At 61.2% G+C, this 56,440-nt stretch carries 43 protein-coding genes; 19 read left to right on the forward strand and 24 right to left on the reverse strand.

All coding sequences use genetic code 11. The features are described 5' to 3' along the window. The first annotated feature begins 63 nt into the window (after nucleotides 1-63). The 3 genes from HW554_RS14680 to HW554_RS14690 all read left to right on the forward strand — a co-directional run bounded on the left by HW554_RS14680 (nucleotide 64) and on the right by HW554_RS14690 (nucleotide 2,821). Nucleotides 64-510, forward strand: a complete 447-nt coding sequence (locus tag HW554_RS14680; RefSeq protein ID WP_176909330.1) for a hypothetical protein — start codon at nucleotides 64-66, stop codon at nucleotides 508-510. 104 nt (nucleotides 511-614) lie between these two features. Further along, nucleotides 615-1,031 (forward strand): EVE domain-containing protein, encoded by a 417-nt coding sequence (locus tag HW554_RS14685; RefSeq protein WP_176909331.1) that lies wholly within the window; start codon nucleotides 615-617, stop codon nucleotides 1,029-1,031. Nucleotides 1,032-1,198: 167 nt separating this feature from the next. Continuing rightward, nucleotides 1,199-2,821, forward strand: coding sequence for a hypothetical protein (locus HW554_RS14690; RefSeq protein WP_176909332.1), 1,623 nt, complete (start codon nucleotides 1,199-1,201; stop codon nucleotides 2,819-2,821). Between the two features lie 305 nt (nucleotides 2,822-3,126). Here the strand turns inward: HW554_RS14690 and HW554_RS14695 are convergent, their stop codons facing one another. The 3 genes from HW554_RS14695 to HW554_RS14705 form a co-directional block, all read right to left on the reverse strand. Continuing rightward, nucleotides 3,127-3,687 carry a DUF4252 domain-containing protein gene (locus HW554_RS14695; RefSeq protein WP_176909333.1) on the reverse strand — a complete coding sequence of 187 codons (561 nt, stop codon included), beginning with the start codon at nucleotides 3,685-3,687 and terminating at the stop codon, nucleotides 3,127-3,129. Nucleotides 3,688-3,851: 164 nt separating this feature from the next. Then, nucleotides 3,852-5,327, reverse strand: a complete 1,476-nt coding sequence (locus tag HW554_RS21010) for an OmpA family protein (RefSeq protein WP_176909334.1) — start codon at nucleotides 5,325-5,327, stop codon at nucleotides 3,852-3,854. A 503-nt stretch (nucleotides 5,328-5,830) separates the two neighbouring features. Beyond that, complete coding sequence (locus HW554_RS14705; protein WP_176909335.1) at nucleotides 5,831-7,120, reverse strand: aminopeptidase P N-terminal domain-containing protein; 1,290 nt, start codon at nucleotides 7,118-7,120, stop codon at nucleotides 5,831-5,833. 262 nt (nucleotides 7,121-7,382) lie between these two features. On the opposite strand from HW554_RS14705, the gene HW554_RS14710 reads away from it, so the two are divergent. The 6 genes from HW554_RS14710 to HW554_RS14735 all read left to right on the forward strand — a co-directional run bounded on the left by HW554_RS14710 (nucleotide 7,383) and on the right by HW554_RS14735 (nucleotide 17,171). After that, on the forward strand, nucleotides 7,383-8,387 hold the full coding sequence (locus HW554_RS14710; protein WP_176909336.1) for a glycosyltransferase family 9 protein: 1,005 nt from the start codon (nucleotides 7,383-7,385) through the stop codon (nucleotides 8,385-8,387). A gap of 275 nt (nucleotides 8,388-8,662) precedes the next feature. After that, nucleotides 8,663-9,895 (forward strand): M16 family metallopeptidase, encoded by a 1,233-nt coding sequence (locus HW554_RS14715; protein ID WP_176909337.1) that lies wholly within the window; start codon nucleotides 8,663-8,665, stop codon nucleotides 9,893-9,895. A gap of 8 nt (nucleotides 9,896-9,903) precedes the next feature. Then, on the forward strand, nucleotides 9,904-10,782 hold the full coding sequence (locus HW554_RS14720) for a YDG/SRA domain-containing protein (RefSeq protein WP_176909338.1): 879 nt from the start codon (nucleotides 9,904-9,906) through the stop codon (nucleotides 10,780-10,782). Continuing rightward, nucleotides 10,782-11,426, forward strand: coding sequence for an O-methyltransferase (locus tag HW554_RS14725; RefSeq protein WP_176909339.1), 645 nt, complete (start codon nucleotides 10,782-10,784; stop codon nucleotides 11,424-11,426). The genes HW554_RS14720 and HW554_RS14725 overlap by 1 nt, the downstream gene beginning before the upstream one ends. Before the next feature lie 113 nt (nucleotides 11,427-11,539). Continuing rightward, nucleotides 11,540-14,503, forward strand: coding sequence for a TonB-dependent receptor (locus HW554_RS14730; protein ID WP_176909340.1), 2,964 nt, complete (start codon nucleotides 11,540-11,542; stop codon nucleotides 14,501-14,503). 367 nt (nucleotides 14,504-14,870) lie between these two features. Beyond that, nucleotides 14,871-17,171 carry a LysM peptidoglycan-binding domain-containing protein gene (locus HW554_RS14735; protein WP_176909341.1) on the forward strand — a complete coding sequence of 767 codons (2,301 nt, stop codon included), beginning with the start codon at nucleotides 14,871-14,873 and terminating at the stop codon, nucleotides 17,169-17,171. Between the two features lie 197 nt (nucleotides 17,172-17,368). Here the strand turns inward: HW554_RS14735 and HW554_RS14740 are convergent, their stop codons facing one another. Next, entirely contained in the window at nucleotides 17,369-18,061 is a 693-nt protein-coding gene (locus tag HW554_RS14740; protein ID WP_176909342.1) for a hypothetical protein, read from the reverse strand. Between the two features lie 250 nt (nucleotides 18,062-18,311). Between HW554_RS14740 and HW554_RS14745 the strand changes: the two genes are divergently transcribed. From HW554_RS14745 to HW554_RS14760, 4 genes are all read left to right on the forward strand, one after another. After that, nucleotides 18,312-19,541 (forward strand): MFS transporter, encoded by a 1,230-nt coding sequence (locus HW554_RS14745; protein WP_218134734.1) that lies wholly within the window; start codon nucleotides 18,312-18,314, stop codon nucleotides 19,539-19,541. A 630-nt stretch (nucleotides 19,542-20,171) separates the two neighbouring features. Next, nucleotides 20,172-22,229: a DUF3857 domain-containing protein gene (locus HW554_RS14750; protein WP_176909343.1), complete on the forward strand. Its 2,058-nt coding sequence runs from the start codon at nucleotides 20,172-20,174 to the stop codon at nucleotides 22,227-22,229. A gap of 145 nt (nucleotides 22,230-22,374) precedes the next feature. Beyond that, entirely contained in the window at nucleotides 22,375-24,312 is a 1,938-nt protein-coding gene (locus HW554_RS14755; RefSeq protein WP_176909344.1) for a DUF3857 domain-containing protein, read from the forward strand. Nucleotides 24,313-24,520: 208 nt separating this feature from the next. After that, nucleotides 24,521-28,096: a reprolysin-like metallopeptidase gene (locus tag HW554_RS14760; RefSeq protein WP_176909345.1), complete on the forward strand. Its 3,576-nt coding sequence runs from the start codon at nucleotides 24,521-24,523 to the stop codon at nucleotides 28,094-28,096. Nucleotides 28,097-28,274: 178 nt separating this feature from the next. Here HW554_RS14760 and HW554_RS14765 read toward each other — a convergent pair whose 3' ends face one another. The 6 genes from HW554_RS14765 to HW554_RS14790 all read right to left on the reverse strand — a co-directional run bounded on the left by HW554_RS14765 (nucleotide 28,275) and on the right by HW554_RS14790 (nucleotide 38,252). Continuing rightward, a complete protein-coding gene (locus tag HW554_RS14765) occupies nucleotides 28,275-28,892 on the reverse strand; it encodes a peptidase associated/transthyretin-like domain-containing protein (protein WP_176909346.1) in 618 nt (205 codons plus the stop codon). Between the two features lie 209 nt (nucleotides 28,893-29,101). Then, entirely contained in the window at nucleotides 29,102-31,252 is a 2,151-nt protein-coding gene (locus HW554_RS14770; RefSeq protein WP_176909347.1) for a helix-hairpin-helix domain-containing protein, read from the reverse strand. Further along, nucleotides 31,249-32,148, reverse strand: coding sequence for a hypothetical protein (locus tag HW554_RS14775; protein WP_176909348.1), 900 nt, complete (start codon nucleotides 32,146-32,148; stop codon nucleotides 31,249-31,251). Before HW554_RS14775 ends, HW554_RS14770 begins: the two co-directional genes overlap by 4 nt. 434 nt (nucleotides 32,149-32,582) lie before the next feature. Next, a complete protein-coding gene (locus HW554_RS14780) occupies nucleotides 32,583-33,920 on the reverse strand; it encodes a family 1 glycosylhydrolase (RefSeq protein WP_176909349.1) in 1,338 nt (445 codons plus the stop codon). An 87-nt stretch (nucleotides 33,921-34,007) separates the two neighbouring features. Beyond that, complete coding sequence (locus HW554_RS14785) at nucleotides 34,008-35,747, reverse strand: ribulokinase (RefSeq protein ID WP_246285294.1); 1,740 nt, start codon at nucleotides 35,745-35,747, stop codon at nucleotides 34,008-34,010. Nucleotides 35,748-35,945: 198 nt separating this feature from the next. Next, nucleotides 35,946-38,252, reverse strand: coding sequence for a S46 family peptidase (locus HW554_RS14790; RefSeq protein ID WP_176909350.1), 2,307 nt, complete (start codon nucleotides 38,250-38,252; stop codon nucleotides 35,946-35,948). A gap of 159 nt (nucleotides 38,253-38,411) precedes the next feature. On the opposite strand from HW554_RS14790, the gene yidD reads away from it, so the two are divergent. Next, entirely contained in the window at nucleotides 38,412-38,633 is a 222-nt protein-coding gene (gene yidD / locus HW554_RS14795; protein WP_176900972.1) for a membrane protein insertion efficiency factor YidD, read from the forward strand. A gap of 68 nt (nucleotides 38,634-38,701) precedes the next feature. Here the strand turns inward: yidD and HW554_RS14800 are convergent, their stop codons facing one another. Then, entirely contained in the window at nucleotides 38,702-39,796 is a 1,095-nt protein-coding gene (locus HW554_RS14800; RefSeq protein WP_176909351.1) for an aldose epimerase family protein, read from the reverse strand. Between the two features lie 213 nt (nucleotides 39,797-40,009). Here HW554_RS14800 and HW554_RS14805 point away from each other — a divergent pair, with 213 nt between their 5' ends. After that, nucleotides 40,010-40,912, forward strand: a complete 903-nt coding sequence (locus HW554_RS14805) for an SdiA-regulated domain-containing protein (RefSeq protein ID WP_176909352.1) — start codon at nucleotides 40,010-40,012, stop codon at nucleotides 40,910-40,912. Nucleotides 40,913-41,052: 140 nt separating this feature from the next. Then, nucleotides 41,053-42,138 (forward strand): class II fructose-bisphosphate aldolase, encoded by a 1,086-nt coding sequence (fbaA, locus tag HW554_RS14810; protein WP_176909353.1) that lies wholly within the window; start codon nucleotides 41,053-41,055, stop codon nucleotides 42,136-42,138. 157 nt (nucleotides 42,139-42,295) lie between these two features. Here the strand turns inward: fbaA and lgt are convergent, their stop codons facing one another. The 9 genes from lgt to HW554_RS14855 form a co-directional block, all read right to left on the reverse strand. Continuing rightward, nucleotides 42,296-43,279, reverse strand: a complete 984-nt coding sequence (lgt, locus tag HW554_RS14815; protein WP_176909354.1) for a prolipoprotein diacylglyceryl transferase — start codon at nucleotides 43,277-43,279, stop codon at nucleotides 42,296-42,298. Between the two features lie 125 nt (nucleotides 43,280-43,404). Beyond that, on the reverse strand, nucleotides 43,405-43,704 hold the full coding sequence (locus tag HW554_RS14820) for a hypothetical protein (protein ID WP_176909355.1): 300 nt from the start codon (nucleotides 43,702-43,704) through the stop codon (nucleotides 43,405-43,407). Beyond that, nucleotides 43,697-44,329: an RNA polymerase sigma factor gene (locus HW554_RS14825; protein ID WP_176909356.1), complete on the reverse strand. Its 633-nt coding sequence runs from the start codon at nucleotides 44,327-44,329 to the stop codon at nucleotides 43,697-43,699. The genes HW554_RS14820 and HW554_RS14825 overlap by 8 nt, the downstream gene beginning before the upstream one ends. Before the next feature lie 378 nt (nucleotides 44,330-44,707). After that, nucleotides 44,708-45,109, reverse strand: coding sequence for a PIN-like domain-containing protein (locus HW554_RS14830; RefSeq protein WP_176909357.1), 402 nt, complete (start codon nucleotides 45,107-45,109; stop codon nucleotides 44,708-44,710). After that, nucleotides 45,093-45,794, reverse strand: coding sequence for a DUF433 domain-containing protein (locus HW554_RS21015; RefSeq protein ID WP_176909358.1), 702 nt, complete (start codon nucleotides 45,792-45,794; stop codon nucleotides 45,093-45,095). The genes HW554_RS14830 and HW554_RS21015 overlap by 17 nt, the downstream gene beginning before the upstream one ends. Before the next feature lie 227 nt (nucleotides 45,795-46,021). After that, nucleotides 46,022-47,995, reverse strand: coding sequence for an NAD(+) synthase (gene nadE, locus HW554_RS14840; protein WP_176909359.1), 1,974 nt, complete (start codon nucleotides 47,993-47,995; stop codon nucleotides 46,022-46,024). Between the two features lie 82 nt (nucleotides 47,996-48,077). After that, nucleotides 48,078-48,827, reverse strand: a complete 750-nt coding sequence (gene rnc / locus HW554_RS14845) for a ribonuclease III (RefSeq protein ID WP_176909360.1) — start codon at nucleotides 48,825-48,827, stop codon at nucleotides 48,078-48,080. Nucleotides 48,828-49,007: 180 nt separating this feature from the next. Further along, nucleotides 49,008-50,261, reverse strand: coding sequence for a beta-ketoacyl-ACP synthase II (gene fabF / locus HW554_RS14850; protein ID WP_176909361.1), 1,254 nt, complete (start codon nucleotides 50,259-50,261; stop codon nucleotides 49,008-49,010). Nucleotides 50,262-50,443: 182 nt separating this feature from the next. Next, the gene (locus HW554_RS14855; RefSeq protein ID WP_019948606.1) at nucleotides 50,444-50,680 is read right to left on the reverse strand and encodes an acyl carrier protein; all 237 of its coding nucleotides are present in this window, start codon (nucleotides 50,678-50,680) and stop codon (nucleotides 50,444-50,446) included. A 163-nt stretch (nucleotides 50,681-50,843) separates the two neighbouring features. Between HW554_RS14855 and HW554_RS14860 the strand changes: the two genes are divergently transcribed. Beyond that, entirely contained in the window at nucleotides 50,844-51,275 is a 432-nt protein-coding gene (locus HW554_RS14860) for an IPExxxVDY family protein (RefSeq protein ID WP_176909362.1), read from the forward strand. Between the two features lie 60 nt (nucleotides 51,276-51,335). Further along, nucleotides 51,336-52,775 carry a pyruvate kinase gene (gene pyk / locus HW554_RS14865; RefSeq protein ID WP_176909363.1) on the forward strand — a complete coding sequence of 480 codons (1,440 nt, stop codon included), beginning with the start codon at nucleotides 51,336-51,338 and terminating at the stop codon, nucleotides 52,773-52,775. Between the two features lie 143 nt (nucleotides 52,776-52,918). Here pyk and HW554_RS14870 read toward each other — a convergent pair whose 3' ends face one another. Together HW554_RS14870 and rpsT are read right to left on the reverse strand one after the other, a co-directional pair. Then, nucleotides 52,919-53,593, reverse strand: a complete 675-nt coding sequence (locus HW554_RS14870) for a hypothetical protein (RefSeq protein ID WP_176909364.1) — start codon at nucleotides 53,591-53,593, stop codon at nucleotides 52,919-52,921. A 161-nt stretch (nucleotides 53,594-53,754) separates the two neighbouring features. After that, a complete protein-coding gene (gene rpsT / locus HW554_RS14875; RefSeq protein WP_176900987.1) occupies nucleotides 53,755-54,012 on the reverse strand; it encodes a 30S ribosomal protein S20 in 258 nt (85 codons plus the stop codon). A 331-nt stretch (nucleotides 54,013-54,343) separates the two neighbouring features. Here rpsT and HW554_RS14880 point away from each other — a divergent pair, with 331 nt between their 5' ends. Beyond that, complete coding sequence (locus HW554_RS14880; protein WP_176909365.1) at nucleotides 54,344-55,333, forward strand: YheT family hydrolase; 990 nt, start codon at nucleotides 54,344-54,346, stop codon at nucleotides 55,331-55,333. 169 nt (nucleotides 55,334-55,502) lie between these two features. On the opposite strand, the gene HW554_RS14885 is transcribed toward HW554_RS14880, so the two are convergent. Then, complete coding sequence (locus HW554_RS14885) at nucleotides 55,503-55,859, reverse strand: protein kinase family protein (protein WP_176909366.1); 357 nt, start codon at nucleotides 55,857-55,859, stop codon at nucleotides 55,503-55,505. 115 nt (nucleotides 55,860-55,974) lie between these two features. Beyond that, a partial coding sequence (locus tag HW554_RS14890; protein WP_218134735.1) for a hypothetical protein occupies nucleotides 55,975-56,440 on the reverse strand: 466 nt, incomplete at its 5' end.

A 56,440-nucleotide genomic window follows, 5' to 3' on the forward strand; every position in this document is an offset into this window, starting at 1 on the left:
AGCCGGCCACCAACCGGCCGTCGGTCTTTATTATTTCTCCTGTTCTATACCTCCATCCAACTCATGCGTACTCTTCTGCTGACTATCCTCGCCACGGGCCTGCTGGCCGCCTGCACGCCTACCGCCCCCGACGTATCGCCCGAAAAAACCGGCACCCCGCCGGCCGACGATGCCCGGCTGTTTGGCCGCACGTGGCTTAACTCGCATGAGGCCCGCCCCAACGAAACGCCCACGTACCGCCCCGAAAGCTATACCTGGGCCACGCCGCCCCAGCGCTACAACATGCCCACTGAAGGCGGCGACGGGTTCCGGTTCGATGCCGACGGCAAAGGGGTTTATATAGCGCCCGGTATCGGCCCCGGCCCTACCACCCACCCCATCACCTGGCAGCGCGCCGAGCCCGGCAAGTCGGTTTTCCGCCTTCACGTAACCGACAATTCGCGGCCCGATATGCAGGTGGAAATCGTGAGTGTGGACGCCGACCGCCTTACGGCCCGCTACCTGCCCTAGCCGGCGGTGCCAGTTGCCAACGGCGTAGCGGTTCGGTTGCCCCCACTGGTGGGCAGCCGGGCCGTTTTGCGTTATGTTTGCGCCGAAATAAACCTGCTTTCTATATGAACTACTGGCTTGTTAAATCGGAACCGGCGGCGTACTCCTGGGCTGACTTTGTGCGCGAGGGCGGCACCGACTGGACCGGCGTCCGCAATTTCCAGGCCCGCAACTTCCTGCGCCAGATGCAGCCCGGCGACCCGGTCCTGTTCTACCACAGCGTAACCGACAAGCAGGTAGTGGGCATTGCCGAAGTAGCTGCTCCCGCCGCGCCCGATGCCACCGCCCCCTCCGGCACCGACTGGGTGGCCGTACGCCTGGTGCCCCGCCAGCCCCTGGCCGCGCCCGTGTCGCTGGCCCGCATCAAGCAGGATGAGCGCCTGGGCCAGATTGCCCTGCTGCGCCAGTCGCGCCTGTCGGTGATGCCGCTGAAGGCTGAGGAGTTCGATGTGCTGCTGGAGCTGGGAGCCGGGCCGATGTAAGCGCCTACTTAGCGGAACCGGAAGGCGGGTTTGTGCATTTTCCCGGGCTTCGGTATGGAATACGGCCGGCAACGGCATCATTTGAGGGCCAACCGGGTTAGGCATAGCACTGGCTTCTGTGTATCTTACCCTTGCTCCTCTCCTCTGAAAGCCCGGTGGTTCCCGCTATGAAACATACGCTCCTGCTTTTTTGCCTGCTGATTGTTGCGCCAGGCCTGTGGGCGCAGAAATCCAAAGCCCCCCGCCCTCCGGTAGAGCCGCTGCAGGAGCGGCGCACCGAGCTGCCGCTGGAGTTTTCCAATAGCGAGGTGCAGGTACAGCCCCTGGCCGAAGACAGCAGCCTAGTGCTGCTCGTGGAGCACGATGTGCGGCTAACGAGCCAGCCCGGCTATTACTTTCAGAAGCTTGACTACCAGCTGCAGCCTGCCCCGGCCCGGCCGCTGGAGGTACCGCGAGGGTACGAGTTTGAGCGTATCTGCGCCGAGGGCACCGATGTGTACGCCCTGTTCAGCGGCGTGGCCGAGGGTACGCTTTGGGTGGCTGCCCTGGATACACGCACCGGCGAGCTGGCTACCGGCGAGTTCAAAACCAAGAAAGCCCGCCAGATTCATAATCTCACTGCCCTCGATGGCAACCTGTTTGTAACGGTGGAAGTGGAACAGCACCTGACGGTACTGCTGCTGAACTTGCTTACGGCCCAGTTTCAGTTTCTGCCCTCCGTGTACGAGCCGCTGCCGGCCCGCTTCACGCTGCTGGCCGACTCGGCCACCCAACGGGCCGAGCTGATTCTGAGCGAAACCAACGGGTTTAAGTCGCGGCTGCAGCTTAAGCAGCTCGATCAGCAGGGCCAGCTCATCCGCTCCGAGTTTGTGCAGGCCGGCTCCGAGCGCGGCCTACTCGATGCCCAGCTCAGCTCGGGCGACAGCGCGGCCCGGGTGCTGGCCGGTACCTACACGTTGCGCGATTCGCGCTACTCCCAGGGCCTGTTTGCGGCCGACCTGACGGCCGGCACCACGCCTACCGGCCAGCGCCGCTCGCTGCGCTTTTACGACTTCCTCAACTTCAAGCACTTCTTCGATTTTATGAAGCCGGCGAAAGTAGAACGGCTGCGCCAGCGCCAGGCCCGCCTGCGCGACGAGGCCCGCCAGCCGCGCCACCGCTACCAGTTGCTTATGCACGATATGCTACCCACTGCCGAGGGGTTTGTGCTGGTGGCCGAGGTGTATTATGCCCGCTATAATAGCGGCTACAGTGGCTATGGCCTGCCCGGCGGCATTGGCTACGGAGGTCTGCCCTATGGCACCGGTGCCGGAGGCTTCGGCTACCCCTCGCGCTACAACAGCTTCTATACCAACCGCCGGCCAGCCAATGGGTACCACTTCAGCCACGCCGTAGTCTGCGGTTTCGACCGCCAGGGCAACTTACTATGGGACAACTCCTTCCTGCTCGACGAGGTAAACCGAACTCAGCTGGAGGAAACCGTTGCCGTACGGCCCCTGAACGATGGCAAGCTGGTACTGGCCTACATGAAAGATGACAAGCTCTACTACAAGCTGGTAAATCGCACAGCGCCTTCACCCAACGACTGGCAGGTGCGCCTGCGCACTGCCCCGGCAGCCCCCACAAGCACCGAAAGCCCCAGTAAGCGGGAAGAGAAAACCATCAGCACCTATCAGGAGCACCTGTTGCCCTGGTATGGCCACCATTTTCTGGCCGTTGGCTACCAAAGCGTCCGCGCCGAAAGCGGGGCCATGCGGGAAGTATTTTTTCTCAACGACCTGGCATTTTAGCCAGCCAAATCTCCCCTTTTACCGGAGTAAAGCGCAGAAGCGTCGGCCAAAAAGCACCTTGTATAAGGTGCTTTTTGGCCGACGCTTCTGCGCTTTACCTTGGCTGCCAGATAACGAAGCTGTTTAGGAAGTACCTGGAATCAATCAGAACGTCATGCTGAGCTTTTCGAAGCATCTCTACCGCTTCGCTGAGCGACTGTAACGAAACGGTAGAGATGCTCCGGCTGCGCGGACGCCAGATGAAGCATGATGTCCTTTTAACTTTCTAATCAGCTTAAACTGTTTGGAAAGCCAGTCGCTACTTTTTAGAAGCCACCGCTGGCTACATTGGGCAGCACTTTGGTCAGTTCAGCCACCTGGGCGCGGGTGAAACTACCGCTGATGGCCATGAGCACAAACGAGCCGGTATTTTTCTCACCACCCACTGCTACCAGCTCCGTCACCCGGTCGTTTTGCTCGCGCACCGAGTAGCGCATTTGGTTGGGCATGTCGGGGTTGGCATCGGCGATGGGCAGGGCAGTGTACCGCTCGCTGGCCAGCAGGCCCGCTACCTCCTTATCGAGACCTTCTACTACCAACTGCTGGGCGCTATTGCTGGTAGGCGTGAAGGTGAGAATTTTAGCGCTCCGGATGGAGGTGAGGGCCTGGCTCAAATCATTGTTACCGCCAAGCTTTCCGAGGCGGCCCAGCAGAAAACGGGTACCCAGGCCGGCATTCCAGTCGGTGGCCTTAAAACCGGAGCGGTTTTCATACTTATTGAAGAACTCGGCAACCGTACGGGCTGGCGTGCCAGGGCCACTGGCCCGGCAACCTGCCAGCCACAACAGGGCAAAGGCCAGCAGTAAAGGAGCGAAACGAACTTTCATAAGCATCTGACTTAATAAGGAAGTGGAAAACGATAGGGTGTTGCTGCTTTACGCAATAGCCGGACGGCCGTTGGGGCAACGAGGCGACAAAGTGCAGAAGCCACAGCAACAAAAAAGCGGCGTACCCAATGGGCACGCCGCTTTTTTACGTTGCTTTCGCAGCCTTATGGCTGGGGAGCATTCGGAATGAAGAATTCAAACTTGAACTCTACCCGACGGTTCTGCGACATGTTGGTGGCCGAAGTGTTCGGAGCAGCAGGCTCCGACTCACCTTTACCTTCCGTCACGATGCGAGCGGGGTCGAGGGCTTTGCCAGTGAAGTAACGCTTCACCGAACCGGCACGACGCTCCGACAGACCCTGGTTGTACTCATCGGTACCGCGCGAGTCGGCGTGGCCGATTACCCGGATGCTGTACTCGGGGTTGTCCTTGAGGGCCTGTACCATCTTATCGAGGGTACCGTACGAGGTGCGCTTGATAACCGTGCTGTTCGTCTCGAAGCGAATTGGCTGCTCCAGCTTGCGCAGGGCGGGGTTCACTTCCATTGGGCAGCCGTTGGCATCAACGCGGGTGCCGGCCGGGGTGTTGGCGCACTTGTCCATGTTATCGGGTACACCGTCGCCGTCAGCGTCCAGTACCAATGGGCAGCCGGTAGCATCTACCTGGGTGCCAGCCGGGGTGTCGGGGCACTTGTCGTTTTTATCGGCTACGCCGTCACCGTCGGCATCTGGGCAACCGCGCAGGGCGGGCAGGCCAGCCTGGTCGGGGCACTCGTCGTCCTTGTCAGCTACACCGTCGTTGTCCTTGTCGGGGCAGCCCATCATGGCAGCCGTACCGGCTTCGGTCGGGCACTGGTCCTGGTAATCCGGAACACCGTCCTTGTCGCCGTCGAGCGGGCAACCGTTCTCATCCACGGCTACGCCAGCTGGCGTATCGGGGCACTTGTCTTTGCGGTCAGATACGCCGTCACCGTCGGTATCCTTGGCTTTGCCCAGGTTGAAGCTCAGGCCCAGCTTGTGCTGCAGGTACCGGTCGTTGAGCTTGCCAACGTTGGTAATGCCGTCAATCTGGTCAGTGAGTGGGTAGTGCTGGCCGGTTTGAATGAACAGGCCCACCGTCTCCGAGAAGTTGAACTTGATACCGGCGGCAGCCGAAATATCAAACGCGTATACGTCCGAGTTGCCTACAATCCGGTCGTTGATATCATACAGGTCGGGGCTGGCGAAGAATACGCCGGGCTGTACCACCAGGTAAGGCGCGATGAACGCATCTTCCTTCAGGGCCCAGCCATTGTTGAGCTTCAGCTTGATTGGAATACCTACGTTCACCACGTTAGCATCGAAGCGCCGGATGGGGTAGTAAGTGTTCTTCGGGTAATCAGCCGAGAACTTCATGTCGCCGTAGCTCAAGTCCAGACCAATGTCGAGGCCCGGAGCAATGTAGCGGCTCACTGTTACACCTAGTCCGTACTCTACTTTGTTGCTTTTGAACCACTCCGACCCGAGGTCGCCGTGGTACTGCAGCCAGTTGTAGTACACGCTGATGTTGGTCTTACGGTCCGATGTCTGCGCTTGCGCATCGGGGGCCAACGACAACATCGCAAGACCACAGGCCGCAATGGAGGTTAGGATTTTTTTCATAAGAAAAGAGGTTTGAAAAGGCAAAGGTATCGTTTCCATCCATTGAACCGCACCGGCGGCTTCGCGCCTTACTATGCTGCCTATACCTGTCAGCTTAAAATTAGGTTGCTCTAATATGTCTTTAATTTCGCAAACCCTCTGGTCTAACAGGGTGCTATTGCACACCGTATCAGGCACATCGCGCCCAATTTATCGGTCTGCAGGCGGCACAATTTCCTGGTCACTCTCTTCGGTTTCCAATCCTGGATAGGCGGCCGAAAAAAAAACTTAAGCCCGTCGATTTATGGGCACAAAAAAGTCTGGCGGCCGCTTCCAAAGTTGGAAACGGCCGCCAGACCAAGGCGTGTTCAGAAAGTATGGTGCTCAGCTTACCGGAGTAGCGCTGTGCCTTTGCCGGGCTTGCTACCGCAACGAAGCAGCCGGGTTGCCTTGCCTGGCTCAGCCTGACGGAAAAAGCCTTTCCCGTAAAGCTCCCATGCGTTCCAAAAGTGAAAACCAGCCGTTTAGCGTCGCATGAGCCGCTCGATGTCGTCGGCTTCGAGCGGGATATTCTTCATCAGGTCGTCGTTGCCGGTTTTGGTGATGAGAATGTCGTTTTCGAGGCGGATGCCCAGGCCCTCGGCCGGAATGTAGATGCCCGGCTCGCAGGTGTACACCATGCCCGGCTCGAAGGTGCGGTACTTGAAGCCCACGTCGTGCACATCGAGGCCCAGGTAATGGCTGGTACCGTGCATGAAATACTGCTTGTAGAGCGGCGCGGCCGGGTCCTGGTTCTTCACGTCGGAGGCGTTGAGCAGGTCGAGCTTGATGAGCTCCTTCTCCATCTCGGCGCCCACGGCGGCGTGGTATTCCTCGATGTTGCCACCGGCCACGAGCCGGGCCGTAGCAAACTTCATTACGTGCAGTACCGCCTCATACACGGCGCGCTGGCGCTTGGTAAACGTGCCGCTGATGGGGATGGAGCGCGACATATCGGCCGCGTAGTTGGCGTACTCGGCCCCAAAGTCGAGCAGCATCACGTCGCCGGCCTGGCACTCGCGGTCGTTGCTGACGTAGTGCAGGATGCAGGCGCTGGGCCCCGAGGCGATAATAGAGCCGTAGGCTGGCCCGCGCGAGCCGCTACGCAGGAACTCGTGGAAGATTTCGGCTTCTACTTCGTATTCCATCACGCCGGGCTTCACGAAACCCAGCAGGCGGCGGAAAGCGGCCTCCGTGAGGTCGGCGGCCTTTTGCATAAGCCGGATTTCCTCGGGGCTCTTGATGGCTCGCAGCTGATCGACGAGCCGGGAAGCGCGGCGGTAATGGTGCAGCGGATAAGCGGCCTGCAGCTGCTTGGTGAAGCGGGCGTTGCGGGTTTCCACCGCCACTACGGCCCGGATGTGCTCGTTGCTGGGCAGATACACGTTGTCGGCCTCCGCCATCAGGGCCGGCAGCACCGTTTCGAACGAGTCGAGCCACATGATGGTGCGCACGCCGGTTTGGTCGCGGGCCTGCTCCTTGGTCAGCTTGTAGCCTTCCCAGATGAGAATTTGGGGGCTGGTTTCTTTGAGAAACAGGATTTCGCGGTGCTGCGGCAGGGTGGCATCAGGAAAGATAACAAGGATGCTTTCTTCCTGATCAACGCCGCTCAGGTAGAACAAGTCGTTGTTCTGGCGGAACGCCATGGTGCCGTCGGCGTTGGTGGGCATGATGTCGTTGGCCTGGAAGATGGCCAGCGAGGCAGGCGGCAGCAGCTCGCGGAAGCGGCGGCGGTTTTCGGTGAACAAATCGGGCGAAATAGAGCCGTAGCGCATAGTAGCGGGGATGAGGTAGAACAGGTAAAGGTCGCCGAAGCGGCCGGGCCAAGTTAGGTAGATTACGGCTCGGGACCCCTAAACGATGTAGGGGCGGGGCTTGCCCCCGCCCGCCGCCAGCACGAAACCCGCCTGGATTCAGACAACTTCCCGCCGCAAGCGCAATACTGCACGGATTCGGGCAACGGCCTCGTTCAAAGGCGGGCGGGGACAAGCCCCGCCCCTACGGCACGCGTATCTTTGCCGGCTCACTCGCCCCGCCATGCCCGCCATTTTACTTATTCAAACCGCCTTTATCGGCGACGTGATTCTGGCCACGGCCCTGCTGGAATACCTGCACCGCACCGAACCCGGCACACCGGTTGACTTTCTGGTGCGCCGGGGCAACGAGGGGCTATTACGAGGCCACCCGCACGTGCGGGAGGTGCTGGTATGGGATAAAAACCAGGACAAGTACCGCGGGCTGCTGGGGCTGCTGGGCCAGATCCGGCGTACCAATTACGGCCGCGTCGTCACGCTGCAGCGTTTCGCCAGTACCGGCCTGCTCACGGCTTTTTCGGGCGCCCCCGAGCGGGTAGGTTTCGACAAGAACCCGCTGGCCCGGTTTTTCACGCGCACCGCGCCGCACGTTATCGAGGCCGGGGTGCACGAGGTGACGCGCAACCTGCGCCTGCTGGCCCCCGAGTACCAGGGCCCCGTGGTGCCGCCCCGCCTCTACCCTTCCACCGATGATGAGCAGGAGGCGGCCGAAGCTGTGGCGGCAGCCGGCGGCGGGCCGTATATCTGCATCGCGCCAACCTCGGTGTGGTTTACCAAGCAGTTTCCGGAGGCGCAGTGGGGGAAGCTGCTGGCCGCGCTGCCGCCCGAGTACACCGTGTTCCTGCTCGGCGGCCCGCCCGATACGGCCGCCTGCCAGCGGCTGCTGGAACAAAGCGGCCGGCCGGGGCTCGTGAATCTGTCGGGCCGCCTTTCGCTACTAGCCTCGGCGGCGCTGATGCGCGGGGCCGTACTCAATTACGTGAACGACTCGGCGCCCATGCACCTGTGCTCGGCCGTGGGTGCGCCAGTATGCGCGGTGTACTGCTCCACGGTGCCGGCCTTCGGGTTCGGGCCGCTGAGTCCGTTTTCGCGCATCGTGGAAGTTGAGGAGGTGCTGCCCTGCCGCCCCTGCGGCCTGCACGGCCACGCCACCTGCCCGCTGGGCCACTTCCGCTGCGCCCACGACATAAGGACGGAGCAGCTGTTAGCGGTGCTGGGGGAAGCTTAAGGGTAGATGGTGGAGGCTTGAGAGAGGTTGTCATGCTAAGCGAAGCGGAGTCGAAGCATCTCTACCGCTTCGTTGCAGTCTTCGGGGTTAGCATGGCAGTAGAGATGCTTCGCCTCCGCTGCGCTTCGCTCAGCATGACAACCTCACTCACACATTCACTGCTCGTATCTTTGCAACCTACCGCGCGCTGGTGTGGTTATACCGGGCGGGGTCGGCAGATGGCTGGCGCTAAAAGCCGGGTTTCTGAATCCCCCAAGTCCCCTATATCTTCCGAAATGACTGATTACGACCTGTACGAGTTGCCCAACGGAATTCGGGTGCTGCATAAGCAGGTTCCGCACACTAAAATTGCCCACTGCGGGTTTCTGCTCGACATTGGCTCGCGCGACGAGAAGCCGCACCAGCTCGGGCTGGCGCACTTCTGGGAGCACATGGCCTTCAAGGGCACGCATAAGCGCAAGAGCTTCCATATCCTCAACCGCCTCGAAACCGTAGGCGGCGAGCTGAACGCCTATACTACTAAGGAGAAAATCTGCTTTTACGCCTCGTTGCTGAGCACACACTTCGAGCGGGCCTTCGAGCTACTGACCGACCTGACGTTCAACTCGGTGTTTCCTGAAAAGGAGATTGAAAAGGAGCGCGGCGTGATTCTGGAGGAAATGGCCATGTACCACGACGCGCCCGAAGACGCCATCATCGACGACTTCGACGACGTGGTATTTGCCCGCCACACGCTGGGCCACAACATCCTGGGTACCCGCGAAAGCGTGTCGGGCTTCCAACAGGCCGATTTCCACCAGTTTCTGGCCGACAACGTGCGCACCGACCGGGTGGTGTTCAGCTCGGTGAGCAACCTGCCCTTTAAGGAGGTGAAACGCCTGGCCGACAAGTACCTGGCGCCGCTGCCGGCCCGGCTCGGGGCGCGGCCCCGGCTGGCGTTCAGCGGCTACCAGCGCCTGGAGCGACTGGAGCGCAAGCCCATCACGCAGGCCCATTGCCTCATCGGTGGGCCGGCCTACGCCCTGCACGACGAGCGGCGGATTCCGTTTTTCCTGCTCAGCAACCTGCTTGGTGGCCCCGGCATGAACTCGCGCCTCAACCTGGGCGTGCGCGAAAAGTACGGCCTCGTGTATACCATCGACGCCACTTACTCGCCCTACACCGACACGGGCCTGTTTGGTATCTACTTCGGTACCGAGAAAAAGCAGGTGAACCGCACGGTAGCCCTGGTGCAGAAGGAGCTCAAGCGCCTGCGCGAGCAAGCCCTAGGAACCTCGCAGCTGCACACGGCCAAGGAGCAGCTGATGGGCCAGCTGGCCATGGCCGAGGAAAGCAACAGCGGCCTGATGCAGCTGCTGGCCAAAAGCACCCTCGACCTGGGCCGCGTGGAAGCCATCAACGAAATATTTGACCGCATCCGCCGCATCACGGCCCCTGAGCTGCTGGAGATGTCAAACGAACTCCTCACCGACGAGAACCTGAGCGTACTGCAGTACGTGCCGGAGTAATAGCGCCTATGCCCCGTTCCAATCCCATATCACTTGGGGCTTTGCCTAATATTGCACCGGGGCACGAATTTATGAACCGCCGGGAAGTGCAGGCGGCCGGCCTGCACCGTGACTGGATCAAAGGAATTTCGGCGCTGAATGGATTTCCCGCCGAGGCCATTGTGCTGTCGGGTGGGTATGAGGACGACTGGGACGCAGGCGGGACTATTCTGTACACTGGAGAAGGCGGCAACCTGGCTGGCCGCCAGGTTGCCGACCAGACGCTGACGGGCGGCAATTTGGCCCTGCACCGTAGCTTCGAGCAACAAACTCCGGTTCGGGTTATCCGTCAGATTCGACCCGCCAAAGCCCGTTCCTCGTGGTATTACGCATATGCCGGGCTGTATAAGATTGAGCGATGCTCCTTTGAGCGAGGTCGTTCCGGATTTATGATCTGGCGGTTTCTCCTAGAGCAATGCCTGACCGATCCACTGGCAAAGCCTGCTGGCTTCGAGGTACAGGAGCCTGTTGCCATGTACCAGCCGGCTCCGCGGGTTACCGTCAGCAGTAGCCGCCTGGTGCGTGATACGAGCCTGATGCAACGAGTGAAGCAGCTGTATGACTTTCACTGCCAGGTGTGCCTACAACGGCTTGCCAATCCGGTTCGCCCTTATGCTGAAGCCGCCCATTTACAGCCTCTAGGTGCCCCGCATCATGGCCCCGATACCCTGGACAACCTGTTGTGCCTGTGCCCCAATCATCATGTTCTGCTTGATATGGGAGCCTGGAGTCTGGACGATCATTTTCAGCTGAAAGGTATTTCGGGCACTTTGCAAATCCGTCCGTCCCATTGCCTCAGCGTAGAATGGGCGCGCTACCACCGGCGCACTATTTACCAACCAGCTTAATGTACTCCCCCGACGACGCCCAATGCTACGCCGACGACCACACCAGCCCCGAAAGCGCGCTGCTGGCTGGCCTCAACCGCGAAACGCACGTGCAGGTGCTACACGCCCGTATGCTGTCGGGCCATGCGCAGGGGCGGCTTTTGAGCATGCTCAGCCATATGGTGCGGCCGCGGCGAGTGCTGGAGCTCGGCACGTTTACCGGCTACTCGGCCCTGTGCCTGGCCGAGGGATTGGCCCCTGATGGACTTTTGCACACCGTCGAGCAGAACCCCGAGCTGGCGGGCCGCATCCAGCGTTACGTGGCCGAGGCGGGCTTGCAGGACCGGGTTCAGCTGCACATCGGCGACGCCCGGCAGGTGGTGCCCACGCTGGCCGAAACCTGGGATTTGGTGTTCATCGATGCCGACAAAATCAACAACGACACGTATTACGAGTTGGTGCTGCCCCAGGTGCGGCCGGGCGGCTTTCTGCTGATTGACAACGTGCTCTGGAATGGCAAGGTGCTGCCCGGCTACCCCGTGAAGCCTGCCGACAAGGACACCCACGCCGTACGGGCCTTCAATGCCAAAGTGCAGGCCGACGCGCGGGTGGAAAACGTGCTACTGCCTCTGCGCGACGGGCTACTGCTGGTCCGCAAGCTGTAACTAAACGCTGTAGAGGCGGGGCTCAACTTCACTGTCCTTCGGTTGTCACCGCCCCTACGCTATTCGAAAAGAAATATGCGCCATCGTTAAACGTCCGCAAATTTCTGGTGTCTATGCTGGCTAACGCCTACCTATCCCGCCAGATGACGCTACGTTTCCTGCTTGCCCTGCTCCTGTTTACACTGCTGCTAACCACAGCCCACGCCCAGACCACCGTGAGCGGGCGGGTGCTCGATGCCCAGGACCAGTCGGTGCTGCCGGGAGCCAATGTGGTGCTGCTGCAGCTACCCGATTCGGTGCGGCGCGGCGCGGCCGTGGAGCCCGACGGCACGTTTACGGTAGGGAGTGTGCCGGCGGGACGCTACCGGCTCACGGTTTCGTTTTTGGGTTATCAGGACTTGCAGCGCACCGTGCAGGTGGGCACCACGCAGCTGAACCTAGGCACCCTGACGCTGCAGACCGGGGGCATAACCCTGAAGGGTGTGGAAGTAGTAGGCCAGGCCGCCGCCGCCATCCAGAAGGGCGACACGGCCCAGTTTAATGCCGGCTCGTTTAAAACCAACCCCGACGCCAGTGCCGACGACCTGATTAAAAAGATGCCCGGCATTGTAGTGGACCCCACTACCGGCCGGGTACAGGCGCAGGGCGAGCAGGTGCAGCGCATATTGGTGGATGGCAAGGAGTTTTTCGGCAACGACCCCGACGCGGTGCTCAAGAACCTGCCGGCCGAGGTAATCGACAAGATTCAGGTGTACGACCGGGCCTCCGACCAGAGCCAGTTTACGGGCTTCGACGACGGTAACCAGCAGAAAACCATCAATATCATCACCAAGCCACAATTCCGCAACGGCAAGTTTGGCCGGGTAGTGGCCGGCTACGGGCCACTCGACGACCGCTACCGGGTGAGCGGCAACCTGAACAGCTTTCAGGGTAAGCGCCGGCTGAGCGTAGTGGCCCAGACCAATAACATCAACGAGCAGAATTTTGGGACCGATGACCTGCTGGGCGTGGTAGGCAATTCGGGCGGTGGCGGCCGGGGCGGGCGAGGCGGCCGGGGCGGCCGGGGCGGCGGCAACAGCGGCAATGCCAGCGACTTTCTGGTAAACCAGCAGGGCGGCATCAGCCAAACCCATGCAATAGGCCTGAACTACTCCGACGCCTGGGGCACCAAAACCGACGTGCAGGGCAGTTACTTCTTCAACCTGAGCGACAACACCAGCGCCACCAGCCTGCTGCGCCGCTACGTGCCCACCGCGGGCCAAACCCAGGATTTGCGCTACGCCGAAGACTCGCGCGCCAGCAGCCGCAACATCAACAACCGCTTCAACCTGCGCCTCGACCACAAATTCGACAGCATGAACTCGGTGCTATGGCGGCCCAGCTTCTCGATGCAGCGCAACACCGGCAACAGCCTGCTCGATGGCAATACGTTTCTGGCCAGCCCCGACGGCGGCACCAGCGCTACCACTCCCCAGGGGTCCAATACCAGCTCCTACCGCTCGGCCCTGACGGGTATCACGGGCAATAGCCGGCTGCTGTACCGGCATCGGTTTGCTAAGCGGGGCCGTACTTTTTCGGCGGGCCTCGACGCGGGCTACAACAACAACCGGGGCGACAATAACCTGCTGTCGAGCACCACCTTTTTTCGGCAGGATCAGCCGGTTACCAGCTCCCTCAACCAGTTTTCGGAACTGACTCAAACCGGCTGGAATTGGAGCGGTAGTCTCGACTATACCGAGCCGTTGGGCCAGAATGGAGCCATCCAGGTGGAATACGACGTGGATTACACGCCCAATAAATCGGATAAGCGAACCTTTGATTTTGTACCCGGCGAGCAGGAGTTCAGCCGCCTCAACGACACGCTCAGCTCGGTTTTCAAAAGCAACTACCTCACCAACGCGGGCGAGCTGAGCTACCGCTACCAGAACAAGGAGTTGCAATGGTCGGTAGGCGCCGAGCTGGAGCATGCCCGCCTGCAAAGCGACCAGGAGTTCCCGCGCCCCGGCAACACGCAGCGGACCTTCCTCAACCTGTTGCCCAATGCCCAGCTACGCTACAACTTCTCGAAGCAGCAGAATTTGCGCGTGAATTACCGCACCAGCACCAATGCGCCCTCGGTTACGCAATTGCAGGAAGTGGTGAATAACGCCAACCCGCTGCAGCTAACTACCGGCAACCCCAACCTGCGCCAGGAATCCCGCCAGAACCTGTTCGTGCGCTACTCGTCGGCGGTGCCCGAAAAGTCGCGCTCGTTCTTCGCATTCCTGGGCGGCAGCTACGTGAACAACTACATCACCAACAACACGATTTACGCCAGCGGCGAGCCGCTAACCGTGGACGGCATCGTGATTCCGGCCGGCGGCCAGCTAACCCGGCCCGTCAACCTGAACCAGCAGTACTCGGTGCGCAGCTTTGCCAACTACAGCCAGCCCCTGGCCCTGATTAAGTCGAACCTGAGTCTGAATGCCGGCGTGAACTACGCCCAGACGCCGGGCCTGGTGTTTGGCGAGCTGAACTACAACCGCACGCCCTCGGCTAGCCTGGGTGCCAGTCTAAGCAGCAACATCAGCCCCGAAGTAGACTTCACGCTCGCCTCGAACTCCAGCCAGAGCTGGGTGCGCAACAGCCTGCAGCCGCAGCTGAACAACCGCTTTTTCAGCCAGAACACCAGCCTGCGCCTGAGCTGGATTATCATCAAGGGCATCACGTTGAAGTCCGATGTCAACCACCGGCTGTACTCGGGCCTCGAAGCGGGTTTCAACCAGAACTTCGTACTCTGGAATGCCTCGTTGGGCAAGAAGCTGTTTGCCAATCAGCAGGGCGAAATTCAACTATTTGCCTTCGATTTGCTGGGCCAGAACAACAGCATTCAGCGCAATATTGCCGCCGCTTACACCGAGGATGTGCGCACCAACATTCTGCAGCGCTACTTCCTGCTGAGCTTCACCTACAACATCCGCAGCTTCGGCAGCGGCGCCGGCGCAGCCCCCGAGCGCGAAGGCCGCGACAGCAACGAAGGCCCGCGCCCCGGCGGTGGGCGGCCAGAAGGCGGTGGTGGCCGGCCCGGCGGGTTTTAGCACATTTTCCGAGCCCGTGCGTGGAATGTAGAGACGTGACCCTTCGCTTCTCATCGTTGTCCAGGCACCGTTCAACAACCTGCAACTTGCGCCGAGCTGCTCGTTTGGTTGCCCCTAAGCCGCTCGATGCAGGGAATGAAAAAGAAGAAGGGAAACCACCTGTTATCCTTTTTAGAGATAGAGCAGCCACAGCCTGACTATAAACTTGCAGCTGGTCGCCTCCCTTCTTTTCTGACAGGGAGTTAGGAAGTGAGGCATACATGAGGCCGGGCCAGGGGGCGAAACCGCTGATTTTTGCGCTATTTTGCGGGCCGACGAGGTGGGTCTGGCCCCTATTGCCGGCCGCTGTGCCTCTGGCTTGTTGCTTATGAAACGCGTTTACCTGCTGCTACTCTTACTGCTCCCGCTGTTGGGAGTGGCCCAAACCGTGCCCGTACCGGCCAACCTTTCGCTGGGCAGCCTGCGCCTGCGCCTTACGCCCGGCGGGCAGGCGGCCGTGCAGCAAAAGGTGGATGCGTTGCGCCGCCACCCGGCCTCGTTCCAGGCCAAGGTGGTGCTGGCCGATGCCTATTTCCCGCTCATCGACCGGGTATTTCAGCAGGAAGGTCTGCCACTGGATTTCCACTTCCTGGTGCTGCATGAAAGCGGCTTGCAGGGCAATGCCCAGAGCATCAGCGACGCCGTGGGCTACTGGCAGTTCAAGCGCGAAACGGCCCAGGATTTTGGGTTGCTGATAAACGAAGCCGTGGATGAGCGCAAGCATATTGTGGCCTCATCGAAGGCAGCGGCGCAGTACCTGCTGCGCAACAACAAAACGTTTCGCAACTGGGCCAACAGCCTGCTCAGCTACAACCTTGGCCTGACCGGAGCCAAGCCCTACGCGCTGCCCACCGATGTTGATGCCACCGAAGCGGAAATTACGGAGCGCACCCACCCCTACATCCTCACCTTCCTGGCCCATAAGGTAGCTTTCGAGCCGGCCCTGAACCTGAATCCGCGGCCGCCGCTGCTGTTCCAGGAGTTTCCGGCGCCGGCCGGGCAGCCGCTGGCCCTGCTGGCCACCAGCCTGCGCCAGAACCCCGAGGAGCTGGCCAAGCACAACCGCTGGCTGCTGGCCCCCACCGTGCCTACCGACCGCGTGTACACCGTGCTGGTGCCCATTTCCGACCCCGCCCAACTGACGCTGCTGGCGGCCCAGCAGAAGTCGGCCGCCGCCACCCAGCTGCTCAACCCGCCCACCCCCGACCCCGAAAACGCCGAACTGGTACGTGTAAACGGCCTGCGGGCGCTGATTGCGCTGCCCGGTGACACCAAAGAAAGCCTGGCCCGCCGCGGCAACCTCAAGCTCCGGCGCTTCCTCAAGTACAACGACCTGTTCGCCTTCGACCAGATTGTCCCCGGCCAGCCCTATTTTCTGCAGAAGAAGCGCGACAAAGGCGCCGTGGAATACCACGTAGCGCAGCCCGGCGAAAGCGTGCTGACAGTGTCGCAGAAGTACGGGCTGCGGGCCAGTGCTATCTGGCAGAAGAACCGCATGGCCCGCAACGAGGAGCTGCGCCCCGGCCGGGTGTTGTGGCTGCAGCACACGCGCCCCAAAACCACGCCCGTCGAGTTCGTGGATAGCCAGAACCGCGCCGCGCTGGCCGCCTTCGAGCAGCCCGTAACCAGCACGCCGGCCCCATTGCCGGCCGCTAAGAAGCGCGCCACCAACGACTCGGAACCCTACCGCGGCAGCACCGCCCGCGCCAGCCGAACACTGGAGGACGCCGTGGAAGATGCTTCGGTTACCGCTGAGGCCGACGCCCAGGTGGAAAGCGTGAATGAGCAGCCCGCTACTCCGGCTCCTATTCCTGCTCCAACTCTAACTTCCGTTCCCGTCACGCCAGCCGTTGCGCCGGCGCCCGCAATACCGGCTCCTGTTCCGGCTGCCACGCCGGCCTCGTCGCTGCCGCCGCGCCGGCCGCTGCCCGCCTCGCGCCCCGTCGCCGATGAACCCCGCGAACGGTCTTCGGCCGCCGCCACCACACCCACCGAGCCAGCGGCGTCGCGGCCTGCGCCGGCGCCGTCCCCTCGGCCTGCCACCCCAGCGCCGGCTGCCATGCCAAGCCCGGTAACTCCGGCGGCTCCGGCTGCTGCTCCCGCTCCTGTTGCCACTCCGGCTCCGGTTGTTAAGCCAACTCCTGCGCCGGTAACTCCGGCGGCTCCTGCTCCGGCCTCCTCGCCTGCGCCCGAGGCTGCTGCCGTAACTGCCGCTGGCCCGCCCACCATTGTAGAGCCGGTACCGGCCAGCGGCCTGCACACTGTGGAGCCCAAGGAAAACCTGTACTCGGTGGCCCGCCGCTTCAAGCTGCGCCCGGCCGATATTATTGCCTGGAATGAGCTGCCAGCCAACCCGTCGCTGAAAATCGGGCAGGTGCTGCGCGTGGCGGCTCCGACTGTTACTGCTGTACCGGACGCCACCCCCACCCCAGGCGCCCCAGCCGCTACACCAGCTTCGGCCGCGCCGGCCACCGCTACAATGCGCTACACGGTGCAGCCGGGCGAAACGCTCTACGCCATTTCGCGTCGCTATGGCGTTACCATCAAGCAGCTTATGGAGTGGAACGGCAAGCCCGATTTCGCCGTGAAGCCCGGCGAGGTGCTGGTGGTTACGCCCCCGGCGCAATAGCTTGATGAACCCCATAAGCAGAAAGCCCCACCGCTACGATTGGTAACGGTGGGGCTTTCTGCTTATAAATGCTCGGCAATAAACCGTATTTCTGTTAATAGCCTGATGCAAATCAGTTCTGGCTCCCCCTCCATTCCCAAGCCCCGCTGCCCAGCCAGCCCGAAGGACGGCCCGGCGACAGGGCGGGTGGTGGCTGGCTACTTCACGACGAACGTGAACGTGGCCTCTTGCTCGTAATTTACATTACCCACTGAGGGATTATTTTTCAGAGAAGTGGCAAAGCAATGTTGCTTGAACAGGTAGAAATTTGTGTTTCCCTCATTAATGTAATGATAAAAACCATCCAAAAACCCAATTCGCCTGCCCCCATTCGGTGCCGGATTCGTTAACAGATACGATAGGTCCGGGGTGGGGGTAGGTTTTGCAGAACTGCCACCCCATCCGTTCAAAAAGTTCAAACAAAACACACCTTGCTGCCGTGGCACCAAGCCAATGCGGAGTTTATACCCCTCATTGGCATACGCATAGTTGACCGGGCTAAACGTAGTGCCACGTCGCGTCAGGCTACCGGTTTTGTCCACGAAAAGAAACGACTCCGTCGCTGAAGGCTGATCCGCTAAGTCCTTATCGGGAAACGTTAATTCGCGTAGCCCTAGCAGCGTTTTGAACTCAAAATCACGGGGCGTTACTTTGTAAGTACTCCCACTGTTGAACTCGCGTAACTGGTCCGAAATGTCCGCCGTCAGCCAAAGCGTATCGCCTATCGAAATAGTATCGCGGGCCGTCATCTGAAAGGGTAGCTGAAAGATGAAGTCCGTGAACTCGTCCTCCGGCTTGGGCTCGCACCCGGCGAGCAGAAGCAATCCTAGCAGCAGATAGTAGTACTTCATAGTCAGCATATAAATTAAGAGTTGCACGCACGGACCTTGTAGATGTCGATTCTTCACTTTACTAAAAGGTTGCATGGCTCCGGGGCCAGGGGCAAAATTGATGCTGGCTAGCGACTTAAGGCAGCGGTCAGAAACCGAAGATACATTGGCTTTGGTGAGCCAGCTTAATCGTATGTAGCAGCCACGCGTACCGGCCTTTTATGCCCAATGGTGCCCAACCCCACTTTGGCCGCCGTACCTTTGCGGCCGCATGGCTCTTCCGCTTACCACTACGGCCCCCACGCCCCGCCCGCCCCGTGTGTACACGGCCGGCTTCTGGCTGATGTGCCTCTCGTCGCTCCTGTTTTTCATGAGCTTCAATATGCTGCTGCCCGAGCTGCCCGACTACCTCACCAGCCTGGGCGGCGGCGAGTACAAGGGCTACATCATTGCCCTGTTTACGCTCACGGCGGGCCTTTCGCGGCCCTTTTCGGGCAAGCTGGCCGACACGGTGGGGCGCATTCCGGTGATGGTGTTCGGCTCGCTGGTGTGCTTTATCTGCGGCTTCTTTTACCCGTTCACGGTTACGGTGGTGGGCTTTCTGGGGCTACGGCTGCTGCACGGCTTCAGCACCGGTTTCAAGCCCACCGGCACGGCCGCCTACATTGCCGACATCGTGCCGCTGGCTCGCCGGGGCGAGGCCATGGGCCTGCTGGGCGTGGCCGGCTCGCTGGGCATGGCCGCCGGCCCCACGCTGGGTTCGTGGCTGGCAGCCCACTTCACGCTCAACGTGCTGTTCTACTGCTCCTCGGGCCTGGCGCTGCTCAGCCTCATCGTGCAGGGTACCATGACCGAAACCCTGGCAGTGGCCCAGCGGCAGCGCTTCAGCTGGAAGCTGCTCAAAATTGAAAGCTGGCAGGAAGTATTTGAGCCCCGAGTGCTGGTACCGGCCGCGGCTACGCTGCTGTTCCTGCTGCCGTTCGGCGCTATTTTCACCGTCGTGCCCGACCAGAGCAGGGTGTTGGGTCTCACCGGCGAGAGCAAGGGTCTGTTTTACCTCTGCTACACGGCCGCCTCGCTGGTAGTACGCCTGCTGGCGGGCCGCGCCTCCGACCGCTACGGCCGGGTGCCGGTACTCATCGGCTCGTCGTTTGTCATTATCACTTCCCTGCTGATGCTGGCCTTGGCGCCTTCGGTAACGGGGTTTCTGGCCGGGGCCGTGCTGTTCGGGCTGGGAACGGGCCTCAACTCGCCCACCATTTATGCCTGGACCGTGGATTTGAGCCACCCTGAGCGGCGCGGCCGGGCCGTTTCCACGATGTACATGGCCCTGGAGGCCGGCATCGGCATCGGGGCGCTGCTGGCGGGCTGGATATTCAGCAACGAGCCCGCCCACCTGCCCTTCGTGCACCTGGCCAGCGCCGGTAGCGTGCTTTGCGGCCTGGTATTTCTGCTGGCCACGCGGCGGCGCGTGCCTGCTATACTAGAAGAAGCCGCCTGACCAGACAGATTGTGCCCCGCTTGTACTAATCCGTAAAACAGCATCTGTCGGCCCGCTGTACCGGGCGGGCCGGGTTGTTTGCAGGAGCGTGAGAATAAGTTTGCTTTGTGCGTTGTTCCTCTTCGAAATAAATAGGATATTTCGGTTCCGTTAGCATTTCACTACAGTTAGCGGGAACCGGATTAACCGGCTTTCAGCCCGTCTATTTTTTCGTTCTGTTGATGTATTTATCCCTATTATGCCGTGGGCTGCTCCTTATCGGGCTTGTCGGTGCGGCTCCCGCCCTGCTCCGGGCTCAGGAGGTGCCCCTGAAATTCGGAGAACTGGAGGTCCGCGAGGCTGCCGCACCGCGGCCGCTGCCCGACAGCGAAGGCCAGTTCATCTTGAGCGCCCTACCCCACGGCCCCGGCATGCCGAAGCAATTGGACCGCCCATAGTTCGACAAGACCCGCTCTTTGGCACGGGTCCCACTGTGTTTGAACACCCTGTACTTAACGCCTAGCAAAAGTCACCAAGCCCAACGGTGCACAACCAATACTGCTTGCCGCCAGGTCGCCTATGTAGCCGGAATGGCGGGTACCCTCCCCGGCCTGTTTTGAAAACTTTTCACGCTGATAATACACGCTTTCTATGATGCAAACTCTACTCGTACGGGCACTGCTGGTTGGCGTGCTCGCAGTTTCCACTGCCGGGCTGGCCCGCGCTCAGGAAGCGCCCATCAAGTTCGGTAAGATTGATGAGGCCGACCTGACCGACAAGCCCTTTGTGGCCGACAGTGCCGCTTCGGCCGTAGTACTATGCGACTTCGGCCGCTCGCGCTTCGAGTACGGCCCCAGAGGGTTTGTTGTGGTTTTCGAGCGGATACGGCGCGTAAAAATCCTGAAGAAATCGGGGTACGAATACGCCACCGGCCAGGTTTCGCTCTACCACGCCAACGGCCAGGAGGAGAAGTTAACGACGCTGAAGGGCTTCACCTACAACCTGGTGAATGGGCAGGTGGTCAAGGAAAAGCTCAACTCGGAATCCATTTTCAAGGAGGAGAAAACCACCAACATTACCATCCGCAAGTTCACGATGCCCAACGTACGGGTAGGCTCGGTGGTCGAGTACGCCTATACGATTGGCTCCGACTTTGCCTTTAACTTCCAGGACTGGACTTTTCAGGAGGATATTCCAATTCGCTGGAGCGAGTACCGGGCCTCTATTCCGGAGTATTTTGATTACCGGATGCTGATGCAGGGCTACGAACCGCTGGCCGTACAGGAACAGACCGAATCGACCGGGCAGTTCTCTGTCTCGTACAAGGGCGAAACGGTGGGCTCGGGCTTCAACACGACCCGTACGGAGGGTGGCTCCGAAATCCTGATGCCGCGCCAGACCAACCACCGCTGGGCCATGCAGAACGTGCCACCGCTGCGCGAGGAGCCCTACATGACCACAGCTAACGACTACGTGGCACGCATCGATTTTGAACTGGCGGGAGTGCGTATGCCCGGGCAGCCTTACCAGATGGTGGCGGGCAGCTGGGAGAAAATTGATTCGGAATTGCTCACCGACGATGAGTTCGGCACTCAGCTCAATAGGGCCAGCTTCCTCAAAGACCAGCTCACGCCCCTGCTGGCGGCAGCCGGCGCCGACCCGGCCGCTCGCATTGCCGCCGTGCACGGGCTGGTGCGCCGGAGCGTGAAGTACAATGGCCAGAGCCGCCTGATGGCCACGACCACCGTACGCAGGGCCTTCGACCAGAAAAGCGGCTCGTCGGCCGATGTGAACCTGCTGCTGATTGCCGCCCTGCGCGAAGCTGGTTTCGCAGCCAATCCACTCGTGCTTAGCACCCGCTCGCACGGCCGGCTGCAACCCGAAAGCCCGATGCTTAACCGCCTCAATTACGTGATGGCGCATGTGGCGCTACCCGATGGCCAGGAAGTACTGCTTGATGCGACCGACGAGCTGGCGCCCTACAACATGGTGCCCACCCGCTGCCTGAATGGCCAGGGCCGGCTGGTGCTGCCCGAAGCGCAGAAGTCGCGCTGGATTGACCTCAAGCCCAAAGACCGGCTGACTTCGTACCGCCAGGTAACCATGGCCCTGGACGAAAACGGCGGTCTGCGCGGCAGCGTACACCAAGAGCACGCCGGCTACCTGGCGCTGGCGCAGCGCGAGAAACTGCGCGAGCTGGGCGAGAAAAAATACGTGGCCGAACTGGGTGCCAGCCACGAGGGCTGGAGCATTCCCAAATACACGTTTAAGGGGCGCGATGAGCTGCACAAGCCCCTGATGCTGGAGTACGAGTTCGTGAGCAGCAGCGAAGCCAGCGCGCCGGTCGGCACCGTGTACCTGAACCCACTACGGGATTTTGGAATGGATAAAAACCCATTCCTGCACGAAAATCGTCGCTTCCCAGTCGATTTGGGCAGCCAGCTGGAAGAAACCGTACTGGTAAACCTAACGCTGCCCGCCGGATACGAGTTGGCCGAAATGCCGCAGGGCCTGGTAATGGAGCTGCCTGAAAAGGGCGGACGCTTTACTTACGGCGTGCAAAATGGCCCCACCGGTATACAGATAGTGAGCCGGTTGACTTTGAGCAAGCCAGTGTATTCGGCGGAAGAGTACGCTTACCTGCGCGCGTTTTTTGCCCGGCTCATGGCCAAGCAGGGCGAGCAGCTGGTCATCAAGAAGAAAGTGTAGCATGGGCTGTCAGTAAGGACGTCATGCTGAGCGCAGCCGAAGCATCTCTACCACTTCGTTGAATTACTACCACAACGGAGCGGTAGAGATGCTTCGGCTGCGCTCAGCATGACGGGCTTTTTTCGTTAATCACCTCCCCTATCTAATGCGTTTTATCCCGGCTTTCGCCCTGACCCTGCTATTCCCCCTGGCCACGCTGGCGGGGCCGGCCCCGAAATATGCGGTAGCCGAGCTCCCCGCCGCGCTGCGCGAAAACGCCCACGCCGTGGAGCGCCGCCACGACGAGCTGCTAACCGTGAAATCGGCGGCCCGGACGGTGGAAACGGTGATGCGGGCCACCACCATTCTCGATGAGGCCGGCAGCCGCTGGGCCTCCGAGCTGGTGTACTACAGCTCGCTCAACCGCATCAGCTACTTCCGGGGCGCGGTGTATGACGCCAGCGGCCGCCAGCTGCGGCAGCTGCGCACGCAGGATATCCGCGACATCAGCCTTTCCGACGGTTTCAGCCTGGCTACCGATGCCCGCGGCCGGGTGGCCGACCTCAGCCAGCCCACCTACCCGTACACCGTCGAGTTTGAGTACGAGGTGGTGTCGGACAACCCGCTGTTCTACTCGAACTGGAAGCCCCAGCCCGTTGAGCAGTTCAGTGTGCAGGAGGCCACGTTTAAGGTAGTAATGCCGGCCGGGCTGGCCCTGCGCTTCCAGGAGCAGCGGCTGCCCGCTGGCACAGCACTGGCCCAAACCACGGTGGCAGGCCAGCAGGTGTACGAGTGGCGGGTGCAGAACCTGGCGGCGCTGGATGAGGAAGCCGACGCGCCGCCGGTGTCGGAGCTGACGCCGGCCGTGTACACAGCACCCAGCGAGTTTGAGGTGCAGGGCCACGCCGGCAAGCTCAACAGCTGGGCCGACCTCAGCCGCTGGACCTACGAGCTGAACGCCAACCGCGCTACGCTGCCCCCGGCCCTGGTGGCCGGCATGCAGGCACTAGTAGCCGGCGAAACCAACGAGCGGGCCCGCATTCAGAAAGTGTACAAGTTTCTGCAGGCCAACACCCGCTACATTTCGGTGCAGCTGGGCCTTGGGGGCTGGCAAACGTTTCCGGCCGCCGACGTGGCTGCCAAGGGTTATGGCGACTGCAAAGCCCTGACCAATTATTGCCAGGCACTGCTGAGCGCGGCCGGCATTACGGCCCACGCCGCCCTGATAAAGGCCGGCTCCGACGAGCACGATATCCGCACCGACTTCCCCAGCTCGCAGTTCAACCACGTGGTGCTGTGCGTGCCCCTTTCGCAGGCCGCCAAAGCCGATACCGTGTGGTTGGAATGCACCGACCAGACCAACCCCTTCGGCTACATGGGCGGCTTTACGGGCAACCGCCACGCCCTGCTGCTGCTGCCCGAAGGTGGCCGGCTGGTGCCCACCCCCCGCTATGGGGCCGCCGAAAACTGCCGCCAGCGCCACGCCGACGTGTACCTCGACGCCAATGGCAACGCCACGGCCACGCTGCGCACCCTGCGCACCGGCCTCGAGTACGATGCCGTGGCCGGCCTGGCGGGGCTGGAGTTGAGCGAGCAGAAAAAGCGAGTGGGCAACCGGCTGGCCCTGGGCAATTTCACGCTCGATAGGGTGGCGTTCCGACCATTGCCGGCTTCGGCTCCGGTGCCGGGCCTGGTAGAAACGCTGGCCCTCACGCTGCCGGGCCTGGCCCCGCCCAGCGGTAAGCGCGTGTTTATTACACCCAACCTGCTCAGCCGCCTGGCAGCTCCCGCGCCGGCCGTGGGCGAGCGGCAGGCCGACATCTGGCTCGATTACGCTTTCAGCCAGCTTGATACCGTGCAGCTGCACCTGCCCGCCAGCCTGCAGCCCGAGCAGCTGCCCGCCCCGGTGCAGCTGACCACGCCCTTCGGCACCTACTCCAGCCAGCTGCTGGCCCTGCCCAATGGCAGCCTCCGCTACATCCGCCGCCTCGAAATGCCGCGCACCCGCTTCGCCCGCGCCGAGTACCCGGCCTACCTCGAGTTCCGCCGCAAAGTAAGCGCCGCCGACAAGGCCCAGCTGGTGCTGGTGAAAACGGATGCCTAAAAAGGCAGACTATTGTTCCCGGAAGGCTTGGCCGGTGAGCGTGGGCTGACGGCTGGTGTAAAATGGACTGGCCCTCAACGCGAAAGGGTTTGCCATTTTGATAATAAACCCGACAGCCTGCTGGCAAAACCTCTATCTTGAGGGCGCATTCCTTGCGACTATAAGGAATGCGCCCTTTTTCTATTCTTTCTCACGTCCTGTTTCTTCTATGCAACCACTCTCTACTCTTTTACAACGGGCCTGGCGGCCGCTGTTGGCCGGCTCGGCCCTGCTGCTTGCCGGGGCACCGGTAGCGCAGGCCCAGCGCGTACTGTGGGCCAATGCGACGCGAGTGCCGGCCCAGGCCCGCGCCGCCACACAGGCCCTCACCCACTTCCGGACGGTGGATTTTCAGCTGGACGCCATCCGCGACGTTCTGCAAACTGCCCCGCTGGAGCGTACCGGCAACCGGGGTCCGGCCACGGTTATTTCGCTGCCCCTGCCCAACGGCACTTCGCAGCGGTTTCGGGTAGAACAGGTGCCGGTGCTGGCTCCGGCGCTGGCCGCCCGCTACCCCAGCATCCGCACCTACCTGGCCCAGGGCCTCGACGACCCTTCGGCTACGGCCCGCCTCGACGTAACGCCCGCCGGCTTCCATGCCCAGATTCTGGCCGCCGGCTACACGGTGTACATCGACCCGGCCGCCAAAGGCAGCAGCACCCACCTCGTGTTCGAGCGGCGCAATATGCTGATGCCGGCCTTTACGTGTGCCGTGGCTTCGCCCGATGGCACCGAGCCGGAAGTGACGCTGACTACCGCTCAGCGGGCAGCCGTAGCCAACGGTGCCACCCTGCGCACCTACCGGCTGGCGCTGGCCGCCACGGCCGAGTACTCGGCTTTCCATGGCGGTACCGTGGAGTCGGTGATGGCGGCTATGGCTACCTCCATGAACCGGGTAAACGGCATCTATGAGCGGGAAGTGGCTGTGCGCATGGTGATAGTGCCCAAAAACGAAGCACTGATTTTCTTCGATGCCGACACCGACCCGTACACCAACAACAGCGGGACTGCCATGCTCAACCAGAACCAAACCACGGTGGATGAGCTCATCGGCAACGCGAACTACGACATCGGCCACGTGTTCAGCACCAACGGCGGGGGCGTGGCCCAGAAGCCTTCGGTGTGCATAAACTCGGGTAAGGCCCGGGGCGTAACGGGCACCACCAGCCCCATCGGCGACGCCTTCGATGTGGACTATGTGGCCCACGAAATAGGCCACCAATTCGGCGGCGACCACACGTTCAATGGTACCATCGGCTCGTGCAGCGGCGGCAACCGGGCCGCTTCCTCGGCCTACGAGCCGGGCTCGGGCACCACCATTATGGCCTACGCCGGCATCTGCGGAGCCGATAACACGCAGCCCAACTCCGACGCGTTCTTCCACTCGCGCAGCTTCGACCAGATTGTAGCGCACATCAGCCGGGCGCAGGACTGCTCGGCCACTACGGCCACCGGCAACGCGGCCCCGGTCGTGAATGCCGGCCGCAACTACGCCATTCCGCTGCGCACCCCCTTCACGCTCACCGGCTCGGCCACCGACCCCAACAACGACGCCCTCACCTACTCGTGGGAGCAGTACAACCTGGGGCCGGCCGGTGCGCCCAACGCTCCCTCGGGCGATGCGCCGCTGTTCCGGGTTTTCGCCCCCACTGCCAGCCCTTCGCGTACTTTCCCGCGCCTCGCTGACATCCTCAACAACACCCAGACCCGCGGCGAATTGCTACCCTCTTATGGGCGGCGTCTCATTTTCCGCCTCGTAGCCCGCGACAACCGGGCCGGTGGCGGCGGGGTCGATTACGACTCGATGAACGTGGTGGTAGTGCCCACGGCCGGTCCATTTGTCGTAACGGCTCCTAACTCGGCCAACACTTCGTGGCTTGTAGGCGCTCCTCAGCAGGTAAGCTGGAATGTGGCTAACACCACCCAGGCTCCTATCAGCGCCACCAACGTAGACGTGCTACTCTCCACCGATGGCGGCCTGACGTTCCCGACCACGCTGCTGGCCAACACGCCCAACGACGGCTTTGAAACCCTGACGCTGCCAGCCAGCGTGGCGGCTACCACGCAGGCCCGCATTAAGGTGCAGGCCACGGGCGGTATCTTCTTTGATGTATCGGACAACAACTTCAAGATTGAGGTGCCCGCCGGGCCGACCTTCTTCCTGCAGGGCCCGGCCGGGGCAGCCGGCACGCTGAGCTTCTGCGCCGGCAACTCGGGCACAGTAGCCCTCACCGTGGGCCAACTCCAGGGCTTTACGGGCCAGGTAACGCTGGCGGCCACCAACCTACCGGCCGGCGTAACGGTTACGTTCCCGGCTGCTACGGTAGCCGCCGGCACCAGCACTACGGCCACTATCACTTCGGCCGGCACAACAGTTTCGGGCACCTACACGCTGCAGCTGACGGGGGTCAGTGGCGGCACCACCCGCACGCTCGATGTACTGCTGACCATTCTGCCGGGCATTACGCAGGCCCCGACCGTAACGGCCCCGGCCACCGGCAGCACCCGCACCAGCCTGCGCCCGGCTATTTCCTGGACACCGGCACCCAATGCCACGGGCTACGAAGTACAGCTGGCGCTTGATGCCGCCTTCACGACGGGCGTCATTACGCAGGCTATCAGCCCAACCAACACGTTTGTACCCAACCAGCTGCAGGCTTCCACCCAGTACTTTGTGCGGGTACGGGCGCTCAGCGGCTGCGGCGCGGGGTCTTACTCGGCCGTTATCAGCTTCACGACCGGCACCCAGACCTGCCAGACGCTGGCGGCCACCAACGTGCCGCTCACTATTTCGGCCACGGGCACTTCTACCATCACCTCTATTATTGCCGTCAGCAACACCAACCGCGCCTCCAACATCCGGGTGCGCAACCTGGCCATCACCCACCCCGACGTGAGTGAGCTGGAAATTTCGCTGACCAACCCGGCCGGCCGCCGCGTGGTGCTGTTCTCGCGCATTTGCCCCGGCACCGGCAACCTGAGCCTGAGCTTCGACGATGCGGCCACGGCGGCGCTGGCCTGCCCGCTGGTGGCCGGCAGCACAGTGCGCCCTTTTAACTCGCTCGGCGAACTGCTCAATTCGCCCGCCAACGGCAACTGGACGCTCACCATCACCGACAACACGCCCGGCAACGGCGGCACGCTCACGGGCTGGAGTCTGGAAGTGTGTACTTCAGATGAGTTGCCCCTGGCTCCTACCTCGCTAACGGCCCTGTCTCCGGTGGCCACCGCCACGGGTGCCGACATCGACCTGCTCTGGCTTGATAACGCCACCAACGAAACCGGCTACGAGATTGAGCGGGCCCTGGGTACGGCCGGCACTTACACCCGTATTGGCACCGTAGCCGCCGGCACCACCTTCTTCACCGATAAGGTGACGACCAACGGCCAGTTCTGCTACCGCGTGCGGGCCATCAACACGGCCGGCGCCTCCGACTACTCGAACCAAGCCTGCCAGACGGTTTCGGTGATTACGCGCGCCGTAGCCGCCGCGCTGCAGGGCATTGAGGTGTCGCCGAACCCCAGCACCGGCCTGTTCCGGGTGCGCATCGGCAACGACCAGCGCGGCCCCGTTACGCTGCGCGTAACCGACGCCGTGGGCCGCCTGGTGCAAACCCAGACGCTGACCAAAGGCGCGGCCGAGCTGCAAACCAGCCTCGACCTGAGCCCCCTCGGCACCGGTATCTACCAGCTGCACCTCGACCTGCCCAACGGCACGAGCGTCGTGCGCCTGCTGAAGCAATAAGCTTTTTAGGGCTTAGGGCTTAGAAAAAACGGTCATCCCCGCCTGCTGGCGAGGGATGACCGTTTTTTTGTGGGCTTTTGAGCGACCGGCAGCCAGTGAGGTAGCGCTGCTGTTGCGGCGGTAGCAGTAAACAACTGAAATACTGGGGCCAGCTGCTGCAAATGGGCCGAAGGGCAGGCTAGAAAACGATGCGCACCGTTACCGTGTCCAAGGCGGCCGCATCGATTTGTTTTCTAAACTCCGTGACAACGGTTGGCGAGCTGGTATAGTCGCTGATTACCCAGTAGATATTTTTCGTAAGGTGAGCCAAGCCATAACGGATAAAAGTAGTGTCGCCCGGAAAGTTGATCCGGTCGCCATCACCCTCGTACCCCGACACGTACATTGACACCCGGCTTTTGGGCGGCTCATCGACGAGCTGGATGCGCACCCAGGCCGGGGCCAGCACGGGCACGCGCACCTGCTCGTTCTTGCGGCCCGCCTTCACATCCGGGGCCCGGGTCCGGTCGGTGAAGTGGCCCAGCTCGGAAGAAGCCCGCACGATGTAGGTGGGCTCGCTCTCGGCCTCGAAGCGAAACGAAAACCGCCCCTGCCCGTCGGTGGCGTAGCTCGGGCCCACGGCCGCGAAGCCCCCGCCCCGCCCGGCCTGCTCGACCTGCACCGTGGTGCCGGCCACGGGCTGGCCTGTCACCTGGTCCACCACCTGCCCCGACACCTGCGTCGGGCCCGACTCCTGCGCGCAGCCGCTCAGCAGCAGCAGCGCGGCACTCATCGTAAAATAAACAAAATGGCGCATGATAGTAAGTTGACAGGAATACTTCAAGTATACCTCTTTCCTAAGCCGTGCAAAACCAAAAGTCGTTCTTATCAGACTTTATAAACCAATAAGGAATACGGTCATACAAGCATAGCGTCCAGTTTTCGCCTTACTATTGCGGACTTTCGAGATATTCGATTTGCCACCGACCGGATGGATGGCGCACTGCCTAAGCCCTAATGCCAATCCTAAAACCGATACCGCAGCTGGGCTTTTACATCGGAGCGGCGGTTGCCCTGGATTTCGTCGAGGCCCGAGCCGACGGTATCCTGGTGGCGGTAGTGGGTGTCGGCGTAGCGCAGCCAGAGCGTGAGGTGGCGGTTGAACTCGAACTGGGCCAGCACGTAGGTGCGGGTGCCCTGGCCGGCCAGCACCGGGATAGAAAAGGCGTAGAGCACGTCCTGCTCGAACACGTACTGGCGGGTATCGTAGTCGTCGGTATCGAAAAGGGCGTAGCGGGCCGAGAGCCGCAGGCGGCGCAGCGGCTGCACGGTTACGTCCTGGGCCAGCACGTAGCCGTGGCGGGCGGGGCCGCCGTCGTCGCGGTAGCTGCTGCCCTGCACCCGGGTACGCAGGCTGAGGCCGGGTAGCGGGTTGGTGTCATAATAGAGCAGCAGGCTGCGGCGCTGGGTGGGTACGGGCAGCGGCACGGCGCGCAGCGTGTCGGCGTCGAAGGATTTGGTGCGCTGCCTGATTTGCACGTAAAGCAGGCTGGTTTTGCTGGGGCTAAAGGTGAGGCGCATGAGCCAGTCGTGGCCGGTGCTGGGGGCGCTGGCCTGGTAGCGCAGCCACGGGAAGCTGAACCGGTCGTAGTAGGCCGAGGCCTCCCAGCGGGGCGCGGGGCGCACTTTCAGGCCCACATACAACCCGTTTTCGTTGATGTTGCGCGTATTCTCGCCGAACGCGTTGCCATACAGCGTGTGAAAGTCGCGGGCATAGTGGCGCTGCAACACCGATACATCGACGGCCGGCGAGAGGCTGGCCAGCAGGCCGTTCACGGTGCCCAGACCGCCGCCCGAGCTGCGGGCCGTTTCGCCGAACAGCAGCAGGTTGCGCCACACGTAGCTGTAGTGTGCCCCCAAAGCCAGGTTACGGTCGCCGCGCAGCTCATATTGGTTGTACAGCTCGTCGCGGCGCTGCAGGGGCTTATCGAACTGCGTATTCACGGCCGTGGCACCTATTTGCAGGTCGCCGCTCAGGCTGGTGTACTGAGCGTGGCCGCCGAGCACGGTTTCCTGCAGGGCGTTGCGGTTGGCCAGTTCGGTGGGCGTGCGGTGGAAGCCGCTCAGCTGCAAGCCCGACGTGAACTCCCGAAACTCGGCCAGCGAATCCTGGGCCTGCTGCAGTGAGGCATCGACCCGCTTGCGCGAGCCGAATACGGTGGCCCGCACCGTGGGCGTAACGGCCACGGTGGCCGCCGCGCCCCGAAAAAACGAGTTTTCGAGTACCGAGGCGTAGGGCCGCACGCCCACCGAGCTGCGGCGTACGGTGGTAATAGTTTCGGCCCCCTTGCCCACCACAAACCCCGACGACAGCAGCAGGCCCTGCCCGAACTGCAGCTGATAGTCACCCAGCGCCAGCGTTTTCAGCCGCCCCCGCTCCTGCACCACGAAGTGGGCCGAGTAAAAGTCGGCCCCGTAGCGCTGGGTTTTGGGGCTCCAGATGAGCTGCTCGCCGGCGTCTTTTTCGGCCGTGAAGCCCAGGCTGAAATCCCGGCTCCGGCTCACGCGGTAGCGCAACAGCATTTTATCAGGCGAGCCCAGGTAGCGGGTGGCGGGGCGGCCGGTGCTGGTGGTATCGGCGCGGCTGTAGCCGGGGCGGCCCTGCACGGTACGCTCGTAGCGCAGAAACAAGGCGTTGTTTTCTTCGTGGGCGATGCGTTGCCACAGGTTGCCGCGGGCCGCGTTGGGGTCCGTCGTCAGCACCGCTACAAAGGGCGCAATGCGGTAAATGGTGCGCAAATCGAAGCCCTCGATACTTTGCAGCTCATAAAAACTCAGCAACGGGCCGGTACGCTGGCGGTGCTCCAGCAGGTTCGTTATCTGGGTTTCGGAGAGCAGCAGTAGGCTCCGCAGCTCGTCGCGGGTGGCGGTGTTCAGGCTGACGGGCGTCTGATAGTAGAGCAGCAGCGTTTCGTAGAGGTCCTCGTAGGCCACGCTGCTTTCGTCGCTCTGGATTTCGGCAAACAGCTCCTGCGTCAGCCGGTCGAGGTCGGGCACGGGCGGGCGTGGGTACTCCTGGGCGCGGGCAGCGGTGGCCCCGAGCAGCAGCCCGACCGCGAGCAGCAGCGCGGGTAGCGGCCGCACCAACGGGCGGCGGCGCGGTGGGCGCGGCTTCATGGCTTGCCGGCTTTTTCCCACACGTAGGCGGCGCTCAGCTGCTGGCTCAGGCCCAGCGCCTCGTGCCAGCCGGCGGCGTAGTCAATGCGGAACGCGCCCGTGCGCAGGCCCAGGCCGCCCGTGAGCTGGCTGGTGAGCGTGCTCAAGCCGGCCCGCAGCGCCAGGGCGGGCAGGGGCTGGTATTCGAGGCCGGCCTTAAAGTCGGCATCCTGCTCCACGTCTTTCTCGGTTTCCAGCAGCAATAGCACCTTTTCGGCGGGCCGCCAGGCAAGGCCGGCGCGCAGCACGGTGGGCACCCGCTCATCCTGGTACTCGGCCAGCCGGGCCTGATTGAGGTTGTAGAGCGTGGCCCCAAACGTGAGCTTGCGCGGAATAATATCGGCCTGCCCGCCCAGCGAAGCGGCCACCGCCCGGCGGCTACCGAGGCCCTGGATACTGGTTTGCAGCACCTCTACCCGCGCCCCTACCCGCACGGTACCCAGCTGGTAGCCGTAGCCCAGCCCCACCCGCTGCTCGGAGTACAGCGTGCCCCCAAACCGCTGGGCTGTAACGCCCACCGTGCCGTAGCGCGGCGCATCGGCCCCGGCTACGGTGGCCGCCACGCCCGCCACTGGTGCGGCCGTAGCATCGGGGCGGCGGAAACCAATGGGCACGGCCACCACCAACGACACAGTATTGAGTGAGGGCAGCAGGTAGCGGTTTTCGGCGGCCACGCCCACTGTGGGTCGGCTCAGCTGCCCCAACGCGGCGGCGTTGCTGGCCCCGGCCCAGCCATCGGTTTCCAGCACCGACCCAACCTGGCCTAGTGCGGCCGAGCGGGCACCCCACAGACCTTGAGCACGGGATACAAGCGGCAGCCCGGCCAGCAGAACTACCAGAAAGTAGAGTTTCACCATCGGGCAGCCATTAAGCAGTTGAACTGCTGGAAAGTAGCCACTCTATTCGGTTACTGCAAATTCGATAGGCTTATTCCCTTAAAAATTTATTCGATAGAAGTAGCTTGCCTGTTGAGTGGTTGCGAATAAGTAACCGTAGCAAAAAAGGCAGTCATGCTCTATCAGCACGCCGTAGGGGCGGGGCTTGCCCCCGCCCGCCGTTATAACGGCCTTATTGTGTATCGTTCAACGGCGGGCGGGGGCAAGCCCCGCCCCTACATCGACCTCCGCAACCTAGGCTGCTTAGTAGCCATCAGACAGCTTGGTTCAACACTAGAAAGGACCTTACCCTGCCAGAACGGCCACAATGATGGCTCGTTTCAGCAGGGTAAGGTCCTTTCTCCGGCTTACAATGACAGCTTGTTTTTTTGAGCCGGGATACTTCCTTCGGAGTGTTAAATCTCCACTTTCAGCGTGGCGGGGCGGGAGGTTTGCTCGAACAGCTCGCCGTGCGGAATGATGGTAATCTGGCCATATTCCTGCAGCAGCTTGCGGTAGGCGGCGGCTACGGGCCGGGGGTTGCGGTCCATATCGAACAGGCCACAGGCGTTGACGGTACCTTCCTTTACCTCCAGACCCCGGTTCCAGTCGACCTGATCAATGAGCGAATACCAGGTGAAGCCGAGCACCGGCACCCCGATTTTGCGCATCTGCAGGATGTTTACCCACTGCTTCCAGAGCCAAGCCGGGGCCTCGTCGGGATTGAAGATGTTGGTTTCGGTGTGCATGACCGGCTTGCGGTAGCGCAGGTAGTAATCGTGGGTGATATTGAACCAGCCCATCACGTCGGACGCCACCAGCACCTCCCCATCGGGCAGAATCATCCGCTCGTTGCGGCCGTAGTAGTCGTTGCCCATGATCTGGTATCCCGGAGGCTCGCCGACCATGAACCAGTCGTATTCTTCCTGGGTAAGGCCGTTTTTGCGCAGATAAGAGAACACCTCGCCGTCGGGATGGTGGGCGTACAGCAGGTCGAGGGCCAGGAAACGCAGCTTGTTTTCCAGCTGAATGTGAGGCGTGCGCTCGGTGCGCAGCTCGTGGGTGTACTCGGCCGATTCGCTCTGCACGATCACGCAGTCGGGGCGGTGCTTGGCAATCTGCTGGTTGCCCATAATGGAGGCCGCCACCATGTGCTTGATGGCCGTCACGAAGGCTTTATCCGACTGCAGCTGCTCGTTCCAGATGCCGTCTTTAGCACTCAGCTTGGCCGTAACGTAGATTTCGTTGATGGGCGTGTAGTAGCGCACCCAGGGGTAGCGTTCGGCCACGGCCCCGCAGTATTCGGCAAAATGCACCGGTAGCTCGGGGTTCTGGAAATTCCCTAGCCAGTCGGGTACCCCGAAGTGCATCAAGTCGAGGATGGGCGTGATTTCCAGCCGCTGGATTTCGGCCATTACTTTGTCGGCAAACTCCCAGTCGTACTCGCCGGGGCCCTTGTGCATGCTGTAGTAGGGCAGCCCGTAGCGCAGCACTTTCAGGCCCATATCCTGCACCAGCTGCAGGTCTTTCTTCCAATGCTCGTAGTGGCCACACTCTTCCAGCAGGTCGCGGCGCACTTTGCCGTGTTCGATGGTGGGGTACGAGCACTCGATGCCGGTGGCAAACATGAAGTTGCCCGGTGTGCCGGTGGGCAGGCCCTGGCCCGAAGTGCCGCTGGCCCCCCCATGTTCGTCGCCCTCGTAGTTGCCACTACCGAAGTGTTCTTTAATTCCCGTCAGAAAGGATTCAGCCATATATTCAAAAGGGTGTAAGCACGCGCAATCAGGCAGCGCGCTGGGTAGTACGCACGATTAACCGCCTGGGGCCAATTTGTTCCCGAATTAGGTAACAGCCGGACTGGCCGGACTGTCGGGGCCGGGCGTAGTGGCCTCCACAAACTCGCCAAACGCCAGGTATTCCGCATAGCGGGCATCGTATGCCGCCGTCCGCGCCGGGTCGGGCGTGTACGCTTCCAAAAAGCCGCTGCCCATGGCTTGCTGGGCCGCTTCTACGCTGGGGTGGCAGCCGGCAGCCACGGCTGCGTACATGGCCGCGCCCAGGGCCGGCACCTGCTCCGAAGCGGCCACCACAATGCGCCGGCCGAGCACATCGGCCAGCGTCTGCATCAAATAGTCCGATTTTTTAGCCACCCCGCCAATGGCAATAATCTGCCGGATGGCTACGCCCTCGCTCTCGAACCGCTCCAGAATATGGCGCGAGCCGTAGCATAATGCCTCCACCAGGGCCCGGAATATCTCGGGGGCGCTGCTGCCCATGGTCAGGTTGCGGAGCGCGCCCTGCAAGTGGTGGTTGGCATCGGGCGTGCGGCGGCCGTTCACCCAGTCGAGGGCCAATACGGGGCTTTGTGTGAAGGGCAGGGCCTGGGCCGCTTCGGTGAGCAACTGCAGCAAGTTGTCTTCGGCTTCCTGCCGCAGCTCCTCACGCTGCTTGTCACTGAGGCTGGGGGCACGAGCCAGCACGGCCGCCAGCGGCCAGCCGAGTAGCTCCTCAAACCAGGCCAACAGGTCGCCGAAGGCCGATTGGCCGGCCTCCAGGCCCACCAGCCCCGGCACTACCGAGCCTTCCACCTGCCCACAGATGCCGGCTATGGGTGGCCGGCCAGCGAGGTCAGCAGGTGGCACCACCACAATGTCGCAGGTACTGGTGCCCATCACTTTTACCAGCGTGTAGGGCGTGATGCCGGCCCCTACCCCACCGGCATGAGCATCCACGGTGCCCACAGCTACCACGGTTTCGGGACGCAGGCCCAGTTTTGCGGCCCACTCAGGGCTCAAGGAGCCGGCGGCTTCGTCGGCAGGGTACGTATGCTCGTAAAGGCGGGCACGCAGGCCAGCCAGCTTGGGTTCGAGCTGGGTCAGGAATTTCTCGGCGGGCAGCCCGTTCCATTCGGGGTGCCACATGGCTTTGTGGCCCGCAGCGCAGCGGCTGCGCTTGAGCTCGGCCAGGGGCTGCCCGGTGAGCTCCAGTGTCAGCCAGTCGCAGTGTTCCAGCCACGAGTGCGCCGCCCGGACCACCCGTTCGTTGTGGCGGGTGATGCGCGTGATTTTCGACCAGAACCACTCCGACGAGTACACGCCACCCGAATACTTCGTGTAGTCGGGGCCGCCCCAAGAGCGGGCCAGCTGGTTGATTTCTTCGGCTTCGGCCACGGCGGTGTGGTCTTTCCAGAGGATGAACAGCGCATCGGGCTCGGCGGCAAATTCAGGTAGCAGCCCCAGTGCCCGACCCTGCTCGTTTACCGGGCCGGGCGTGGAGGCGGTGGCATCCACGGCCAGGGCCACGATTTGCGCCGGGTCATCGACCAGGGCCACCACCTCGCGCACCACTTCGGTAAGGCCTTCGAGATGGTCGAGTGGGTGCTGGCGGAACTGGTTGAGGTCGGGGTCGCAGAACTCGCCAGCGTCCCAGCGCGGGAAGGGCCGCACGGCCTCGGCCACCTCGCGGCCGGTAGCCACGTCAACCAATAGCGCGCGCACCGAGCTGGTACCAAAATCGAGGCCGATAACGTATTGTGGGCTGGTTGGCATAGCGTGGCAGAAGTGGTGGGAGGGCCTCAACATACGACTTCCAACGGCAAAACGACGCAAAAAGCCCCTGCTGCCGGGTGGCAACGGGGGCTTGAAGAACTTCTGTAGGGGCAGGGCTTGTCCCTGCCCGCCATCAAACGATTATCGTTGAAACGGTGTGAACGGCGGGCGGGGACAAGCCCCGCCCCTACAGCAGACAGATAATGTGGTTAGCCAACGTGGCGCTTCGCCTTAAAGGGCAACGGTGTCCTTGCTCTTCTTGCGCTTGATTTTAGTTTTACCGCCGTCGTCGGTCTTCATCTTCATTTTCTCCACATCGCTCATATCGGTACCCATGTTGCTGTTCATGGCCGAAGCGGCGCCCACACCGGGGTTGGGGCCGTTGTTTTGCAGCGTCATTTCGTCTACGAGGTGCTTGGCACCACCCAGCTTCTCAACGCACCACAGCACGTAGCGGATATCCACGTTGATGCAGCGCTTGAGCTCGGGGTCGTAGGCCAGGTCGCCGGTCATGGCTTCCCAGTTGCCATCGAAGGCCAGGCCAATCAGTTCGCCGCGGCCGTTGATGACGGGCGAGCCGGAGTTGCCACCGGTGATGTCGTTATCGGTAATGAAGCCCACGGGCAGGTTGCCGTCCTTGTCGGCATAGCGGCCGTAGTCTTTGGCCTTCAGCAGCGCCAGCTCCTTGGCGGGCACCACAAACTCAGGGTTGGTGGGGTCTTCCTTCTCCAGGATGCCCTGGGCCGTGGTTTTGTATTCGTAATGCACGGCGTCGCGGCCGTTGTAGGGGCGCACAGTGCCGTAGCTCAGGCGGATGGTCGAGTTAGCATCGGGCGAGTACACTTTCTGGCTGTTCTTCTCGCGCAGCGCGGCTACGTACAGACGGTTGGCGCGGCCCAAACCGGCCTGCGAGGCCTGCAGTTTAGGGGCAATGTTCTGCACGTAATTCGAGTACACCGACTGATAGGTTTTGTAGGCCGGGTCGGCTTCGAGCTTGGCCAGCGTGGGGTTGGCCAGGAAGGCGTTTACCTTGGCTTCCGAGGTCAGGAAGGAGTTGCTGAACACGTAATCGGCGTACTTGCTCATCGAGCCACCGTATTGCTTTTTCACCGTGGCAAACACATCGGGCTGCTGGGCAGCGGGCACGTCCTGCATGTACAGGTTCAGCAGGGCCGCAAACACCTTTTTGTCGGTGGGGGCGCTGTAGTCCTTGAAGTAGTCTTTCACCGGCTCGGCCAGGGCCTCGGTGGCCTTGCTGATGGCGCCTTTGTCGCCGCTTTTGAGGGCGTTGGCCAGCGGCATCATGCGGGCAGAAAGGGTTACGATTTCGGTGCCGAAAGCGCCTTCGTTCACGTACTGGCTGCTCAGGTTATACTGGCGCTGCACTTTGTAGGCTTCCTCAATAGTACCCAGCGCCTCGCCGTACTGCTGCTGGCGGGCGGGGTCCTGGGCAATCCACTGGGCCAGGGCCACTTCCTCGGCTTTCTTGGTATCCACGGTTTTCAGGCGCTTCATACCCTCATTCTGACCGATGAAATACTTCCAGTAGTTGGCGATGTTGGCGTACTTGCTGGCGTACTGCAGGCGCAGATCAGGATTCTTGTCCATGTCGGCCTTCCAGATTTTGAGGCGCGTGTCGCGGAGCTTGATGCGGGCCGGGTTGCTTTCGTCGAGCGTGAGCTGCAGGCCGGCGGCGGGCAAAAAGCGCTGGGTGCGGCCGGGGAAGCCGAACACCATGGCGAAGTCGCCTTCCTGGACACCTTGCATGGCTACGGGCAGGTGCTTTTTGGGCACGTAGGGGATGTTGCCATCCTGGGTGCCGGCGGTGGGCTTGTTGTTTTTGTCGGCATACACCCGGAACATCGAGAAGTCGCCGGTGTGGCGGGGCCACATCCAGTTGTCGGTGTCGCCGCCGAACTTACCCACGGCCTCGGGCGGAGCACCCACTAAGCGCACGTCGCCGAAGCGCTGGTAAATGAACAGGTAGTACTCGTTACCGCCGAACATGTCGCGCACGTAGGCTACGTACTGGCCGTTTTCTTTGGCGGCCTCGGCGGTTTCGCGCTGGCGCTTTTGGATGGTGGCCATGCGCTCGGCTTCGGGCGTGGCGGGCGTAATGCCTTCCAGCATCTTGGCCGTCACGTCTTCCATGCGCACCAGAATATCCACAAACAGGCCGGGGTTCTTCTTCTCGTCGGCCTTGGTGGCGGCGTAGAACCCGTTCTGCAGGATGTTGTCCTGGGGCGTGCTGTTGCTCTGGATGGCGTCGTAGCCGCAGTGGTGGTTGGTGAGTAGCAGGCCCTGGGAGCTCACGAACTCGCCGGTGCAGAAACCGCCGAGCTGCACCACGGCATCTTTCAGCGAAGCGTTGTTGACATCGTAGATTTCTTCGGCCGTCAGCTTGAGGCCCTTCTTCTGCATGTCGGCCTGGTTGAGGCGCTTTATGAACATGGGGAGCCACATGCCCTCATCGGCCCGGGCCGTGAAGGGTAACAGCAGCGTCAGCAGCAGGGCTTTGGCCCAATGGTTGGTGCGCATAAGTAAAGTGATGGGTGGGAAATACGTTTGGGCGAAGTTACTGTATATCCTTTTGAGGTTTTCTCGCAGAGGTTCGCGGAGGTATTCGCAGAGGTTAAAAAGCAGGACCTCCCTTTACCTCTGCTAAAAAACAACATCAGCCCGTACCTTTAACCAACCATGACCTACCTGTTCCGCCAACTGCTGCTGGGGTTGCTGTGGGTGTACCGCCACCTGATTTCGCCACTCAAGCCGCCCAGCTGCCGGTTCGTGCCCACCTGCTCGGCCTACGCCGTGGAGGCCATCGAAAAGCACGGCCCCTGGCGCGGCGGCCGGCTGGCCCTGCGCCGCATCGGCCGCTGCCACCCCTGGGGCAGCTTCGGCCACGACCCGGTTCCGTAGTCAACCTGAGTTGGGGAGGGCGCACGGCGGGCGGGGACAAGCCCCGCCCGCCGTGCGCCCTCCCCAACTCAGCTAACAGCTGAAAAAGTATATAGTGTGCTGGTGCGCAACGTGTCGCCGGGGCGCAGAATGGTACTGGGGAAATTGGGGTGGTTGGGGGAGTCGGGGAAGTGCTGGGTTTCGAGGCAGAAACCGGCGTGTTTCCCATATACCCGGCCGTTTTTGCCCGTCAGGCTGCCATCGAGGAAGTTGCCGGAGTAGAACTGCACACCAGGCTGGTCGGTGTGTACTTCCAGCGCGCGGCCCGAAACCGGCTCGTATACACGGGCCACCGGGCGCATTCCCTGGCCATTGAGCACCCAGTTGTGGTCGTAGCCGCCGGGCGGCGGACCGAGCACCCGGGCAATGCGCGCCCCGATGGTGTTGGCCTGCCGGAAATCCATGGGCGTGCCCGCCACCGGCCGCAGTTCCCCGGTCGGAATCAACTGGTCATCGACTGCCGTGTACTTATCAGCGTTCAGCAGCAGCTCGTGAGCCAGCACATCCGGGTTCTGGCCGGCGCTCAGGTTGAAGTAGCTGTGGTTGGTGAGGTTGACCGGCGTGGCCTGGTCGGTAGTGGCAGTGTAGTCGATGCGCAGCGCATTGTCGTGGGTAAGCGTGTAGACAACGGTTACGGCCAGGTTGCCGGGGTAGCCTTCTTCACCGTCCGGGCTGGTGTAGTGGAGCGCGAGTGTCTGGCCAGCGGCCGAGGTACCGGGCGTGGCCTGCCACACCACTTTATCGAAGCCGCGCTGGCCGCCGTGCAGGTGGTGCGGGCCGTCGTTCGTGGCCAGTGGGTACTCCTTCCCATCGAGCGTAAAGCGGCCCCGGGCAATACGGTTGCCGTAACGCCCAATCAGGGCTCCGAAGTAGGGCGACTCGTGGGGCGGGCGGCGCTGGTAGTCGCTCAGGGTGTCGAAACCCAGCACCACGTCGCCGGGGCGGCCGGCCCGGTCGGGTACCAGCAGGCGTGTGATTATGCCGCCGTAGTTGGTGATGGCCGCTTGCATGCCATGGGCATTCTGCAGCGTGAAGAGCCGCACGTCCGTCCCGTCGGCAGTTTCACCGAACTGAATGGATTTGGGAGCGGCGGGTTGGTTGGCAGGAGTCGAGGAAAAAGCCATCGGCGAAAAAACAGCCGGCCCTGGCCGGCGTACACAAAACGAAAGCGGCCGCACCGGCCGGTAGCGCTACAACGCAGCGGGCCGCCCGGCGTTGCGCCCCCAACGCCCGCCTCCCCAACAGATACCCTTGCGGCGGCAGACTCGTATAGCGTGGTTCGGTGTTGCCTTCGGGTAGCTCATTGCTCTCTTTTCCTTTCTTGAATTATACTCTGCATGCGCGCATTCCTTTTTGTCCCCGCTCTGGCCGCAACCCTGATTAGTGGCTGTTCCGAAGCCCAAACCAATCAATCCGAAGGTTCCTCCATGGCCTCCGAAACCACCGGCCAGTCGGAACAGGATGGTAAAAAGGGCAAAAAGGGTAAGGCCACCGATATTGCCAATCTCACGCAGGTAGGTAAGATGGACGAAGTACCCGAAAGCTCCGGCCTGGCCCTCACGGGCGAAAACGGCACCTTTTTTACTCACGGCGACGACGGCAACCAGCCTATTCTTTATAAGATTGATACCGAAGGCGAAGTACTGGCCCGGATCGAGGTGGCCGTGAAAAGCCAGGACTGGGAAAGCGTAACGCGCGACAACACGGGCAACGTGTACATTGGCGACGTGGGCAACAACAACAACGACCGCAAGAACCTGGTCATCTACCGCCTCAACCCGCTTAACCCGCAAATCGTCCAGGAAATCAAGCTCAAGTACCCCGACCAGACGGAGTTTGCGCCCAAGAAGAAGGACCGCAACTTCGACTGCGAAGCCACGCTCTGGCACGACGGGCAGGTGTACCTGTTTACCAAAGACCGGGGCCGGGGCGAAACCAGCAAGGTGTACACCGTGCCCGACCAGCCCGGCTCTTACACGGCCCAGCTACGCACCAAACTGGCCATTCCGGGCCAGGTAACCGATGCGGCCCTGAGCCCCGACGGCCGCCGCCTGGTGCTGCTGGCCCGCGAAGAGATGTTTGTGTTTGAAGGCGAAAACCTGGCGGCTATTCTGAAGGCTAAACCCACTCAGATTTCGCTTAAGGGCGCGGGCCAGACAGAAGGAGCTGTTTTTACGAGTAACCAGACGCTCTACATCAGCACCGAGCAGGGCCGATTCTACACCTACCAGTTCGAGTAGCGCCAGGGTAGCCTAGGCCACCCCGGCATCCGCTGGGCTGCTTTATTGGCCAGGGCGTATTCTTTTCAGTAAATTTGACTTAGATATCCCACCATCCGACGCGGTTTTTCCGCCCGCGTCACTACCTTATTTTCCAGCAGATGGCTGACAACTCCAACCCTTCCGGCCTGCTGGCCGGCGTGCTGTACGGCGACGAAGTACAGCAGCTTTTCGAACACGCCAAGGCCAACGGCTATGCCCTGCCCGCCGTGAACGTAACCGGTACCGACACGGTGAATGCCGTGCTCGAAACCGCCCGCGACCTGAATTCGCCCGTTATCATCCAGTTCTCGAACGGCGGCGCGCAGTTCTACGCCGGCAAGGGCCTGCCCAACGACAAGCAGCAAGCCAGCATTGCCGGGGCCATTTCGGGTGCCCACCACATTCATCTGCTGGCCGAAGCCTACGGCGTACCCGTGGTGCTGCACACCGACCACGCCGCCAAAAAGCTGCTCCCTTGGATTGATGGCCTGCTCGAAGCCGGCGAGAAGCACTATGCCCAGCACGGCCAGCCGCTGTACTCCTCGCACATGCTCGACCTCTCGGAGGAGCCCATTGAGGAGAACGTGGAGATTTGCAAGCAGTACCTGGAGCGTATGGCCAAAATCGGGATGACGCTCGAAATTGAACTGGGCGTAACCGGCGGCGAGGAAGACGGCGTGGATAACTCCGACGTCGATTCGAGCAAGCTCTACACCCAGCCTTCGGAGGTGGCCTATGCCTATGAGGAGCTCAGCAAAATCAGCCCCCGCTTTACTATTGCGGCGGCTTTCGGCAACGTGCACGGCGTATACAAGCCCGGCAACGTGAAGCTGGAGCCGAAAATCCTGCACAACTCGCAGGAGTTCGTGCGCGAGAAGTTCAGCCTCGATGCCAAGTTGCCCATCAACTTCGTGTTCCACGGCGGCTCGGGCTCGTCGCAGGAGGAAATCCGCGAGGCTATCAGCTACGGTGCCATCAAGATGAACATTGACACCGACATGCAGTGGGCTTTCTGGGACGGCATCCGCCAGTACTACCAGAAAAACGAAGCCTTCCTGCAGGGCCAGATCGGCAACCCCAACGGCGACGATTCGCCCAACAAGAAGTACTACGACCCCCGCGTATGGCTACGCAAGGGCGAAGAAAGCTTCGTTACCCGCCTCAAGTCGGCTTTCGACGACCTCAACGCCGCCAACCGAAACTAGTTAGCTGTTAGCTGTTAGCTGTTAGCTGTTAGCTGTTAGCTGTTAGCTGTTAGCTGTTAGCTGTTAGCTGAAAAAACGAAAAGGGCTCCGCACTCGGTTGAGTGCGGAGCCCTTTTTTGTGTTGAAAAATTGAAGCTTCAGAACGAAGGCTAACAGCTTATTTAGCCGCGGCTTCCTCGGCTTCATACTCGGCCAGGTCGCGCGGGGCGTAGCCGTAGGGGTTTTCGGGGTTTTTGCCGGCGCGCCACAGGAAATACAGGCCAATGAAGACGAGCGGGATGCTCAGCAGCTGGCCCATGTTGAACTGCATACCCTGCTCGAAGGCCACCTGATCTTCCTTGAAAAACTCGATGAAGAAGCGGAACGAGAACAGCAGTACCACAAACAGGCCGAACAGCTGCCCGCGGGGCGTGCGCTCCTTGGTGCGGTTCCACATGCCGTACAGCAGCACAAACAGGAATACGCAGAACAGCGACTCGTAAATCTGAGTGGGGTGGCGCGGCACGGCCACCAGCGAACCGGCGGCCACGGTGGGTCCGGCTAGCCGGGCGGTTACCTTCACGTCGTCGTTGGGCTGGCGGAAGCGCTCTACCACGTACGAATCGGCCGGGACGGGCTGGTCGGCGGTTGGCTTCTGCAGGTGCTCGTAGTCGCGCGGGAACACGAAAGCCCAGGGCGCGGTGGTGGGGTGGCCCACGATTTCGGAGTTCATCAGGTTACCCAGCCGGATGAGCGCGCCGCCCACGGCCACTACCAACACAATCCGGTCGAGGGTCCAGAGCACATCAAACTTGTTCTTGCGGCTGAACAGCCAAACAGCGAAAATAATGCCGATAGTAGCGCCGTGCGAGGCCAGCCCGCCTTCCCATATCTTGAAGATGCTCAGGATATTATCCTTGTACTGAGGCCAATCGTAGAAGAACACGTGGCCCAGCCGGGCACCCAGCACTGTGCCAATCAGCACGTAAATCGTAATCACATCCACCCAGCGCGGCGACACTTTCTCGGAGCGGTAGATGTGGCTCAGGATGAACGTACCCACCACGAAGCCCGACATAAACAACAGCCCGTACCAGCGCAGCGTCAGCGGCCCGATGTGGGCGATAATGGGGTCAGGATTCCAGAGAATGGCACTCAGCATAGGTTAAGATGATTACGGGAAGGAAATGAGAAGAAGTCAAAGGTAGTGAGTCAATAGGCTTACGGCTCCGTAAGCCTACTCTTTTGGGTAAGCACCGGGTACATCCGGCACCCTGCCAGCTGTTGTCATTTGCTTTCGAAGGGCAGTTCCAGCCACTTACTGCTATCCTGGTTGGTGTTGCTCATTGAATGCAGGGCCGGATCGTCGCCGCTCAGCAGCAGCAACAGGACCAGCATAACCGCATAAGCAGGCCAGTGCAACCAGGTGCGCGCCGGCGCATGTACGGCCGTCGTTTCCCGGATGAGCCGGGCCTGCACCCGGCTGTAAAAGTAGGGCCGGGGCTGTGCTCCGGGTTGCGCCCGCCACTGGCGCAGCAGGTTTTCCCATTCTTCATCGGCATTGGGCCGGGCGGCAGAATCAGACATGGCGTAGGGAAGGTTGAAAATGACGGCGCAGCGTTTTTCGGGCGCGGAACAACAACGATTCTACCGCTGGCACGGTGGTATTGAGCACGGCGGCTATTTCCTCGTAGCTCAGCTCCTGCTCGTGTCGCAGCATAAACGCTATCTGCTGCTGGCCGGGCAAGCGGGCAATGTGCGCCCGAAGAATCTCTACCTGCTGCTGCCCTTCCAGCTGGGCCTGCGGGTGCTCATTATCGGGCGGCTCGTACAGTATCCGGTTATCGAAGCCCAGCAGGCTTGTCAGGTAGACGAAGCGCTTTTTGGCGCGGGCCTGCCGCTGGTTTTTCAGGGCCCGTGAGGTAGCCAGCCGGTAAAGCCAGGTGGTCAGCGACGCTTCGCCCCGAAACCGGCCAATCGTTTGGTAAACCTCCACAAATACTTCCTGCGCCACGTCCTCCGCTTCTTCGGGCGACTGAAGCAGGAACAACAGCGTGCGGTAAATACGATTTTGATACCGTTCTACCAGGGTGCGAAATGCCGCCTCGCTGCCCTGTTGCAGTTGCGCGACCAGCTCGGCATCGGCAGAAGCGGTAGCGGGCCGCAAAACGGGCGACGACTGTTGAAGCGCAGGCAGCGGAAGAGTATACACTCGGGAAAGCAGAAGGGAGAAACAGCGCGCGACCAAGGCCGGTCATTACCGCTGGTATCCGGGTTACATAAGCTTAGGTCCGCTCAGCGTAGGAAACTTGCGGCGGCACCTGATTTAAAATTCAGAAATCTGACAGACAGACCAATAGTGTGAAAACAGCTGAGTGCATCTTGCCTGTTGGAGAAGACCACTACTTGACCAAATACTCCGGGCTCTCGGGTGTAGCCGCCGCTCAAAATCGGGAAGCGCAGCCAGGAGCGCGGGGCTATGTCGTCGCCGTCGGGGAGGAAAGCCGGAGCGAACTACTCACGTTTCCCCTGGTTGCGGCTCCAGAGGCAAAGGAAGCGCTTGACGTAGGTGTGAGTACGCGGGGTCGGGCTAGGTTCCCTGCACCAGCTGCACGCTACCATCAACGTACACCTTGGCCACGAAGGGCCGCGGGTGCCGTTGCACGAAACGGCGCAGCCGGGGCAAAGCGCGCAGCACGCACTCGGCCAGCCCGGCTCCGGTGAGGCCCTTGGCCACGAAAATAAACGTGCCGGCTCCACTGGCCTGCAGGGCCTTCAGTTCGAGCGGGTTGTAGTGCAGCCGACGCTCCTGGGTGAGCACGAAGCCGCCCCGGGTCGTTACGGCGGGCAGCCACTCGGCATCGGGCGTGGCGGGGTCGAACAGCTCGGCGTGGCGCAACACCGGGCCGGGCTGGCTTTGCAAAGCGGCGCGCACCAGAGCCGTATCGAGGGTGCGGTCGAGGAAGAAAACGGGTTCAGGCGCCGAGCTCATACCGAAGGGCTTCTTCTACGGCCGCAGCCGGGAGGTTGAAATTACGGGCAATGTCGAGCACCGCGTCGCCGGCCCGGTACTGGTCCACCACCACATCGACGGGCACATAGGTAGCGGTAAGCACCGGCCGGCCAAAGGCCACCCGCGGGTCGACGACAATGTGGGCCGGCGCGCCGTCGGGCACGAACCCGGGGGCGCTGGCATACACCGGAAACAGCCGCAGCGGAAAGCCGTCGGCGGCCCGCTCGATGCGGCGCAGGTAAGCTTCCACCAGCTCCCGGATGGTTATCTGCCCCCGCCGCGAGGCATTGATGAGCAGGTTATCATCCTCCAACGTGCGCACAAACAAATCTACGCCGTCAGTTTCTAGCTGATGCTGGGCCAGCGGATGCTCGGCCTGCAACTCCTCGCGCACAAACTGCACTGCATGCCGCACCCGCTGCAGCGAAATGCCATGCTGGTGCCGGATAGCAGCCAGCACATGTACTTCTACCAGATTCAGAAACGAGAGGCCATCGGGACTGGCGGGCTGTACCAGCGCGCCGTGCAGGTCGGTGGCGCGGGTCCAGGCCTGCACCGTGGAGGCTGCCAGGCCCGTAAGCTTAGCCACCTGCCGCGCCGAGTACAGCGGCAGCCGGTAGGCTTCGCGTTGCTGGTAGAGCTGCTCGAAAGTTGTTGGCGACACGGATTACGCGGAATGGGGTCACGAAAGTACCGGTTTTTAGCCGGAGGTACTTTTGCAGAACGCCAGGCGGAGCAGGATTGCGTAACTCAGGCACGTCATGCTGAGCGAAGGCGCAGCCGCAGTCGAAGCATCTCTACCGCTTCGTTAAACGGCTTAGTTGAAGCGGTAGAGATGCTTCGGCTATGGCTTGCGCCTTCGCTCAGCATGACGTGCTTTTCACCTCCCCTCTATAACGCCGCCAGCTCCTGGGTGTAGCCGCCGCTCAAAATCGGGAAGCGCAGCCAGGAGCGCGGGTCCACGTTGTAATCGTCGAGGTGGAAAGCCGGGGCGTACCGTTCGCGCTTCCATTGGTTGCGGCTCCAGAGGCTGAAGAAGCGCTTGACGTAGGTTTTGAGCTGCTCGGGGTCGGCGGCGGAGTCTTCGTGGATAAGCGTAGCCAGCACCTGGGCCGGGGCCAGCCGGTCGTAGAAAGCCAGCCGTTCGATGCGGTTGAGCAACTGGTAGGGCATCAGGTCGCGCTCATCGGTCTGGTTGTCGGCCAGCGGGCGCAGTTCGGCAGTGGGCTGCAGACCGTTCACCCGCCGCAGGCCGGGGTAGTTGAGTTCGGTTTCGGCCCAGCGCAGCCACTGCTTCACAAAGAACTTATCGACGCCGGCAATGGGCGAGATAGAGCCGGCCGTGTCGCCGTCCATGGTGCAGTAGCCCACGCTGGCCTCCGAGCGGTTGGAAGTCGTCATCAGCAGGCAGTTCTGAATATTGGCCACCATCCAGATAGCAGGGGCGCGCACCCGGGCCTGAATGTTCTGCAGGGCCAAATCATCAGTCTGCCAGGTCAGCTTCCGGCCCAGGGCGTGCTCAATCTTGCCCACGTAACCGCTCACTTCGTCGTCAATTTCCCAGTGGTAAAACACCGCCCCAACGTCCTCGGCCAGCTCCTGCGCCGAGTTAAACGTGTCGTCGGAGGAATTCACGGTACCCTGGTAGGCGCAGGTGAGCAGGCGGCCAGTCAGGCGGCGGTTCAACTCCCGTTGGTTTTCCGAAACGGGCTCAGTGCTGGCCGTAGGCAGGTTGCCAGCCGGCGCGGAAGCCGGCGAACCGTCGGCCGGCACCAGCTCTCGGCCAGTAGCCTCGGCCTGCTTTGCGCTGGATATTTCCGCTATATCAGCAGCCGTAAAGCAGCCGGCACGACGCATGAATTCGGCCGTACCCAGCTCGGCCGTACCCAGGCGCACCATCTCGGCCACCGCCACGGCGCACATGCTGGAGTCGGCCCCACCGCTCAAACTCAGCACGAACCCTTTGCTCCGGGCTTTGCGCAGGTAGTCGAACAGCGCCAGACTCAGCGCCTGGTTCAGCTCCAGAAACTCGTCGGGCACGGGCAGGGCCTGAATCTGCTCGGCCGGCGGCAGCTCGGTGGCAAAATCCACATCAACAAACTCCAGGTCCACTTCCTGGAAGCTCAGCAGCTGGTTGCGGTGGAGCAGGTGGCCATTGCGGGCCACCAGAATCTCGCCGTCATAAATCATGCGGCCGGCCTCGTTGCCCAGCAGGTTGGCGTAGAGGTAGGTGCAGTTGAACTTACGCGAGGCCTGCAGCACCAGCTGGTAGCGCAGATCCGTCTTGCTCATGGCGAAGTGCGAGGCCGAGGGGTTCACAATAAGGTCGACCTTGCCCTGGAGGCGGCAGGCGGGCCGCACGTCATCGGGCCGCCACGCATCCTCGCAGATTTCAAACCCGAACCGCACGCCTTGGTGCTCAAACGTGAGGTCGCCCAGCGGCCACTCCTGCCCTTCCCACTGCACCGTCGTGGTTTCGCCCGCCGGCCAGGGGTGGAAGAATCGGGGCTCGTAATGCACGCCGTCGTTCGCCAGAAACTGCTTGCCCGCAAACCCCAGGATTTCCCCGTCGCGCAGCACGGCGGCCGTGTTGTAGGTGCGGCCCTGCAAGCGCACCGGCAGGCCCACCACCACGCAGATACCCTGCGTCCAGGGCCGGATGCTTTGCAGGTGTTGCAGCGCCGCCTCGGGCAGCCAGTCGCTCAGAAACAAATCTTCGCAACCATACCCCGTAAGGCACATTTCCGGCAGGCACAGCAGCTCAACGTTGGCAGTTTTCGCCTGCTCAATAGCCGTCTGAATCGTGCGCAGGTTATGGGTCCAGTCGAACGGAATCTGGTTGAGGGCGGCGCCGGCTATTCGCATGGTTTCGGGGCTAAGGGTTGGTAGTGCAAAGCAACTCCTTTTTCCCGGCTTAGGTTACCCAGAACGGCACTGCGGACCTCTATTACATCCCCAGCACCGTCAGGGCCCGCTCGGCGGCCAGCTGCTCGGCCTGCTTTTTCGAGAGGCCCATGCCGGTGGCAATGGGCTCATCATCTACCACCACCACGGCCGAAAACTCCATTACGCCCCCCGGGCGAGCCTCGCCAGTTAGCTCGTAGCGCATGTTTTTACCGTTGCGCTGGGCCCACTCAATCAGCTTGCTCTTGAAGTTGGTGGTCGTTTCGGTCATGGCCTTCACATCGACGAAGGGCTTGAGCAAGCGGGCGAGCACAAACTTGCGGGCCGTTTTGTAGCCGTGGTCGAGGTACACGGCGCCCACCAGCGCTTCCAGGGCGTTGCCGTTTACCGAGCGCGAGCGGGCCGCCCGGCCCTGGGCAGCGTCGAGTTGCACGAGCTTATCAAGCCCAATTTTGAGGGCGATACTGTTGAGGCTTTCGCGGTTCACGATGCGACTGCGCATCTCCGTCAGGAAGCCTTCCTGCTCGTACGGAAACTTGCGAAACAGGAACTCGGCCACGGCCGTGCCCAGCACCGCGTCGCCCAGAAATTCCAGCCGCTCGTTGCTCTGGTGCCGCGCCTGCTCGCCCTGCTGCCGCACCACCGACGAGTGCGTAAAGGCCAGCCGGTACAGTTGCACGTTGCTCGGCGCAGTGCCCGTAATGGTAGTAATGGCCTGCCGAAAGGCCCGGTCGCGACCAATCAGCCGGCGAAAAAAGCCGAATATCGGCAAAGGCTGACCAGGCTTGGGCATTCTGTTTTGCTGTTAAAGCTGTTAAAAAAGCGTCATGCTGAGCGCAGCGGAGCGGAGTCGAAGCATCCTACCGTAGCGCTAATCCTATCGTTGGATTTACCATTGCAGTAGAGATGCTTCGACTGCGGCTACGCCTTCGCTCAGCATGACACGTCCTTTCTTACTATTACTGCTGATTACTTACTCGCTGATTTTCCGGAAAATAACCGACGTATTGTGGCCTCCGAAACCGAAGGTATTGCTCATGGCAATGTTCACTTCCCGCTTCTGGGCCTTGTTGAAGGTGAAGTTGAGCTTGGGGTCCAGCTCGGGGTCGTCGGTGAAGTGGTTGATGGTGGGCGGCACCATGTCGTGCTGCATGGCCAGGATGCAGGCTACGGCCTCAATGGCGCCGGCCGCCCCCAGCAGGTGGCCGGTCATGCTTTTGGTCGAGCTGATGTTGAGCCCGTAGGCGTGCTCACCAAACACTTTCTGGATGGCCTTCACCTCAGCGCCGTCGCCTAGCGGCGTGCTCGTGCCGTGGGTGTTAATGTAGTCTACGTCCTCGGGCTTGATGCCGGCGTCGCGCAGCGCGTTCTGCATCACCAGCACCACGCCGTTGCCCTCGGGGTCGGGGGCCGTGATGTGGTAGGCATCGGCCGACATGCCGCCGCCAATCAGCTCGGCGTAGATTTTGGCACCGCGGGCCTTGGCGTGCTCGTACTCTTCGAGCACGAGCGAGGCCGCGCCTTCGCCCAACACAAATCCGTCGCGCTCCTTGTCGTAAGGGCGCGAGGCCTGCTCGGGCGCGTCGTTGCGCTCACTCATGGCCTTGAGCGCATTGAAGCCCCCTACGCCCGATTCGGTAATGGCCGCCTCCGAGCCGCCCGTCACGATGACGTCGGCCATGTTGAGGCGGATGTAGTTGAAGGCCGAAATAATCGAGTCCGACGACGACGCACAGGCCGAGGTAGTCACGAAATTGGGGCCCCGGAATTTGTGGCGGATGGAAATGTTGCCCGACGAACTGTCGGCAATCATTTTCGGAATAAAGAAGGGGTTGAAGCGGGGCGTCCCGTCGCCGTTGGCGAAGGCGATGCACTCGGCCTGCAGCGACGTGAGGCCGCCGATGCCCGAACCCCAGATAACGCCCACCCGGTCTTTGTCGACATCGTCCTCGATGAGCCGGGCGTCGGCAATGGCCTCATTGGCCGCAATCAGGCCAAACTGAGTGAAGATATCCATTTTACGGCCCTCCTTGCGGTCGAAGTAATCGTCCGGATTGTAGTCCTTCACTTCGCAGGCAAAGCGGGTTTTGAACTTACCGGCATCAAAGCGCGTGATGGGTGCAGCGCCACTACGGCCGGCCACCAGGCCTTCCCAGTAAGCAGGGGCGGTTTTGCCGACGGGGGTAAGGGCACCCAGGCCGGTCACGACAACTCTCCGGAGAGACATAGGCGAGTTCGAGAAGCGAGAAAATGGAAAGGACAAAAAAAAGCAAACCGGCCGGCGGCAGGCCGGCCGGTTTTTAGTTGTTGGTGCTTAGTTGTCAGTTGGTAGTGGCTGGTTATCGGTAGTTACGCTGTAATTACGTCGTCCGCCTCCATCACTAACAACTGACAACTAAGCACTGACAACTATTTAGCGTGCTCTTCGAGGTAGCTGATAGCCTGACCCACGGTGCCGATGTTTTCGGCCTGGTCATCGGGGATGGACACGTTGAATTCTTTTTCGAACTCCATAATCAGCTCGACGGTATCGAGCGAATCGGCGCCCAAATCGTTGGTGAACGAAGCTTCGGGGGTTACTTCCGACGCCTCAACACCCAATTTATCGATGATGATGGCTTTTACTTTCTCTGCAATTTCAGACATTTCCGTGGGGGTTTAAAAGAAAACTCGGCACAAATAACACCATCTTCGCTAACATTGTCAAACTTCCGTCCCCTTATCTTGCGGGTGTAAGATTATGGCCCTGCCAGTTTTGTGGGCCCGGCAGGTCGCGTACTTTTGCCTTTTCGCCCCCGCCCCGCCGCTTATGAAAACCTTCACCCTCGACGTGGATTACGCCTGCGACTTCGACCTGTTCGGACTCGTTTCGTCGTCGCGCGAGCATACGCTGGCCTGGGTGCTCAACCGTACGCTGCACCTGCGCCTCATCAAGCAGCCCGACCTGATTCTGGACCTGCTCCAGAAGGGTCGCCTTGTTATCAGCAACTACCTGCACGCCACCGAACACCACACGCTGCGCCTGTTTCGCAACCGCAGCGCCGACGCCTCCGCCCTGAAAAAACCCTACCTCGCCCCCGATATCCGCCAGTACGACTACCTGCTGCAGATCAATGCCGGTGGCGCGGGCCTGCCCCCTACCCCCCAACTTATTACCCAGCTCACGGCCCTGCCCCAAGTGCAGCTCGTGAGCCAGTTCGACCCCAACGACCTGAAGTTTAAAGAGAACTTTCTTTTCTGAGACTACGACCAATCGGCCGCAGCCTCTTTTCTTTTCGCTTTTCAGTTTCTCCGCTACCTCATGGAAGTCACGCCGCATTTCAACAAGACCAAGATAATTGCCACGGTTGGCCCTGCCTCCAACACCTACGACAAGCTGGCCACACTCATGCGCGAAGGCGTCGATGTGTTCCGGCTCAACTTCTCGCACGGCTCCCACGAAGACCACCAGGCCGTTATTCACACCGTACGCCGCCTCAACAAGGATCTGCGCATGAACGTGGGCCTGCTCCAGGACTTGCAGGGACCCAAAATCCGCCTCGGCGAAGTGGAAGGCGGCGAGGTTGAAATCAAGGCCGGCGACAAAATCAAGCTGGTGTGCGGCGAAAAGGAAATCAGCACGGCCACCCGCCTGAGCACCATTTACCTGGGCCTGGCCCGCGATGTGAAGCCGGGCGACATGATTCTGATCGACGACGGCAAGATTGAGCTGCGCGTGCTGGCCACCGACCGTGAGCAGGAAGTGGACGTGGAGGTTATCTACGGCGGCCTCGTGAAGCCCCGCAAAGGCATCAACCTGCCCAACTCCGATGTGTCGGCTCCAAGCATGACGCCCAAGGATATCGAAGACCTGAAATTCGGCCTTGAGAATGATGTGGATTGGATTGCCCTCTCGTTTGCCCGCCGGGCCGAGGACATCCGGTTTATCAAGAACCTGATTGCCGAAAGCGGCAAGAACATCCGGGTAATAGCCAAAATCGAAACGCCCGAAGGTCTGCGCAACCTCGACGAAATTATTGCCCTGACCGATGCCGTAATGGTGGCCCGGGGCGATTTGGGCGTGGAAGTATCGATGGAGGAAGTGCCGATGGCCCAGAAGCTCATCGTGGCCAAGTGCAATAAACTGGGCGTGCCCGTGATTGTGGCCACCCAGATGATGGAGAGCATGATTACGGCTCCGCGCCCCACCCGCGCCGAAACCAGCGACGTAGCCAATGCCGTCGTCGACGGGGCCGATGCCGTGATGTTGTCGGCTGAAACCGCCGTGGGCGCTTACCCAGCCGAGGTTATCCGCTCGATGGTAGGCACCATCCGGAGCGTGGAAACCCAGCTGCCGAGCCTCTACAACCATTGGTTTCCCATCGACCCTGAGGCGCCCTCGTTCATGGTCGACAGCGTACTGTCGGCGGCCTGCCACTTAGCCAAAAACACTAACGCCAAGGCCATCACCGGCATGACGCACCGCGGCTACACAGCCTTCCAGATTGCCAAATACCGCCCAAAGGCCAACATCTTTATCTTCACCGACAACCGCCCCCTGCTCACGGCCCTGAGCCTCATCTGGGGCGTGCGCGGCTTCTACTACGACCGGCTGGTGAGCACCGACAGCACTATTTCCGACATCAAATTCGCCCTCACCGCCTCGGGCCACCTGCAAAAGGGCGACGTATTCATCAACACTGCCTCCATGCCCATCAACGGCAAAGGCAAGACCAATATGGTAAAAGTGAGCGTAGCTTAATTTTACCATGTTGGCTTAACGGCCGGTCATCCTGACGCAACAAGGACCTTATCACATTCGAACGAGTCGTTGTTACGACCGTTCTAGCGTGGTAAGGCCCTTTTTGCGTCAGGATGACCGGCCGTCAAGCTAACGGCTATTAGCTAACAGTCCGAATCTATCGCCCGTGCTCCAGCCGTAGCAGCAGCGGCAGGCTCCTCGGCTGCTCCAGGCGCACCAGATACAAGCCCGTGGGCAGCCCGGCCAGTTCGATAGGCCTGCGCCAGGTTCGCCCCGTTGGGCAGCGGGCCAGTTATGAGCCCGTAGCTTTTACTTACCTCGTACGTCTCCATACCCACCCGTAGCGTTACCACCAAATCGGGCTGACCTGCCAAGGTGCGAACCGTCCGGCTGATGGCGGTAACGGTAGGACTGGTGCTACAGGTCAACGTGGTGCCTTGCTTCAGGAACACGGGCAGGAGCACGTTTCGAGCGGGTTGGCCGGCTTCGGCGGCCCACTCCAGCCAGTAGGCTTTCGCCGCCACCTCGTAGCGGAGACGCGCCCCAAACTGATTATTACGCGACTTACGCCACCGCTCTTTCGGCTCCGTACTCTTTACGCACCGCATAAAACGGTTGAAGAAATACAGCGAATCGTTGCCCCGCACTCCGGCCGAGTCGAGGCGGAGTGTCAGCACGGTATCGGTGGCCGTCCCGTTGCGGCTGAGTGCGTAGGCATGCACGTCGCCGTTGGGCCGAAAGGGCCGCCAGTTCTGTCCGGCAGCAGAAAGAGCAGCCGGTAGCAGCAGGGCCAGTGGCAGTAAGTAGCGGTGCCGCATAGGAAGCAACAGGAACTTGCCACACCGGATAGGTAGACGCCCTAAGCTACGTTCAACCAGCAGCGTCGGTAAGTAATTCCCGCGCGTTGGCCGCAACGCAGCGAGGCCCGACGCTTGCGCATCGGGCCTCACCTTATAGAGAGCAGAAAGCCGGTTGGTGCTTAAGCAGCCAGCGACTTCACGAACTTGGCCAGCTTCGACTTGTTGTTGGCGGCTTTGTTCTTGTGGATAATGTTCTTCTTTGCCAGACGGTCCAGCATCGACGAAACCTTCTTGAACTGCTCTTGAGCAGTCGAAGCGTCGGTGTTGGCGCGCAGCTTCTTGATGGCCGTGCGGGTAGATTTAGCCTGGTAACGGTTCAGGACGCGCTTAGCTTCGTTGGAACGGATGCGCTTAAGGGCGGATTTATGGTTTGCCATGAGGGTTGATTATGGTCTTCTGCTCGAATTCTGTTCAATTGCGGAGTGCAAAGGTAAACCTTTGCACGGAATTAGCAATAGGCATTAGTGACTTTGCACGAACCTGCCTGTCATCCTGACGAAGGAGGGACCTTGTTACGCCTATATGCTTCGTTTTTTGGGATACGGTTCTTCCTTCGTCAGGATGACAGGCGGGTTGGTGCAACTCATATATCGTTTATTATGCATGCATACCATTATCTTATGTAACTTGTCTGTCCGAACTGCTTTGCCGCTCTTCCCTGCCCATTCCGCCCGGCTTTTCTGACCGCTTTCCGCCGCCATACCTGCCATGCCCCTCGTTGCCGAATCCAAGTACCATCCGCCGTTTTACCTCTTCAATGGTCACCTGCAAACCATTGTGCCCAGCCTGTGGCGCACGGTGCCCGGGGTGAACTACGAACGGGAGCGGGTAGAAACCGAGGATGGCGACTTTCTGGACCTCGACTGGTCGCGGCAGCCAGCGGGCGGACCGCTGAGCGACACGCTGGCCATCGTGTCGCATGGGCTGGAGGGCGACGCGGGGCGGCCCTACGTGCGGGGCATGGTGCGGGCCCTCAACCAGGCCGGCATGGACGCACTGGCCTGGAATTACCGCAGCTGTGGCGGCGAGATGAACCGCCTGCTCCGCTCCTACCACCTCGGCGACACCGATGACCTCGATTTTGTGGTGCGCTACGCCCTGGGCACGGCCCGCTACCGCCGGGTGCTGCTCACGGGGTTCTCGGCCGGCGGCAACGTCACGCTCAAATACCTGGGCGAAAACCCCGCCCGCGTGCCTGCCGAGGTGGCGCGAGCGGCCGTATTCTCGGTACCTACCGACCTGCGGGCCAGCTCCCACCACATTGCCCGTCTCGAAAACCGCATCTACCAGCGGCGCTTCATGAAGACGCTGCGTGAGAAGATGCGCCAGAAAGCCGCCCTGCTCCCCGGCCAGGTCGACCTCACGGATCTGGAGCTACTGCAAAATTTCCCGGAATTCGACGACCGGTTCACCGCGCCTATGCATGGCTTTGCCTCGGCCGAAGACTACTACGCCCACGCCAGCTCCGGCCGCTACCTCAGCGGCATCCGGGTGCCCACGCTGCTGGTTAACGCCCAGAACGACCCGTTTCTGCCGCCCTCCTGCTTCCCCCGCGACATAGCCGCCGCTAGCCCCCACGTCTTCCTCGAAACCCCCACCGACGGCGGCCACGTCGGTTTCGGCGAAGGTACCCCCGATGGTGAGTACTACTCTGAGCGCCGCGCCGTGGAGTTCCTGACAAGCGAGGTACCGGGGTAGCTGAATAGCTTTTTATAATATTGCTTCTCATGCCTTGCGTGACTTTTGCAGCATTACTGAGAAAGCAGGGATTACAAGGCCAGATAGGCTCCGATAACCGGGCCCTTATTGTACCTTATCAGAAAGAGGGTAGCTGTTTAAATCACCGTTTGACTAAACCGGATTCGTACTAGCTTCCGCCTTGCTGCTTATTTTCTGGAAGTATTATTGGAAGAGTACGGATTAGATTCACAAAAACAACTCCGAGAGGCAGGTAATAAAACGAGGATGCTAACCAGCCATATTTCATATAGCCAAAGTCAGCTTCAATCCATCCACCGCTTCCCAACCAAATCGGCAGCAAGCATAGTCCAAAAGCCACTAGCTTAGCCGTCCCACCTGATTTTGGTCGCGATAAATAAAAAACAGGGGTAAGCAGTAGCAGTACCAACACGACTATAAAGAGCAACCCAGCGAGAGTAAGCACAAAGGTTTCATTAAGAAGCAGGGTGAGCAGCGCTGCTGTACTGGTTGGTGCTGAGTCCATAAGTGTTGACGGTGAGTTAGTCGTACTCCAATACTAAAGCTCCTTTCATCAAACAGAGCGCGTTTACCTTCGGACCCTTTCGATAGACTCTTAACAGTGCTTGCCGTGAATGGAACTACTCGAAAACCAGGGGTATATTCGTTTTCTCCACGTAAGACGAATCAGGGTAAAAACTCATGCGAATCAGTTGGTAGCGATTGTCTACACTCAGGCTGATGTACTGTTTCTGTTTTAACGAAACAGCAATTACGCGAATGGTCTTAGTCGGGTGGTTCAAGCCGAAATGCACCTCGCTAATGCTTTTTAGCCAGTTACCTTCTTGGAAAACAGGGGAAGGCACAATGGTTTGAACCTTGCAATTCTCAACATAAAAAAGGATGCTGTCGTTGGCACTGCCTGAACCAAAGAAAAAAGTTACCCCCTCCACTTTTTTCTTGGGATTCTTATCGATGTGAAGGATAACCTTGGCTCTCTTATACGAATCTAAATTAGGTACTTGCGCACCCGATATATGTGCAAGGCACACAAGACCCAAGCTCACTGCGACAAGCAATCTACTTTCCCAAGTACTAAGTGACAAG

This window comes from Hymenobacter lapidiphilus (assembly GCF_013377885.1).
Taxonomy (GTDB): Bacteria; Bacteroidota; Bacteroidia; order Cytophagales; family Hymenobacteraceae; genus Hymenobacter; species Hymenobacter lapidiphilus.

Bases quoted from the DNA above. Each gene is read 5' to 3' on its own strand.
- rpsT (WP_176900987.1), bottom strand. From the start codon at position 54,012: ATGGCAAACCATAAATCCGCCCTTAAGCGCATCCGTTCCAACGAAGCT.
- HW554_RS14780 (WP_176909349.1), bottom strand. From the start codon at position 33,920: ATGGCTGAATCCTTTCTGACGGGAATTAAAGAACACTTCGGTAGTGGC.
- HW554_RS21010 (WP_176909334.1), bottom strand. From the start codon at position 5,327: ATGAAAAAAATCCTAACCTCCATTGCGGCCTGTGGTCTTGCGATGTTG.
- HW554_RS14740 (WP_176909342.1), bottom strand. From the start codon at position 18,061: ATGAAGTACTACTATCTGCTGCTAGGATTGCTTCTGCTCGCCGGGTGC.
- HW554_RS14880 (WP_176909365.1), top strand. From the start codon at position 54,344: ATGCCCCTCGTTGCCGAATCCAAGTACCATCCGCCGTTTTACCTCTTC.
- HW554_RS14745 (WP_218134734.1), top strand. From the start codon at position 18,312: ATGGCTCTTCCGCTTACCACTACGGCCCCCACGCCCCGCCCGCCCCGT.
- HW554_RS14680 (WP_176909330.1), top strand. From the start codon at position 64: ATGCGTACTCTTCTGCTGACTATCCTCGCCACGGGCCTGCTGGCCGCC.
- HW554_RS14750 (WP_176909343.1), top strand. From the start codon at position 20,172: ATGATGCAAACTCTACTCGTACGGGCACTGCTGGTTGGCGTGCTCGCA.
- yidD (WP_176900972.1), top strand. From the start codon at position 38,412: ATGACCTACCTGTTCCGCCAACTGCTGCTGGGGTTGCTGTGGGTGTAC.
- HW554_RS14765 (WP_176909346.1), bottom strand. From the start codon at position 28,892: ATGCGCCATTTTGTTTATTTTACGATGAGTGCCGCGCTGCTGCTGCTG.
- fbaA (WP_176909353.1), top strand. From the start codon at position 41,053: ATGGCTGACAACTCCAACCCTTCCGGCCTGCTGGCCGGCGTGCTGTAC.
- HW554_RS14785 (WP_246285294.1), bottom strand. From the start codon at position 35,747: ATGTTGAGGCCCTCCCACCACTTCTGCCACGCTATGCCAACCAGCCCA.
- HW554_RS14805 (WP_176909352.1), top strand. From the start codon at position 40,010: ATGCGCGCATTCCTTTTTGTCCCCGCTCTGGCCGCAACCCTGATTAGT.
- HW554_RS14685 (WP_176909331.1), top strand. From the start codon at position 615: ATGAACTACTGGCTTGTTAAATCGGAACCGGCGGCGTACTCCTGGGCT.
- HW554_RS14735 (WP_176909341.1), top strand. From the start codon at position 14,871: ATGAAACGCGTTTACCTGCTGCTACTCTTACTGCTCCCGCTGTTGGGA.
- HW554_RS14870 (WP_176909364.1), bottom strand. From the start codon at position 53,593: ATGCGGCACCGCTACTTACTGCCACTGGCCCTGCTGCTACCGGCTGCT.
- fabF (WP_176909361.1), bottom strand. From the start codon at position 50,261: ATGTCTCTCCGGAGAGTTGTCGTGACCGGCCTGGGTGCCCTTACCCCC.
- lgt (WP_176909354.1), bottom strand. From the start codon at position 43,279: ATGCTGAGTGCCATTCTCTGGAATCCTGACCCCATTATCGCCCACATC.
- HW554_RS14705 (WP_176909335.1), bottom strand. From the start codon at position 7,120: ATGCGCTACGGCTCTATTTCGCCCGATTTGTTCACCGAAAACCGCCGC.
- pyk (WP_176909363.1), top strand. From the start codon at position 51,336: ATGGAAGTCACGCCGCATTTCAACAAGACCAAGATAATTGCCACGGTT.
- HW554_RS14885 (WP_176909366.1), bottom strand. From the start codon at position 55,859: ATGGACTCAGCACCAACCAGTACAGCAGCGCTGCTCACCCTGCTTCTT.
- HW554_RS14730 (WP_176909340.1), top strand. From the start codon at position 11,540: ATGCTGGCTAACGCCTACCTATCCCGCCAGATGACGCTACGTTTCCTG.
- HW554_RS14695 (WP_176909333.1), bottom strand. From the start codon at position 3,687: ATGAAAGTTCGTTTCGCTCCTTTACTGCTGGCCTTTGCCCTGTTGTGG.
- rnc (WP_176909360.1), bottom strand. From the start codon at position 48,827: ATGCCCAAGCCTGGTCAGCCTTTGCCGATATTCGGCTTTTTTCGCCGG.
- HW554_RS14710 (WP_176909336.1), top strand. From the start codon at position 7,383: ATGCCCGCCATTTTACTTATTCAAACCGCCTTTATCGGCGACGTGATT.
- HW554_RS14715 (WP_176909337.1), top strand. From the start codon at position 8,663: ATGACTGATTACGACCTGTACGAGTTGCCCAACGGAATTCGGGTGCTG.
- HW554_RS14775 (WP_176909348.1), bottom strand. From the start codon at position 32,148: ATGGTGAAACTCTACTTTCTGGTAGTTCTGCTGGCCGGGCTGCCGCTT.
- HW554_RS14770 (WP_176909347.1), bottom strand. From the start codon at position 31,252: ATGAAGCCGCGCCCACCGCGCCGCCGCCCGTTGGTGCGGCCGCTACCC.
- HW554_RS14800 (WP_176909351.1), bottom strand. From the start codon at position 39,796: ATGGCTTTTTCCTCGACTCCTGCCAACCAACCCGCCGCTCCCAAATCC.
- HW554_RS14790 (WP_176909350.1), bottom strand. From the start codon at position 38,252: ATGCGCACCAACCATTGGGCCAAAGCCCTGCTGCTGACGCTGCTGTTA.
- HW554_RS14755 (WP_176909344.1), top strand. From the start codon at position 22,375: ATGCGTTTTATCCCGGCTTTCGCCCTGACCCTGCTATTCCCCCTGGCC.
- HW554_RS14720 (WP_176909338.1), top strand. From the start codon at position 9,904: ATGCCCCGTTCCAATCCCATATCACTTGGGGCTTTGCCTAATATTGCA.
- HW554_RS14860 (WP_176909362.1), top strand. From the start codon at position 50,844: ATGAAAACCTTCACCCTCGACGTGGATTACGCCTGCGACTTCGACCTG.
- HW554_RS14830 (WP_176909357.1), bottom strand. From the start codon at position 45,109: ATGAGCTCGGCGCCTGAACCCGTTTTCTTCCTCGACCGCACCCTCGAT.
- HW554_RS14855 (WP_019948606.1), bottom strand. From the start codon at position 50,680: ATGTCTGAAATTGCAGAGAAAGTAAAAGCCATCATCATCGATAAATTG.
- HW554_RS14760 (WP_176909345.1), top strand. From the start codon at position 24,521: ATGCAACCACTCTCTACTCTTTTACAACGGGCCTGGCGGCCGCTGTTG.
- HW554_RS14690 (WP_176909332.1), top strand. From the start codon at position 1,199: ATGAAACATACGCTCCTGCTTTTTTGCCTGCTGATTGTTGCGCCAGGC.
- HW554_RS14820 (WP_176909355.1), bottom strand. From the start codon at position 43,704: ATGTCTGATTCTGCCGCCCGGCCCAATGCCGATGAAGAATGGGAAAAC.
- HW554_RS14725 (WP_176909339.1), top strand. From the start codon at position 10,782: ATGTACTCCCCCGACGACGCCCAATGCTACGCCGACGACCACACCAGC.
- nadE (WP_176909359.1), bottom strand. From the start codon at position 47,995: ATGCGAATAGCCGGCGCCGCCCTCAACCAGATTCCGTTCGACTGGACC.